Consider the following 54,439-nt stretch of genomic DNA (forward strand, 5'->3'; position numbering starts at 1 on the left):
CTCCTCAACGCCAGCGACAAGAACGCCGAAACGATTGCCCCCACAGCAGCTCTCACGGCATAGTGAACAACCGCAGAGCCTCACGCGAACACGCGAATGCTCTTACACCACTCCACGGGACGTGACCACGGCGACCGGCGTCATGCATCAAGGAGGACCAATGAGTGTCGATGAACTTCCCACCGGTGTGGGGTGGACCGGCCTGCTCATCGCATACATCCGAGCCCAGGAGACCCAGAGACAAGATCGCCTATTCGCCGACCCCCTAGCGATGGAATTCGTCGCTGCTGCCAGGCGCAGTGAATCCGCGAGCGGCAACCGATTACCGCGCCTTGGCCCCGCTCAGGACGACGGTTCGTCGGCGCTGTGGGAGCTCTTCAGCTTCTACTTCACGCTGCGCACTCCGTTTTACGACCGCCGACTTCTTGACGCAATCGATGCGGGATGTCGCCAAGTAGTACTGCTTGGAGCAGGATTCGACACTCGCGCCTTCCGGCTGGGTCTGGCCGACGACACGACAGTTTTCGAAGTCGATCAGGCGGCAGTCCTGAAGTTCAAAGAACGTGTCCTTGCCCGCACTGGAGCCGTCCCCGACTGCGCGCGTGTGTCCGTGGTGGCTGATCTGCGCCAAGATCTGTCGTATCCACTGCGCGCCGCAGGATTTGACCCGACGCAGCCAACAGTGTGGATTGCCGAAGGCCTGCTGATGTACTTCTCCCGGGAGCAGGCCGATCGGCTGCTTTCCGATGTTACGACGTGGTCGGCCCCCGGCAGCAGAATTATCGGTGAGTACTTCACCCGCCGCTGGGAAGATGACGACATCGATTACGACAGACTCGATGATCGAGATCAGGCCGCCTGGGACCTGCTGATGACGGAGTTTCTCTACGGTCCGATATCGGATAGTCCCGGTGATTGGCTTTCATCTCACGGGTGGGGCCCCGGCGAAACTACGACCGTAGCGGAATTAGGGCGCAATGGTATGCGCGCGCTGCCCGCGCAATTCCGCCGATCCCATGGGGTAGACGTCTGGCTGTTCGACGGCTCGATACCTGCCATTTCGCGCTAGCAAGCCTGACCAGCAGCCCTCGCCGGCCGACATCACCTTCACCATATCCAGGTCAGGAATGATCTTCGTTGGGTCCGTCAAGGGCTCCGCTGGCTGCGCGACGCCGTGATCCAAGCGTCATTGTTGACGTTCGGCAGACACATCATGGCGCTCGATATCGAAACCGGCCAAGCTATCGGCTCCGCTGCGCGAGGCGCGGCCATCACCGGAGTTCGCTTGGGCGCAGCTTAAACCGGAAACCGCTGCCGCGATCGGCCGTCTCGAGGCCATATTTGAAGCAGACGGCCGCACAGTCTTATTCGAGTCGGTCCGCGAACTTATTGCCCAGCAGGTGGCCGACTGGAACGGTGAAGAACCCGGCCTGAGCCGAAGCTGGATGGCGACCGCAGTGGGCTCCTTTGATGAACTCGATCGGCACACAGGAAGCGCTTGCCGGCCATTGGTGTATATGCAACAATGGCACTTATGAGTGTTTCCCCGGTGGAGGAGATCGTCGGTGACTGCGTCGCGTTCCGCACCCGACTTCTCGGCCGGGCGATAACCGGTCTCTATGACGGCGCGTTGGAGGTCCACGGCCTGAGCATCGCTCAGCTCAACCTACTGGCGGCGCTGGGCAAGGTCGGCCCCTGCTCGCCGGCGCGGTTGGGCGAGCTGTTGCTGCTGGATCGATCCACGGTCAGCCGCAATCTGAGTCCGCTGCTCAAACAAGGCTGGGTGGCCGCGGTGTCTTCGGACGCCAAGGGGATCCGGGAGATCGAGCTGACCTCGTTGGGCCGCAAGAAGATCCGCGCCGTCATGCCCGCCTGGCGGCGAGCCCAAAAGCAGGCAACCGCGCTGCTTGGGACGCATGGAGTGGACGCGGTCAAGGCGCTGGCCAGCACGGTGGGGGACCTGCCTACCGATTGACAACCACCCCTCGGCGGAGTGGAAGTTCCAACTAACCGAATGTTGTATTTACACCAAAGGAGAATCACATGAAACGCGACTTCACCGATCAGGTCGTGCTGATCACCGGGCCTCCAAAGGGCTCGGCAAGGGCATCGCCTTGGAGTTCGCCAGGCGGGGTGCCGCGGTGGTCCTGGTTGCGCGCTCAGCCGGCCCGCTCGAACAGCTCGCAAAGCAGATCCGCCTGCTGGGCGGCCAGGCACTGGCGGTGCCGACCGACGTGACGTCCCCACAGGAGGTCAGCGCCGTGGTGAGTAAGACGATGGACCGATTCGGCAGGATCGACGTGTTGGTCAACAACGCCGGCATTGCCAAAGTCGGTCCCGTCGAGTCTTCCACATTCGCCGAGGACGCCCGACAAACCATGCAGGCCAGCCTGTTTGGTGCGATCAGCCTGACCCAGCAGGTGCTGCCCATCATGCGTCGGCAGGGCTCGGGCACGGTGGTCAACATGTCGTCGGTCATGGGCCGCAAAGCCATCGCCCGCTTTGGCTCCTACGGACTGGTGATGCACGCGATGTCGGGATTCTCCGACGCACTTCGCCAGGAGTTGGCGGGCACGAAGATCAAGGTGTCGGTGATCTATCCGGCGCTGACCGCCACCACGCTGCTCGAAGAGGTCGACGAGGCCGACATGCCGCCGGCGTTTCGCTACCTGACTCCGCTGACGGTCGACGAGGTATCCCGCGCTGTGGTCACCGCTGTTCGCCGCGGCAAGCGCCGCGTCGTGATCCCGAGGATCGTCACGTTGCTGCTAGTCACCGAAGCGATCTCCTCACGCGTGGCCGACCTTTTCCTTACCGGGCTGGCGCGCTACCGCTGGTTTGGCTGGGCGGTAGGGCTAAGTCGCGGAAAGACCTACCACCAGAGCATCTCGCCCAGCCCTGCCTCGGCCGGACACCACCGCGTCCACGTTGGGTGATGTCGCCCACGCCCAATCCGGCTAGCACAGGACTATTTCAACCTCCGGCCGTGTTGCGTCATGAGAATGCCTAGGGCTGTGACGAACTGATAGCCACGACGCCCGTCTCGCAAGCATTCATTCGCACGAAGGAGTCGAACTTGTGAGCTCGCCGTCTTTGCACTTCAACGCTTTCATCTGGCCGAACGGCTATCACGAGGCCGCGTGGCGTGTCGTCGACGGCGATGTACGCAATGTGCTGGGTCTGTCCTATTACACGGATATCGCGCGCATCGCCGAACGCGGGCTGATGGACTCGATCTTCTTGGCCGACAACATCGCCATCGCCGAATATCGCGCCACGTACCTGCCTCAGACGCAGTTCGACCCGATAGCGGTGCTCTCGGCGCAGGCAGCAGTCACCGATCGCATCGGGCTGATCGGGACTGGCTCGACGACCTACAGCAAGCCGTGGGAGCTGGCTCGCCGCTTCGCGACGCTCGATCACCTCAGTGGCGGCCGCGCCGGCTGGAACATCGTCACCACCGTCACTCCGCTGGCCGCCGCCGCCTTCGGTGAGCGATTCCATCCCGAGCACGCCGACCGCTACGCGCAGGCCCACGAGTTCGTCGACGCCGTCACCCACGTCTGGGACAGCTGGGAGGACGACGCGGTCATCGGCGACCGCGACCGCGGCGTGTGGGCAGACCGCGCCAAGTTGCACGCGCCGCGCTTTCACGGCAAGTACTACGACGTCGAGGGCGTCCAGCCATTTCCGCGCAGCCCGCAGGGGCATCCGGTACTCGTTCAAGCGGGACAATCTGCCGCAGGCGTTGGGCTTGCCGCGCGATACGCCGAAGTGGTCTTCTCCGGACCGCCCTCACTTGAGGCGGCGGTCGCTTTCCGAGCCAACCTTCACGAACAGGCCGCGGCCCTAGGACGAAAGCCCGATCAGGTGCTGGTGCTGCCCGCATTGATGATCACACTCGGCGGTACCGAAGCCGAAGCTCGAGCACGCGCACAGCGCCTCGAAGACCTGGAGAACCCCGAGTTTCGTTGGCAGAACACTCTTTACACAGCGGGGCTTGACCCGGACGGCTTCGATCCCGATGTTCCGCTGCCTGCCGAACTCTGGGCCGAGCGGTCGGCGCCGTCAAGCCGCGCCGAGCAGCTCTTTGCAGCCTCGCGCGCGCGGCCGGAGGCCTCGTTGAGGGAGATCGCCAAGCAGGTGACTGGCGGACTGGCGGGACAGACGCATTTCATCGGCACGCCGGAGCAGCTGGCCGACCATGTGACCGCGTGGCAGGACGCAGGCGCAGTCGACGGGTTCACCATCATGGGATCGACGTTGCCGCACGAACTTACGACGTTCGTCGACCATGTCGTTCCCATCCTGCAGCGCCGCGGCCGATTCCGCACCGAGTACGCCGGGCCCACACTGCGCGATCACCTTGGGCTTGAACGGCCGGCCAAATAGCGTCTTCCTTAAAATTCGTCGCGGTCGACGACGAAGCGGACCTGGCAGGCTTTGTGGATATTGCCCGGGCGGAAGCCCACCACGTCGGTATCTACGACACGGAAGCCCAGGCTGCCAAAGAGCGAATGCCACTCGCTAATCCGTTTAAATTGGCAGCCGAAGTTCATATCGACAAGGCCCTGCGCGACGGCGTTACCAAAGAAATCAATAAGCACAAGCGCCCGAAATTGATCGCTTTCATCCAGTTTATTAAATTCGCTAAGCTCAGTCTGTCCCGCTGCAGCACCCAGGGGGACTGCGGCGACGGCGTAGGTGTCTTCCTCGATAACCAACCGCCGGGCAACACGTCGCAAATTAATCAACAGTGGAATCAGATCTGGCTCGTCAACGTGATGGAGCACGGTTTTGACGATCGCACTGTCGAACGTGTCGTCCGCATAGGGGACGTCAACAGGCGACGCCATCTGCCGGAAGGGTAGATGGCCAGCTTCCGGGCCGCGGTAGTCCATGACATCGGTGGTGTAGCAGTTATAACCGGCGCGCGCGATCAGCGCAGCTAAATGACCGCGACCGCTGCCGAAGTCGAGGACTTTGCTACCGCTAATGGCGTCGGCGAGATTGTTGAAGTCCTGTACCGGCTTGCGTTGCGACTTATACGCCGAGTAGCCCTCGCTGAACCATGACCCGTCACCCTCGGATGTGAAGAATCGTGTGTGCACCTCTTCAGCCGCTTGATAGAGCTCGCGCCCATTATCAGCTGCCAGCAAATACTTGCACACGTCCCCCAGGACGGCACGTATATTGCTGGAGTGACGAGGAAAGTGGGATTTGTAACTCTTCTCCAGTACTGACAAAGTGAAGTTCAGGGCTGTGGTTTCGTGCTGCAAAATCTCATGGATGAACTCGTATTGCGCTCGTTTGGTGGTTGTCGACACCAACAATCCTTTCGTCGCGCACGCTTCGAAAGCCCGACGCGGCGTCATTGGGTAGCGACAGGCGGAGGCAAAGAATTTGATTAAACGCATGATATCAGCACGATGCAAATTGAAGGCATGTGCTAAAACTGGTTAAATTTTTCTTGATTCTCCTTTACAACAGCGCCAGACCCGCGTATTAGCAAAGATGACCGATCCGCGACGGCGCCACACCTCTTTTCCTCGACGCTGATTGGCGGAGGTCGCTGACGTGGTGTTCTGATCGCAGACGAATGCGAGTGCGCCGCTCACCGCGGTCTGGCCACCGCCGGGCACCATCGTCGCGGGCAAACCGAAATCTTCCCGTGCGCCTGGCGAACTGCTGCACGCCGGTTGCGTGTCGGCGGGCAGATGTGTGGGCAGCGACACACCTCCCGATGCTTGGACCGGGTGCCCGTTAGGGTGGCCACCTATGGTGGTGCTGCGCGGCAAGCGGATCTTGTGCGACATCGACGGCACCTTGATCGACTCGACCGCCACAGTCGAACAGTCCTGGCGTACATGGGCCAACGAATACGGCGTCGACTACGAAGTGGTACGAGAGGTCTGTCATGGCAGGCGCACCGAGGACACTGTCGCGCAATTCGTAGCACCGCACGACCTGGTCGCAGCGACAGCTCGTCAACTCGCTCTGCAAGAGTTGGCTGATCTCGACGGTGTCTTGGAGCTACCCGGAGCGCGCCGACTGCTTGATGCTCTGCCGCATAGTTACTGGGCCGCGGTGACTTCCGGGCCCCGCTCGTTGATGGCTGCTCGCCTGGCCGCGGCGCGGCTCCCAGCCCCGACGTTGCTGATCGCGGCAGAAGATGTATCGAACGGCAAGCCAAACCCCGAGAGCTACCTCAAGGCCGCTGCGGCGTTGGGCGTCGAGGCGCGGGAGTGCCTGGTTGTGGAAGATGCGCCGGCGGGCGTCGGTGCCGGCCGAGCCGCGGGGGCGCAAGTGCTCGCCGTCACGACCACTCACCGCGCCGCCGAACTCGCGGACGCCGACGTCGTCGTAACCGATCTGTCCTGCGTAAGTGTCAAAGTCACCGACGGTGGTGTCGAGTTACTGGTCACCGAAAGCCGTTGACAACAACCCGCATTACGCGACCGCGAATGGCCGATGACGATCGGCTTGACCGTCGGGTTGCCGATGATGCCCGCGTAATGGTTGACGACATCGGCAATGTCAACGTCGTTCGTGGCGTCGGGATCGCGTCGCCCATCCAGCAGGCTCATAGCGCCCAGTCGCACGCGTAACGCGCGCTATCGTCTGCGGGTGGCCATATCGACTCCGGTAAGCGCAGCGGTCGTGACATTGCTCGCGATGACGGCTTGCGCAACGGCGCCGCTCGGCGCTGCCGACCCGACACCCCAACAGTCGCCGTTTCCGACGGGCAAAGCCGGCACCACCATCCATGTCACGGAATACAGCGCCGCGACCGCCGACGTCACGCTCAACAACGTGAGCTGGGTTTCGGGCTGTACCGCGAGCGGAGCGGGTTGCAACGTCATCGAGCTCACCATCGTCGGCAAGTCGGACACGCCATTCAGCTACGGCGAGGCCTACGTCACTGCCGCGTCGTCGCCGTGGAGGCAAGACCCTTACCGGGACGTCGAACGCGGCTCGTTGACGGTTGACTACCAGAAGATCAACAAGACGCCGCCCCTGCGCTCGGGCAGTGTCGCCAACGGCCAGACCGCCCACGGATACATCGCCTACGACACCGTCAACCAGGGTGACGTGTACATCGAGTTCAATGACCCCAACGCTCCGGCGGCGCCCACCCCACTAGCGGGCTGGAAAGTCCACACCTAGCGTCGAAGAGCCAGTTGGTAGGGCTCAAAGATAGACTTTCGGCGTCGGAGTTCCAGGCGGCGCCGGTGATGCTTGGGTCGCAGTGACCGCCGAAGGTGAGAGTCGGTGGTGCGCGGTGAACGAGTCGGGAAGCGACGCCCCTCCCGCCGCGCTGGAAGTCATGCGTTCCGACGAGGAAGCGGCCAACGGTTTCCGGGAGTGGCTGGCCGCTGCGGAGCGGGCCGGTCAACGAGTCCTGCGGCAACCAGACGGCACCTACGTGTTGTGGCGGCGCGACGACGTGCTCGCCGCCATGCGCGACGGTGACCTATTCGCCAGCCGTCAAGGCGAGCTGATGCCCGGCAATCCGCCGTTCGGCCCGTACCGGAAAATCATGGTCGAGCAGTTGTTCACCCCGGGCAATTCGCGGGACATGCTCAAGCCCGTGCGCGCGATCATCGAACAATGCGTGGGCGCCGTGGTGACACAGCTAGACCGCTGCGATGGTGCGGGCGTCGCCGAGGTTGTCTGGCGCGCGGCATTCGTCACGGTCTGCGGACTGCCGACGCACACCGCACCCGACGCGGTCAACACGCAATTGGTGGCGGCGATGCGCCGTGCCCCGCTGGGCGGCCCCAATGTGATCAGCCTCCTCGCCAACGAACCGCTGACCGATGAAGAAGTCCTTGGGCTGATGGCCTCGGTGGGCCGCGGCTTCATTTTCGCGGCGATCGCCATCAGGGCCGGACTGGCGGTACTGGCGCGAAACCCGATGCTGCAGCGGGAGCTACGCGAAAAACCGGACCGGCAACGCAGGTTCGTCGAGGAGCTGCTGCGGCTGGACGGTGGGGCGAAAACCGTTTCCCGGATCACCAGTCGCGGCGTGACAATCGGCGAAACGACGATTCCAGCTGGGGCACTTGTCGAGCTATGTGTCGGATTCGTTCATCGCGACGAGGCCGACGATATGTCCGGCCATGATATCAAACTCGATGGCCCGCAGAGGAATTGGAGTTTCGGGGGAGGCCCGCACCGGTGTCCGGCATCGCACATTGCCCGCGACCTGCTGGTGGTGTTCTTCGAAGTGTGGCTAGCCAAAATCCCGTTCTTCTGGTTCGACTGGAACGGCGGCGATGTGCCCAAAGCGTGGTATCCCAAACCCTACAGCCCTTCGCCCACCACGATCTTTGAAGGTTGGTTCCCCGTTCGCGTACCACTCAGGTGGCGACCGGACCGGTAGCTACGACCGGCCTTCGCGGATATTCTGCGGTTGTTGCGCGGGCGGCCTAATCCGCGATTCGTTCCTATGAATTCGACATGAGCAACCGACGTTAGTAACCGTCCGCACATATTGCCGGACTAACATCCCTGCCCTTGTACAAGGAATTCCGTGGTGGTGGCGGGTAGCACGCGCACGGAGGTTGGGAACGGTAGCAAATCGGAATCTGTGGGATGGCCAAGCGATTGCCGCCACGGGTGACACAACGACCAGGAGAAGACGACATGAAGCGCATCTTTGCCGGAGCGGTGTTGGCGGGCACCGTGACGCTGGCCAGTTTGGGAGTGGGCACAGGCACCGCTCAGGCGGATCCCTCGACTGGCATCTGTAACCAATTGGCGATGTGCAGCTACATTTGGTGCCCGGGCAGCCCGCTGCCGATGCCAGACGTGGTGTGGGACATGAACAGGTGCCACCACTACTACGGCGGCAGCCTCGGCCATCCGGGCACCGAGGGCGGCATTCCGGTCGGCGCGCACATCCTCGAGGGAGATCCTTCCCCGGCGAACACCTGCGGCGGATCACCTATCTGCTTGCCCGGCCTGTAACGGGACGGCGGAGGTCTCGACGCTGCTGACGAAACCTCCGACTCCAAGGTCGCGGTGCCCGACGAGACAGTGGTGCCGGCGAGGGCCCATTTCCCGGTGGCCTGGCGAACGGGCGACCACCCATCGGAAATTGACGGGAAAACCGGCAAGCCCTTCGACCTCAGTTCTCGACCGCGAACAGCGGCCACTCTCCTGCCACGCCCTTGAGGTTGTGTTCCCCGCGAGCCGCAAAGCTGAGGCCCGACCCGGTGACCAGATCGACCACGGTGCGCGAGACGAGCACCTCGCCCGCCCCGGCCGCTGCCGCGACCCGCGCCGCGATGTGGACGGCGATGCCGCTGATGTCGTCATCGCGCAGCTCGACCTCGCCCGTGTGCACGCCCGCCCGCACTTCAAGTCCCAGGCTGCGCAGCACGTCGCGGATCGCCATGGCGCACCGGATCGCTCGGGCGGGTCCGTCGAACCGGGCGAGGAAGCCGTCGCCCGTGGTGTTGACCTCACGACCACGGAAGCGTTCGAGCTGGCGGCGGACCTGGGCGTCGTGCCTGCCGAGTAACTCCTTCCATCGCTGATCGCCGAGTTCGACTGCTTGCTTCGTGGAATCGACGATGTCGGTGAACAGCACGGTCGCCAAGACCCGCTCGACCGCAGGCGCCGGCCGGACGCCGGTGAGGAACTCCTCGATCTCGTCGAGCAAGGCGTCGGCGTCATCGGTGAAGAACAGGTGGTCGGTTCCGTCGAGTTCGACGAACTTGGCGCCGGATATCCGGTCGGCGAGGTAGCGGCCCATCTCGACACTCACCATCCGGTCGTCGCGCCGGTGGAGCACGAGCGTCGGCAGCTGGATCGTGGGCAAGATGTCGCGGATGTCCAGGCGCGGGTAGAGCGCGAAGATGTTTCGGACCATGCCCGGGCTGGCGGCCATGCGCTGCAGCCTTGCCCACCACCGCCGCAGGTCGGCGTCGCCTCGCCGGCTCGGAGCCCATCCGCCGAGTGCGACGCCCTCACCCCAGCCTTTGGCGCTGAGTTCGACCAATCTCGACAGCTGCTCCTCTGTGACGCCGAGTGGGTAGTCGGGCGCCCGCAGCAACCGGGTGAAGGTGCCATACAGCGTCAGTGAGTTGACGCGGTCGGGATGGCTGGCTGTCATCAGCATCGCCATCGTGCCGCCTTCGGAAATGCCGACCACGTCGGCGCTTTCGCATCCGGCCGCGTCCATGACGGCGCGCAGGTCGTCGACGGACTCTTCCAACGTCGGGGCATGGGCCGCCGGATCGGAAAGGCCCGTGCCCCGCTTGTCGAATGTGACGACGCGCCTAAATGAGGCCAGCCGCGAAAAGAAGTGAACGACAGACGGCTCCTCCCACATGATCTCGAGGTGGGAGATGAACCCGGGTGCGACCACGAGGTCGGGCCCTTCCCCGATCACGAAGAAGGCGATGTTCAGGTCACCGCTCTTGGCATAGCGAATGTCCGGTGCCCTGCCCGCGACGTTCATGGCCAAACACTACGCCGGGTCGACCACGCGAAGGCCCTGAAAAAGGGGTTAGGCCCTTGCGGCGACGGCCACCGGCACGCACTTCATGACGCCGGCCATCAGCGGGCCGGCAGCTTGAGGATGCGGAAATGGGAGCTGTCGTTGAGGTACACGTCGCCTTCGCGGTCGACCGCCACACTGAACGGGTTCTTGAGGTTGCTGAACGGCAACACCGTCGGGCTGCTCGCGCCGGCATCCAATCTCAACACGCGGTTGGCGCCGAAGTCGACGACGTAGACATTCCCGCTGTTGTCGACCGTCACATCGGTGGGCTGCTTGAGGTCACTGAACGGCAGCACCCTTGGGCTCCCGGTTGTGGGTGCGAGCTCCAGCACGCGTCTACCGTCGGAGTCGACGACGTAGACGTTGCCGTTGGTGTCCACCGCCACCCCGCTCGGGTCAATACCGTTGAGCGGCAAAGCAGTCGGGCTCGTGGATCCCGCCGCCAGCTTCAATACTTGCTTGCTACCCGAGTCACTGACGTAGACGTTGCCCGAGGTGTCCACCGCAACGCCGGCGATGACGTCGAGGTCGCCAAACGGCAGGACGGTGGAGTCGGCGCCTGGTGCCAGTTTCAGCACCCTGTGGTGAAAGCCGTCGGCGACGTAGAGGTTGCCCGCAGCGTCTACCGCCGCGTCAAGGGCCTGGCCGAGACCGGTGAACGGCAGGGGCGCTGGTTCATTGGTGCCCGCCCGCATCTTCCACACCCGGCCATAGTGCGAGTCGAGCACGTAGACGTTGTCCGCGGCATCCACCGCCACTCCGGCGAGATGGTTGATCAGCTCGCCGAACGGTAGCTCGACTTGAGGCCCGTACGTCACGGGATGCGGTAGCGGCGTCGCCGTCCGTGACGTCGCTGCCGTCGGCGCACCGGAGGTCGCGGTGGAACATCCCGCCGTTGACAGTGCGGCCGTGGCGATTGCCACCGTCGCGGCTATCGCAATGAATGGGATGCGGTTCATGACTCGATCTCCGTTCGTCACCGCTGGCCGGGGTAGGGCACCGCATTGATGACGCCGCCGCCGTTGACCGTCGGCCCGAGGAGCACCGTTGACGTGCCGGCGGCTGGGTTGTAGTCGATGAGCGCCAGGCCGCCTCCGCACCCGGCCCTTGCCTTGAGGTCGAGGTCGCCACCGTTGACACCGACGACCACGACGCTGTCGCCTTTCACCTCGGGTACCGAGACCTTCGACGTCGTGCCATCGTCGTTGAGCTTGGCGAGGTAGACGACGCCACACGCGCCCGCTGCCTGCACGAACGTCCCGGCCGGCAGCTGCCACGCGTCCAAGTCGCCGTAATCGGGGCCGTGACCGTTGTTCGGCGCGGTCAGGGCGGTGGGCGCCCCGCCGTCGATGGGCACCAGCCACAGCCGGGGCGCGCCCGTGCCGTCGCAGCGCGTGAGCGCGATCCTCGCGCCTGGATCCCACCACCGCATCGGTGTGCAGTCCTTCTGGCCGGCGATCGGCAGGGCCTCGCCGGCCACCCCGTCGTTGCCCATCAGGGCCAGGCCGGAGGCCGTCCCCATCACCAGCTGGGTGCCGTCCGGCGTGGACAGATAGCCCTCGAAGTCCTGACTGATCGGGTAGCTCAATTGATGGTTACCGGCGAGGTCGACGCGTTCGAGCGAGCGACCCTCCGAGACCGTCGACCGGTACAGCAGCAGCGCTTTGCCATCGGGTCGCGTGTAGCGAAGGGATGGGTGGGTGCCGTCGACGGTGAACGAGGTCTTCGTGCCGCTACGCAGGTCGACCTCGGTGATGACCGTCCGGCCCTTCTCCTCGGTCGAGAACAGCGCCCGGGTCCCGTCTCCCGACCAGTCGACCAACGACGGGTTCGGGCCGTCCCCCGGGGGCGGGAAGGTGGTGATCGGGTAGCGGCCGCCCGCCGGGTCGACCAGGTACAGCGTCGTGGTGGATGCCTGGCGGGTGGGTGAGCCAGGCGGCGGTGACTCGCCAGGACGCAGCCCGGGTGCTGGGCTCCACATGGCGAGCATCCAGCCGGGTCCGACCTGAGACCAGGGGACGGCCCCGAGCTCGGCCTCGACGCCGTGGGCAGCCATCGCCGGCGAGTTATCGGGCTCGGCGTGTGCCGTCGGCGCGAGGGGGCTCGTCGCCGTGGCGGCCGCCAATGTCATCAGCGTGGCCGTCGTCAGCTTCATCCTTCGTCCTAGCCTGGTGCAGTGGCTCCGCCGCGTTGAGGTTCTTGCCATCTTCGTTTCCTCTGGTCGAACAGTCCGTGGTTTCGCTGGGCTGCGCTGCCCGGTCACGGAAAAGGCTGCGGCGGACGCCTTGCGTTTTTCTTGCGCCCACCTTGCGTGGGTCGCCGACCCCGCCGCGATGCCTTTGCGGCAAACGGGTGCATCGCTCGGCCGCCAGGGGAGATACTGCGTCGGTACCCGAGGAAGCGAGGCGGATGGCGGTGGACGCGCGCGTCGGTACGACGTTCGGTAAGTACGAACTCAAGCGCCGGATCGGCCGGGGCGGCGGCGGTGTGGTGTACGAGGCCTACGACACAGGCAAGAGGCGAACCGTCGCGCTCAAGGTGCTCGCGGAAGAGCTCTCAGCTAACACCACCTTCCGGACGAGGTTCCAGCGCGAGTCCCAGGCGGCGGCGATGCTGCAAGAACCGCATGTCATTCCGATCCACGACTGGGGCGAGATCGACGGCAGCCTCTACATCGACATGCGCCTTGTGCAGGGACAGACTCTTCTCGACCTCATCGCGGAGGGACCGCTGGCGCCCGCACGGGCGGTGGCCATCATCGGGCAGGTCGCTGACGCGCTGGACGCCGCACACGCCGAGGGGTTGATCCATCGCGACGTCAAGCCGCAAAACATCCTCGTTACGCCTGCCGATTTCGTGTATCTGGTCGACTTCGGAATCGCCCAGACCATGGCCGACCCGCGGCTGACGACGGTGGGCACTCAGATCGGCACGTTGAATTACATGGCGCCCGAACGGTTTAGCGACAAGGCGCCCACACCCGCTGTCGACGTCTACTCTCTGTCATGCGTGTTGTACGAGTCGCTGACCGGAGACGCCCCGTTCGCCGGTGACAGTCTTGAGCACTTGGTGGCGGCACACCTCGCCTTGCCGCCACCGCGACCGAGCGTGGCGAATCGGTGCGTCCCCGAGGCGCTCGACGAAGTGGTCGCTCGCGGCATGGCCAAACACCCCGACGAGCGGTACGCGACAGCGGGCGGCCTCGCCCGCGCAGCGCAGCGCGCGTTGGGAAGTACTTCGGTTGATGGACAGGGCACTCGACCGTACACAGCCGTCCCTGTGCCGTCCGGCGTCCCGACGGAGCAATTCACCGCCGGGGAGGTTCGTGATCGCCGATCAAGCGAACGCGGGCGGAACTGGGTGCTGCCGACCGTGATCGGGGTCGCGGCGGCCCTGATTGTCGCGGGCATCGGGGTGGCCATCGGCATCCTCGCCCACGGACCGACTGCGCAACAGCAGACGCCGCCGGCGCGCGCCGTCCAGCCTCCACTGATCACTGGACCCGACTTGAGCAGCCTGCATCAATCCTGCGACCAGGGCTTCTCCTTACCGACGGGAACGGGGTTCGGCACTCGCGCCGGACGCGGGACTCCCGAAACCTCATGCCTTTTCGCCAACAGCGTGCTGACGTCGTACTGGGCTGAATACGGCAACGCAAGCCCGCTACCGCGGGCTGTGTCGGCGCCGGGCGCCGTCGACTGCAAGACCGTGCCCGGGGCACTGTGCACGGGGTCGAACTTCCTCATGCATTGCCAGCAGCACCCAGGAGAAAGCTGGATCACGTGCGTCGGGGGCAGCAGCGCGCGCGTGTACCTGTGGTGACGTCGCGGACCGGCACCCGACAATGAGTTCGAATAGCCCCCGAGCAGAAGGGATTGCTACCGCGATGGTTCAGAACGCTCTCCGGTTTGGGGTGTTGGGGCCGTTGCAGATGATCGCCGACGGCACCGAGTTACCACTGGGACCGGCCAAGCAGCGGGCCGTGCTGGCGATGCTGTTGATCAACCGGAATCGAACCGTCTCGATCGACGCGTTGATCGACGCGGCGTGGCAGGAGTGCCCACCGCCCGAGGCGAGGGGGAGCTTGCACGCGCACGTCTCCCGACTCCGCCGGCTGGTGAGCGACGCCGGCGTGGACCCGGGCACTGTTCTGGTTCGTGCCCAGCCGGGATATCGGCTCAACGTGCCCGACGAGGCGTGCGACCTCGGCCGCTTCGCCACCGCGCACCGGGCAGGGATTGAGGCCGCTGCCGCAGGCAGGTTCGCGCAGGCCGGCAGTCACCTATCGGCCGCGCTGGCCGAATGGCGCGGCCCGGTGCTCGACGATCTGCGCGACTTCCGATTCGTCGATGCCTTCGCCGCCGCCTTGGCGGAGGACAGGCTGGTGACACTGACCGCGTGGGCTGAATCTGAGATAGCTTGTGGGCGAGCCCATTCGATCATTGGAGAACTCGAAGCGCTGGTGACCGAGCATCCCTATCGAGAACCGCTGTGGGCGCAGTTGATAGCCGGCTACTACCTGGCCGACCGCCAACACGACGCACTTGATGCATACGCGCGGCTCAGGACTGTGCTCGCAGACGATCTGGGCATCGATCCCGGGCCTACCCTGCGCAATTTGCATCAGAGGGTCCTCAACCAGGAGCCGCTGGACGTGAAGCACGCGGCGCGCGCAACCGCTAAGCGCGCCGCGGGGACCCTCCAGTGGCGTACCGAACCGGGCCGCGAGCGCGCCGTTGCCCATCTGCGCGACTCCGCGGGGCGTCGCTATCGACTGCGCGGAACGGCCACGAAAGTTGGGCGTCTCCCCGACAATGACATCGTTCTCGACGACGACACCGTCAGCCGTTTTCACGCGGTGATCGTCGACACCGGAAATAGCTTCGTCATCACGGATCTCCAGTCAGCCAACGGAGTCGACTTAGGGGGAGAGCGGATTCGCGGCAGCGCGACGCTGGCCGATGGTGACCGGATTTGCATCTGCGGCCATGACTTCACCTTTGAATTCGGTGTGCGAGCTGACGGTGGCGCATGACATGAACGAACCGTGTCCCTGCGGCAGTGGCGAGCGCTATGGCGCGTGTTGCGAGCCGCTCCACCACGGCGAGGTACAGGCCCGCACCGCCGAGGAATTGATGCGATCGCGGTATTCGGCGTTCGCCCGCGGTGACGCCGACTACCTGTTTCGCACCTGGCACCCGCGCACGCGGCCGTCCGACGTGACCGTTGACCCGGGCAGCACCTGGATCGGTCTGGATGTGATCGACACGGTCGCGGGCGGCCCGCAAGACGATTGGGGAGAGGTGGAATTCACGGCCCGGTACGAGTCCGCCGGCCGCGCCGACACACTGCGCGAACGCAGTCGCTTCGCGCGTCGCGCCGGCCGGTGGTTCTACCTCGACGCCGTGACGGCAGAGGCATAGCCGGTCCCGATCTCAGGGCAACAGCGCAGCTCGGGGACTGACCCGGCTTTGGTCGAGCGAGTGACGGGACTCGAACCCGTGTGTACGGCTTTGCAGGCCGCTGCCTAGCCACTCAGCCACACCCGCACGAATCGCCACCATGCCAGCGCACGCGGTCGTTGCCCAGCGATTTCCTCGGTCTGATTATTTCCGCGAGCGGCAGTATCCGCCCTGTTGGCGGGCGACGGCTAGATTACCCGTATGCGCGGCGTTCGCCTGGTTCATGCCTTCCTGACCGTCCTCACAGCGGGGCTGCTGCTGGCGGCCCCCGCCAGCGCGCAGCCGCCGTCCAAGCTCACCGATCACATCACCGACAGCGCCGGAGTCTTGACGGATCCCGGTCGGGCGGCGGTGAGCTCGGCGATCGACCGGCTCTACCGCGATCGGCACATTCAGCTGTGGGTGGTCTACGTCGACAACTTCTCCAGGTTCAAACCGGAGAACTGGGCCGACCGAACCCGCAACGCAAGCGGATTGGGCGGCCGCGACGTGCTGCTGTCCGTCGCCACGAACACCAAGCTCTACACCCTATCGGTGCCGCCGCAGGTGCCCGGCCTCACGGATGCCGAGCTGGACAGCCTGCGCAGCAAGCGAATTGAACCCGCGGTGGGCGCCAAGGATTGGAGCGGCGCCGCGGTCGCTGCGGCCGACGGATTGGACAAGTCGGCAAGCTCGCCGAAGCCGATCTGGCTGATGATCGCAATCAGCCTGATTGTCGTCGTGGCCGTAGTCGTAGTGTTTCTCGCGCTCTATCGCGCGCGCCGCCGCCGCGCCGCCCGCCGCGGCGGGCAGCGGGGGATTGAGGGTCCCGACGATTCATCGGGGGAGGCGCTGTCGGCCGCGGACGCCCGGCTGCGTCAGATCACCGACTACGTCGCCAGGCATGGCGAGAGCGTCGGCGCCGAGGCGCAGACCCGAATCCAAGAGGCCAAGCGGTATTTGGCGGCGGCGCATGCCAAGGAAGCAATTAACGAGGACGAGGCGATCGCCTACGCGAACCGGGCATCCACGCTGGCCGCTGAGGCACAAACGCTGGCGAATGCCGACGTGCTGGCCGCGCACCGGAAGCGCGGTCGAGGTACATCTTCGCGGTGATCGTCAGGGACGCAGTTCAGAAACACCCGCTCACATGGATTCGCCGACCGCCCCCGACGCAGACATTCACTGGCGGCGGTGGCGGCGGAAAGTCTTGCGGTAGCGGCGCGTAGGCGTCCGGTGGTGGGATATTGGCGTTGACCGTGTCGGCAACATTCGTGCACCCGCTCACCGAGACACGCCGGCCGACGCTTGCACACACATCTGCGTTCGCCACTCCGGGCGGCTGCACCACGGCGTAGGTTTCGGGGATCGCGGCAAACGCCAAGACTGCCATGCCTCCTGTGGTCCAAGACCGTACCCTGGCATTCATCGGGACCTCCTCGTTCTCACCGGCGGCGAATTGAGGGCCGCAACATGGTTATGGGCCCGACCAGATCGCTCAGGGAGTTGCGCCGCTCTGCCCGAGTAGCGGGGTCCACTGGCAACGTTGCCTGATGTCGGCGAGCGGCTGACGGATGTTCTCGAGATCCGCCTGCTCCTGCGGGTTGGCGTTGAAATATTGCTGCACGTCGTCACGGATCTGATCTTTTGGCCGGTCCTGCAGGTCGGTGTAGAAGCCGTTCAAGTCCGGATGGGTGAACAGGTACGTCGAGAGCGCCGCGGCCACACCTGCCGCGACACCGGCCACGTCCGCCGCCGTGCAGTTGGCGGGTCGAGGCGTCGGATCGGCCGAGGCGGTTGCCGTGGTCGCGCATAGAAGCGTGGTGCTGATCGCGCCCGCACCGATTGCCCCGACCAGTAGCCGGCGCGGGGCCAAATCTGCGAGGAGGAGGGCTGCTCTGTTCAAGGTCAGTCGAGCTGCAGTTGGCATGGTGTTCACTCTGGACCCGGACTGAGGTCCCTCACTCGGGCCGAAAGTCACTACTAGCGCGGCCAACCGTCACCCGCAGGCTGGAGCGGACGGATTGGCGGCCGGGGGACCGTCGGCGCGCAACAGCGAGCGGGTGATCCGGCCGCTCTGGAAACGGATCTGATGCGCGGGACGACGCAGGGCCTCGATACTGGCGTCTGGGTGCACGATGACTCCGCCACCGGACGGGATTCCGAGCCCGTTGACCGCCCCCTGGAGCACTTCGACCGTCCGCGACAGCCGCGCCCACTCGCCGGCCTCATCGTGCGCGTCGATCACCCAGGGGACGAGATCGAACATGCCGAGCGGCTCGGTCGCGAGAGACGTCGGCGTCTCGACGATCCCAAAGCGTCCCAACTGGACCGCGCCGGCCGAAATGCCCACCAGAAGTGCGCCTTGGGCGTACCGGTCCAGAATCACCTCTTTGATGCCGGTTTTCTCGAAGGTGTCCCAGCCGAGGCGCACGTCGCCGCCCGCGAGGACGATCAACTGGGCACTCGCTAGGGAGGTGCGATCGTCTGGGCCGAACGATGAATCGATCATGCGGCGATGGGTGATTCCAACTGCATCCATCGCCGCTTCGAAGATGCCGTAAAACTCCGGACGATCTCCGTTGGAAGCGCCGAGATAGGCGGCGCTCAGCGGGTTGCCTCGGGCTAATCCGTCGATGGCCTGCTCGAGGAGCAGCCCGTCGCGCCGTTTCCAGAAGAGCAGCTGACTGTCCGCCAGGAGATAGAGCGGTTGTCGTTGCGGCGCAGTGTCAGTCACCGACAGGCCTGGTCGCGGTGACCTCGTCGAACCGCGCCAGCGCGGCGTCAAGGTCTACATCATCGAACATCTCGCAGCGATCGACCCTGTCGCCCTGGAATGTGAAGAAGACGATCTCTCGCCACTCCGCGTCGAAGCCGTCTTGAGAGGTGCCGTATGCCGTATGTGTAATGACGGCTCCAGCGTTTGTCAGCCGGTGCACTGTCTCGATGCACATCTTGAGGTCGGGCGCGACGTCCCACGTGGCTTGGACATACGGGACGATGTTGCCCGGCTCGAACGTTATGCCGCGCCGATGGTCGATGTTGACGAAATCCGGCGTGGTCGCCGGCGTCTCGTGCCGGTTGAGCCCCGCGTATGTCTGCGCCATGAGCGACCACGTGTGCCCTTCATCCGCCGCCTCGCCTGCGAGGTAGCGCCCATCGAGTTCTTCGAATGCGGCGTCTAATTCGTAGGGATCGAACAGGATGCGTGTCCCAATCCGGTTTTCGGCATCCAGCTCGACAATGCAGAGCAGCTCGACGTTGAAGTCTTCGGGCCCTTCGTCCAGCGAGAATCGCGTACGTCTGAGGAGAAGTCTTTCGCCGCGGGTCGCGATGATGGTCGATGCGACGTGGGTGACCCCGATCTCGGAAAGGCTTCGCATGTTTGCGACGTCAGAATCTCGGCCTCGCCGAATGCCGGCATTCACGGTCCGCCGGCGGTCGTCATTGGCCACGTCATCAGCCAGCATCGCCCCCAGGGCTTTCCAGTCACCTGCCGCGATGTACCCCCAGAACTGTTGATCAGCACGGGTTGCCACGTTTTCAAACCTCGGCGCGGGTGGTTCAAGTTGCTCGAACCGCGCGAGCGCGGCATCGAGCTCCGTCTCGTCAAAGGTTTCGTAGCTGCTGAGCAGGTCACCTTCGAAGGTGAAGATGGTGATCGTTTGCCACTCGGCGTCGAAGCCTTGTTGTGAAGTCCCCTTAACCACTTGCGTGGCGACGGCTCCGAGTTCGGTCAGCCGATGCACACTCTCGACGTAGACGTGTACCTGCGGAAGAAGATCCAGATTGGCGCGAACAGTTGCGGCCAGATCGGCGCCCTCGATCGTCACGCCCCGTCGATGGTCGATGTAAATCACGTCCGGCGTCATCGTGGGAAGTTCGTGCCGATTGAACTGAGCGTGGCCTTGCGTGACCAGCGACCACGTCCGCGCGTGGGTGACCGCTTCGCCGGCGATGTACCGAGCTTCGAGTTCGGCGAAGGCGGCGTCGACGTCCTCGGCGTCGAATGAGATCTGCGCCACGATCCGCCCGCCGGTGTCAATCTCGGCGACGATGAGCATCTCGATGCTGAACTCCCCATGCTCTATGTCGCGGCTCGGGGAAGAGATACGAGTGAGGGCGAGGCGTTCGCCGCGGGTTGCAATTACAGTCCAGGTTGCCGGTGCGGCCTCGGCTAAGGCTCGCAAGTTTGCGATCACGGTGTCGCGACCGTCCCAGAACCCGGTATTCACCACGTCATGCCGGTCGTCGATAAATCCGTCATCCGCCAGCACCTCGGCGATCGCCGTCCAGTTGCGGGCCTGGAAGTGCGCGAAGAAGCGGTCATGTGCCCGACTGGCCGCATTTGCTAACCGTCGCCTTTGCCGGTGCAGTTCCTCGAAGCGGACGATCGCTTCGTCGAGGTCGACCTCGTCGAATACCTCGCAATGTTTGAGCCTCTCGCCATCAACTACCACAATGCAGATCTCACGCCACTCGGCTTCGAAGCCCTCAGGCGAGGTTCCGGCAGCAGCGTGGGTGACGATCGCACCCAGTTGGCTCACTCGGTGCACCGCTGCAATCCGGATGGTCAGCTCCGCCGTCTGATCCAACGCGCTACGGAGGAATTCGACTAGTTCGCCGGGAGCCCACGCCGCCCCTCGCCGGTGGTCGATATCCGCGAAGTCCGGTGTCATCAGAGGTAGTTGGCGCCGGTTGACCGCGGCGTAAGCTCCTGATATCGCAGACCAAGTGCGCGCGTAGGCGGCCGCTTCTCCTGCAAGGTATCGGGCATCGAGCTCGCTGAATGCCGCGTCGATATCTTCCCGGTCGAAGACAATGCGTGCTGCCACCCGGCCGTCGGCGTTGATCTCGAGGACGTCGAGCCCGACTGAGTGAAATCCCTCAGCTCCGTCCCCGTGCAGGGAGCTTCGGATGCGGCTGAGGACAAGGCGATCGCCGCGGGTCGCGACCACCTCTGTCATTACGTCGACTTCGCCCTCGTGTAGTCCCGAGATTTCGGCGATCACGGCGTCGGGGCCTTCACGTAGGCCGGCGTTGACTACGTGGCGACGGTCCTCGGTCCAAACATCATCGGCGAGCAACTCGGCGATCGAGTGCATGTCACCAGCCGCATACGCCGACTTGATCCACTCGTAGGTCCGGCTCGCAGCGTTTTCTAGGCGAGGAGATGGCTCACTGAGTTGTTCGAACCGCGCGATCGCGGCCTTAACGTCCGCTTCGTCGAAGACTTCGGAGCGGCTGACCAGGTCACCATCGACAGTCACCACGCTGATCCCTCGCCATTCGGCGCCGAAGCCCTCGCGCGAGGTTCCATGAGCGACATGGGTGTAGACCGCTCCGAGATCGCTCAGCCGATGCACCGCCTCGGGGTAGGTGCGGATTTTCTGGTCGAGTTCCCACCCGGCACGGACGTAGTCAACCAGCTCACCCGGGGCGTGAGCCGCCCCTCGGCGGTGGTCGATACTGGCGAAACCGGCTGTGGTGGCGGGTAGTTCGTGACGGTTCAGTGCGGCACAGCCAGCGGCGATGACCGACCACGTGCGAGCATGGGCGGCCGCTTCACCGCCGAGATAACGGGCCTCGAGCTCGTTGAAGGCAGCCGCTACGTCGTCGAAGAAGACGACCGCAGCTATCCGCTCGTCGGCATCGATTTCGAGGACCCCGAGCGTCTCCGTGAGAAACGCATCCGGCCCTTGCTCCGAGTTAGAAAAGCGCAGCCGCATGAGCGCGAGGTGTTCTCCGCGGATCGCTATGACCGTCGACGTCACGTTTCGTGTCCACAGGTCGGCCACCGTCTGCATGTCCGCGGTCTGCGCGTCCCGACCATATTGGACTCCCGCGCCGACCACCCGACGGCGATCGTCATTGGTGAAGTTTTCGGCCAGCATCGCCGCCATGGCCTGCCAGTCGCCGACCCCGAAGCAGGTTAGGTATCGGTTACCCACTCGGCTGGCAGCGTTTTCCAGCCGTGGCGCGGGCTGGCCGAGTTGTTCGAATCTCGCGATCGCGGCGTCGATCTGGGCTTCGTGGAATACCTCGGTGCGGTTGATCAGGTTGCCTTCGATTGTGAAGACCGCGATCCCGCACCACTCCGCGTCGAACCCCCTTTGGGACGTTTCGTAGGCCCCATAAGTGATGACTGCGCCGGGAGGGTTCAGCCGATGGACTTCTCTCACATAGATATGAATGTTTGGGTCGATTTCCAACCCGGCCCGAAGGTAGGCGCTCAGGTCGTCCGGCCCAAACGCTGTCTCCCGCCGGTGATCGATGTTGACGCAATCCGGGGTAGTCAGCGGCGGCTCACCTCGGTTCAGCGCCGCATAGCTGCTCGCAATGATTGACCAGGTCCGGGATTGACCAGCCGCTTCGCCGGCGAGGTAGCGCGCGTCGAGTTCGGCCATCGCGGCGTCGAAGTCGTCAAGCTCGAATGCGACGTGGGCTGCCAAGCGCTCCTTGGCGTCACTCTCGAGAACGCTGAGGAAGTCCATACGGAATGGCCCAGATTGCCGGCCCTGCCCGAGGATGGAGGATCGACATAACGCGAGGCGCTCTCCGCGAGTGGCGATGACGGTTGACATGATCGTCTCGGCACCGATCTCGGCTGTGGCTTTGCTGTTCGCAACTTCGACAGCTCGGCCGCGCCGGATGCCCGCGTTCACCGTGCGTCGACGGTCGTCGTCGATCACGTTCTCCGCCATGGCGTTCGCCGTCGCAGTCCAGTCTCGGTCCGCGAAATAGGCGCCCAAGCGGTCATACACCCGGGTTGCGGCGTTTTCCAGCCGCGATGCGGGCCGGCTCAGCTGATCGAAGCGGGCAAGCGCGGAGTCGAGATCTGCCTCGTCGAAGACTTCTAAGCGGTCGATCAGCTCACCGTTGATTGTAAAGACGCAGATATCGCGCCATTCGGCTTCGAAGCCTTCTCGTGAGGTTTCATGCGTCACAGACGTGACCACACTCCCGCGGTCACCAAGCCTGTGCACCGCTGCGATGTAGTTGTATAGGTCAGGGGTGGTGAGCCAGTTAGTGAGCAATGTAGACACATGCCCTGGGGGAAACGAAATGCCCCGCCGGTGGTCGATATTCACCCAACCCGATGTCGTCGCTGGGTGCTCGCGCCGATTGAGCGCTGCGTAGGCCCGGGTCATCACCGACAACGGGCCAGCGTACGCGGCCGCTTCGCCCGCCAGGTAGCGCGCATCTAGCTCCGCCATGGCCGCGTCGAAGTCGTCCAGGTCAAACGCAATCCGCGCCGACACCCTTCCGATTAAGTTGAGTTCGAGGACGTCGAGAAAGTCATTGTGAAAGGCTTCTGGTCGCTTGTCGCGGCCCCAGGTTTGACTACGGCAGAGCGCCAACCGGTCGCCTCGGGTAGCGATGACATCCGACGTCATGGATTTGACGCCAACATCTGCCGTTGCCGATAGCTCTTCTAGTACGGACTTACGGCCTTCTCGCTTACCGGAATTCACCGTTCTGCGACGATCGTCGCTGGAAATGTCGTCAGCGAGGACGCTGGCTATCGCATCCCAATCTCGCGCCGCAAAGGACGTTTCCACGAGCTTGTGGGTTTGAGTAGCCGCGTTTACCAGCCGCGACGCCTTCGGCTGAAGCTCCTCGAACCTACCGAGTGCGGCGGCCACGTCTGAGTCGTCGAATAGCTCGCTGCGGTTGATCCGGTCGCCGTCGAACATCACAACATCGGTCACCCGCCACTCGGCGTCGAAACCGTCCGGTGAGGTCCCGATCGCCACGTGAGTAACAACCGCGCCGAGATCGCCGAGCCGGTGCACAGCCTCAATGTAGATGCGGGACCGCGGCGAGAGTTCCCAAGTTGCACGGAGATACGCGGCTAGATCACCCGCACCGATTGGCGCGAGCCGTCGGTGGTCGATGCTCGCCCAGTCGGATGTCGTCGGAGGGATTCTCCTCTGGTTCAGCGCTGCGAAGGCCCCTGTAACGAGCGACCAGATATGGGAGTGGTTGGCGGCCTCACCAGCGACGTATCGACGGTCGAGCTCATCAATGGCAGCGTCGAAGTCGTTGAGATCAAAGATGATCCGGGTCGTGAGCTGCCCTTCGGTATTGATCTCAACGATGTCGAAAACATCAGTGTGGAACGCCTCTGGCCGCTGGTCGCGCCCCCAAGTTTGGGTGCGACAGAGCGCCAGCCGGTCGCCACGGATGGCGATGACATCCGACGTCAAGCTTTCAACGCCAATCGCCAGCGTTGCCGACATCTCTTCGAGTACGGCCTCACGGCCCTCTCGTATGCCGGCATTCACCGCCCGACGGCGATCGTCGGTCGAAATGTCTTCGGCCAGGATCTCGGACATCGCGCCCCAGTCGCTGGTCGCGAAACACGCTTGCAGACGCTCGCGTACTTGGGTTGCCGCATTTTCCAGACGCGATGCCGGGCGGCTCAGCTGGTCGAAATTCGCGATCGCGGTATCCAGGTCTGTCTCATTGAATAACTCGCAGCGGTTGACCATGCCGCCTTCGACCGTCGTAAAGGCGACCTCGTGCCACTCGCCGTCAAAGCCGTCGTGCGACTTTCCATATGCGACATAGGAAACGACCGCCCCGCGTTCGTTCAACCGATGAACGGCATCGACATACGTGGTGATGTTCTGGTCGATATCCCACCCCGCGCGGATGTATGCGGGCAGCTCGTTGCGAGCGAATGTCGCCACCCGGCGATGGTCGACCGTCGTGCAGTCGGGTGCCAGCGCGGGGAATTCGCGGCGGCTCATCGAGGCAAAGGTCCCCGTGACCACCGACCATGTGGCGGCATGCGGTGCCGCCTCGCCAACGAGGTAACGGGCATCGAGCTCGGCAAGGGCGGCATCAAGATCCTCGACGTCGTAGGCGACGACATTGGCGATCCGGTCGTCGGCGTCGATCTCGACGACGTTGAGGGCATCGTTTTGGACCGCGGCGGGGTCGCGGCCTGAGGCCCGAGTGCGGGCGAGCACCAGACGCTTCCCGCGGATCGCCACGGCGCTCACCATCGAGATCGTGAAGCCGACTTCGGCGGCCGCCTGCAGATCCCGCACCACGGCACTTCGACTGTATTGCGTCTCGGCACTCACGACCCGCCGGTGATCGATGCCGATGTAGTCGTCGGCGACGGTGTCCGCCAGGGCGTCCCAGTCGCGGGTCGCGAAGTGCGACCAGACGTGCTCGAATACCAGCGCCGCCTTGTTCTCCAACCGCCGCCGGGCGGGCTGCTCCGCCTCGAATCGGGCGTCAAGCTCGGCCATAGCGGCGTCGATGTCATCGATGTCGAACCAGATTTGCATTACGACTCGGCCGTCATCACCGATGCCGTAGAGGCTGAGGAATTCGTCCTCCGGCGCCCCAGGACTCGTGTCCGCAGTCCCTACCGACAACCGAACGAGAGCCAGGTGTTCGCCTCGCACGGCCAGGACGACCGAACGCATTCGTACACCGCCACTTTCAACAATGTGCCTGTTATCCCGTGCCCAATCATCCGATGGCAGGTCAGCGCGGGTGAAGCCCACGATCTTCCGGCGGCTTTCGACCGCGACTGCGGGCGCAAAGAGCGGCTCCAACGCATCCCAATCTCCAACGTTGATAGCCGCGACGACGCGTTGTCCCACTCGTATGCAAGCGTTTTCGGGCTCGACAATAGGTGGTTTGGACGGGGCCGCGGCAGGCGGTTGTTCGCCGACGAGTCCTCGCGCCCGTTCGGCCAGCGCCGCAGCCCCTTTCCGCTCGTACAGCTCGACGGCCCGTTCGGCGGCGGCCCGCGCTCCCGCGACGTCGCCGGCCGCACCCAGCGCGGTTGCCAGCGCAAGGCATGCGTCGCCGTGATCGACTAACGCGTCGGTGCGCTCGGCCAGCGCGACGGCCTCCTGGGCAAGCCGCCGCGCCTCGCCGTGTTCGCCGCCGCGGGACAGCAGCCGCGCCCGAAGCGTGCGCCAGGCGATCGACGCCTTCAGCGCGTGGCCGGCGAGACGCTCGCTCTCGGTGCACAATTCGTCCGCCTCGGCATCCTGGTCCAGCGCCAGGCACGTGCGGCCTAACAACGCCGCAGTTTCGGCGGTGTCGGCATCGAGACCCATGCGGCGAAAACCGTTGTAGGCCTTGCGCAGATGCGCCTCGGCTGCGGCGGGCTCGTCGACCACCAGCTCCACTATCCCGGCGAACTGCTCGACTTCGACGAGGGCGTGGCGCAGGCCGAGCTCGGTGACCGTGCGACGGGCCGAGTCGATCATCCGCCGCGCCGCCGCCGCCCGTCCGCGGAAGGCCTCCAACACCGCTTGGCACCGCGTCGACGTCGCCTCGACCGCCGGCGAGTCGGTGGTGATGCGCAGCAGCCGCACCACGTCCAGGCACCGGCCGCCCGCGCGCGGCACCGGATTGGGGCCCCAGAGCGCCGCGAGCGGCGCCTGCGCCAGCACCGCGTTCACCCGGCGGTGTTCACGCGCGCGCCGCGCCGCGGTGAGAGCGTCGTCCAGGGCTATCTCGCAGTCGCCGATCCTGCCCAGCCGGGCCAGGCACCCGGCGCGCACGGTGTGCGCCTTCGCCTCTCCGGCGGCATCGCCCAACTCCGCCAGTTTGTTGGCGGCGGAGCCGACCGCGGCCTCGACCGCGTCCAGCCGCTCGGGATGAATCAGCATCGACAGCTGGCCGTCGAAGCAGGTCGCCCATGCCGCAAGTTGGGCGGAATCGACCGTGGTCGTTTGCAATTGAGCGACGGCACTGCCCGCCGAAACCACGTCACCCGCGGCCAGCAGCGCCTCGCAGCGCGCGATCAGCAGCGCGGCGACCTGGTCGTCGCGGTCGGGCAGCTCGTCGTCGATCTCTTCCAGTGCGTGCAGGGCGCGGTCGTAGAGCTCGGCCGCGCCTTCGTAGGCCAGTCGCGCCATCGCCTGATCCGCCGCGCGCCTGCAGTATTCGACCGCCTTCGCCGCGTTCCCCGCCCATGCGCATTCGAAGTAGTGATACGCCAATTCGGCGAGCAGTTCCTCGTCGGCGCCGGGCTCGTTTTCCAACGTGGTGGCGATGCGCTGGTGCAGCCGCATGCGCCGCACGGACGGTAATTCGGCCAACAGCGACTGCCGAACGATCGCGTGGTTGAACCGGTAACGGCCGCCGGGCTCCTCGATGACGATGCCGGCCTTGCACGCCTCGTCGAACGCGTCGACCAGGTCGTCGCCGACGACACGTTCGACCAGTTCGAGTGCGAACCGGCTCCCGACGACAGCGGCGGCAGCGAGCGCCTTGTTCGCCTCCGCCGGCAGCCGGGAAAGACGGCGGCTCACCGCCTCGCGCACGCCTTGGGGCAGGGTGCTCTGGTCCCAGCGGCCGCCGCTTTCGTCCACATGGCGCAGGGCCTCGATGAGGAAGAACGGGTTGCCGCCCGTGACCGACGCCAACGCCCGGGCCAGCTCTTCGTCGTCATAGCCCGCCTCGGCGACGTAGGCGGTCACGTCGTCCTCGTCGAGACCGCTGAGCGCCAGGCGGCTGGCGGTGCCATCGCGGTTCAGGTCGGCGAGCATGGCCGCCAGCGGGTGGGAGCGGTCGAGGTCGGTGCTGCGATACGTGCCGATGATCTGCAGTCGCGCCTGCTCACCGAAACGCAGCAGATGCCGCAACAACAGCAGCGTCGGCTTGGCCGCCCAGTGCAGGTCGTCGAGGATCAGGACGACGGGCGCGCGCCTGGAGGCCAGTGCCAACAGCGCGACGACCGCGTCGAACAGCGCATACCGTTCGGTGTCCGGGTCGGCCCGTGTCGGCGCCGCCAGGTCGGGGAGGACATCGGCCAGCCCGCGAATGAGCGTGAGTAGCGCCTCCACGCCGCGCAGCGCACGGAGCCCGCTCGCGCCCAGGCACGGCAACAGCGAACGCAGAGCTTCCGCGAACGGTTGATACGGGGCGCCGAGGTCCTCGTCGCATCGGCCGTAAATCACGAGTGCGCCCTGGTCGTAGGCCTGCCGCGACCACTCACCGGCCAGGCGCGTCTTGCCGACCCCGGGTTCGCCGGCGATCAGCATCGCGTTGGTGCCCCCGGCGAGGGCGTTCTGCCACCCCGAAGCCAGTCGCTCCAGCTCATGGCCCCGCCCGACGAACGGCCCGCGGCCGGCGAGCACCGTCGGCAGGCTCGGGCGTTCCAGCGGCGGCTCGATGGGACCCGCCGGACCGGGGTCGTCGGCGGTGAGCAGTTGCAGCTCGAAAACGTGTTCCGGTCGCGCGAGATTGCGCAGCTGGCGCGTTCCCAGGTCGGCGAGCACCACGTCGTCGGGCAGGGAGTCGATGACGAGCTCTGCCGTCGCGCCCGAGCACAGGATCTGGCCGCCGCTGGCCAGCGACCGCAGCCGAGCGGCGCGGTTGACGGCGCGACCGAAGTAGTCGCCGTCGCGGAGCTCGACCTCCCCGGTGTGCAGCGCCACTCGGATACGCATGGGCTCCCGCAGCGCCCACGGCTCGTGCACGATCGCCTCTTGCAGCTCGATGGCCGCGGCCGCGGCCGCCGAGGGCCGATCGAAAACCGAGAACGTGGCGTCGCCCTCGCCGCGCGTCTTGATCAGCCGCCCCCCACGCGACGTCACGACCTGTTCGACGAGCTCGTCGTGCCGTGCCAGCGCCACCGCCATGGCCGCGGCGTCCGCCTCCCACGCGGCCGTCGACCCTTCGATGTCGGTGAGCAGGAAGGTGACGGCCCGAGTCACCGACGAAACTTGTTGTGCGGCGGGCATTTCCAGCGAGGAGTCTTGCGCGACGATCGCGGCCTCCAGCCGGCGGAGCTCGGGGCCCGGGTCGACGCCCAGTTCGTCGGCCAGCAGCGTACGCGCACGCTGGTATGCGCCAAGCGCTTCGCCCTGCCTGCCGGCGCGATACAGCGCGAGCATGAGCTGGCCCCACCGCCGCTCCCGCAGCGGGGCGTCGGTCACGGCGGCCTCGAGTTCCCCGATGATCTCCGCGGCCCGGCCGGTCGCCAGCAGCGCATCGGCCCGATCCTCCACCAGCGCGGCATGGCCCTCGATCCAACGCGTTTTCTCGGAGGTTCCTCGCCGGCTGTCGGGCAGCTCGGGGATCCCGCGCCAGAGGGCGAGCGCCTCCTCGAAGCGGGCCACCGCCTGGCCGATGTCGCCGGCGGCGGCGGCGTCGCGTCCCAGCCGGGCGGCCGACTTGTACCGCGCGGCATCGACCTGACTCTCAGCCAGGGTCCAACCCGCGCCCGCTGTGACGACGAAGCCGTCACCGAGCGTGCGACGCAACGAGGAGATGTGGGTTTGCAGCGCCTTGGCCGCAGTGCGTGGTGGGTCCTCGCCCCAGAGCAGTTCGACGAGCGTGTCGGCCGCCACGACGGAACCGCCGTGCAGCCCCAGCATCGAAAGGATCGCGCGAGGCTTGGCGCCCGGGATGACGACGGGCGCTCCGCCTTGCCGAACCTGCAGAGGTCCCAAAACCCCCAGTTCCACCGATGGAAGCGTACTCACGTAGGTCATCGTCGGTGGGGCAATTCAAAGCATGGTCAAGACTGAGTAAAGCTCTCATCGCCCGGAAGATCATCGCCACCCTAGGGCCTACCCGTGTGAACCGTTAGGTTTGTATCCATGGGCGATGAGGGGGGAGGTGGTTCGGCATTCACCTGGCAGGGCCGGCGTGAGCTGGTCAGCCAGATCCATGAGCAGCTCGACGAGCTGGTCGAAGCCCGCGACCAGATGGAGCAATTGGTCCGGGTCATCAGCGAAATCGGTTCGGACCTCGACCTCGACGTGACCCTGCGCCGCATCGTCAAGGGGGCGATGGAGCTGACCGGCTGCCGTTACGCAGCCCTGGGCATCCGCGCTCCCGACGGCGCCCTGGTCGCGTTCGTGCGTGCGGGAATCGACGACGACACTGCGCGGCTGCTCGGTGATTTGCCGGTGGGTGAGGGTCTTCGCCTCGAAGACGTGAGTGCTCATCCGCAGGCCGGGGCGCTGCAAGCCCACGATCCGCCGATGCGGGCGCTCCTCGGGATACCGATCACCGTTCGGGGATCGAACTTCGGCAGCCTCTACCTCGCCGACGACCAGGCGGGCCGGGTGTTCTCCGACTCCCAGGCGGCCGCCGTGCGGGCCCTGGCCACGGCCGCGGCGGCGGCCATCGACAACGCGCGCCTGTTCGAGCGGGAACGGGAATCGGCGAAGTGGACGAAGGCCAGCCGCGAGATCACCACCGCGCTGCTGTCCGGCGACCCGCAGACGGGGCCGCTCCAGCTCATCGTGAACCGGGCGCTGGAGCTGGCCGGCGCCGAACAAGCGATTCTGCTGATACCCAAGGAGGCCGACGTGCCGGCCGACGAGGTCGACACCCTGGTTGTGGCCGCCACGGCGGGGCGGTACTCCTCGGAGGTGATCGGTCGCCAGGTGCCGATGGAAGGTTCCACCACGGGCGGGGTCGCACGGCGCGGCCTACCGCTGATCACCGACTCCTTCCAATATCCGATCGAGGGATTCACCGATGTCGGCGAACGTTCCGCGATTGTCATGCCGCTCATCGCAGACGGCGCGGTTCTTGGCGTCATCGCCGTCGCCCGCGACCCGCAGCAGTCGCCCTTCGACAACGATTACCTCGAGCTCGTCAGCGACTTCGCCCGGCACGCGGCCATCGCCCTGGCGCTGGCGGCGGGTCGCGAACACGCGCTCAACCAGGAACTCGCCCAAGCGGACACCGTCGATGACGCGGTGAACGCCGCGGCGGAGGAGTTGCGCCGGCTGTGGCGGGCCCGCCGCGTCGTCGCCGTCACGTTCCCGGCGCAGAGTTCCTCCACCGGAAGCGCTTATGGCCCACTGCAGGTCGTGTCGGTCGGCGAGCCTGTGGAGTGGGGGGACCTGCCGCCTCACACCCAACGCATGCTCAGCGCGTTGCGCGAGGGTGACCTACTCACCCCCAGCACGGGGGAGCCCGGGACGGCGGGCATCGCGCTGCAGCACCCCGAGGGCGTGCTCGTTGTCTGGATCGATTTGGCCGAACGTCGGTCGTTCACCCTGGAAGACCAGACCTTGCTGACCGTGTTGGCTGGCCGGCTCGGCCAGGGCCTGCAGCGGGTCCATCAGGTCGACCAGCAGCGCGAAACCGCCCTGGCGCTGCAGCACGCGATTCTGGGACCCGCTGATCTGCCGCACGGCTTCGCCGTCCGTTATCAGGCTGCCAGCCGGCCGCTGCAGGTGGGCGGTGACTGGTACGACATCGTCGACCTCGATGACGGGCGCATCGCGATGGTCGTCGGCGACTGCGTGGGGCATGGGCTCGCCGCCGCGACGGTGATGGGGCAGGTGCGCAGTGCGTGCCGCGCGTTGCTATTCGAAAACCCCAGCCCCGGCGCGGCTCTCGCCGGGATGGATCGCTTCGCCGCGCGGCTGCCCGGCGCGCAATGCACCACCGCCGTCTGCGCGGTGCTCAACCCCGAGACCGGCGAGCTGGTGTATTCCAGCGCCGGGCACCCGCCGCCCATCCTGGTCGACGCCGATGGCACCACCCAGCTGCTCGACGACGGCCACACCATCGCGTTGGGAGTACGGCCCAACTGGTCTCGCCCCGAGGCCCGGGTGACCGTGCCGGCCCGCGCCACACTGCTGCTCTATACCGACGGCTTGGTCGAACGTCGCCGCACCGCCTTGGGGCAGGGCATCTCCCGGGCGGCCGAGTTCGTGCAGGACGGCCGCGGGTCGACGCTCGACGAGTTGGCGAACCACATCATGTCGGGTCTGGCTCCCACCGGTGGCTACCAGGACGACGTTGTCGTTCTGCTTTATCGTCATCCCGCGCCGCTGGAGCTGACATTCCCGGCCGACCTCAGTCACTTGGCCCCCGCACGAACCGCGCTGCGCACCTGGCTGACTCGCACCCGACTGGACCCGGAACAGGCGATGAACGTGCTGGTCGCCGCCGGCGAAGCCGTCGCCAACGCCATCGAGCACGGTCACCGGGACCAGCGGGAAGGCACCATCAGCCTGGGTGCGACCGCACTGGTCGACCGGGTGCAGTTGACCATCACCGACACCGGCTCGTGGAAACCTCCGCAACCGGCGAGTTATCCCCACCGGGGACGGGGTATTGCCCTCATGCGGGGGCTCATGAATGACGTCACCATCAATCCCGATGCCGCCGGAACCACGGTTCACCTATCCGCGAGGATCACATGATGCCCACGTCGCTCACCCTCGACACCGCGCGTCGCGACGACGGGGAGCTGATGCTGGTCGCGGCCGGCGAGATCGATCTGAGCAACATCGACGCCTTCGTTGCGGCCCTTACCACCGCCAGCGGGGAAGCCGCGAGCGGCGGGCCGCTCACTGTCGACCTCAGCGGCGTCGAGTACCTCGACAGCGCCGCCATCAACGCCTTGTTTTCCCACGCCAACCACATCAACCTGATCGCCCACCCGATCCTGATGCCGATCCTCTCCATCAGCGGCCTCACGGAATTGGTCGCCATCGAACCCGCGCCTTCGGCGGACTGATGACGACCGGCCGAGCGTCAGGTGTTCTCGGCGATCCAGGTGCTGGTGAAGCGCTGTAACGCGGGGAGGCTTGCGGCCAAGTCGGCCTGCATCGACTTCTCGAGTTTGCGGCCCACCAGCGGGATCCTCATCGCCACCTCCACGGCGAAGCGCAGCCGGGTCCCGTCCCCGGCGGGTGCCATGACCGCGTCCGCGCGCCCCGACCCTAGGCCGCCCGAGGAGACGACGTTGATCTGCCCGCGGACTTCGCCGTCGGCGACGGATCGCCAAATTTCGGTGTGCACGATCTTCAGCTCCCCGGGGACGACCTTGGCGATCAGAGCGGGCATTATCTGCCGGGATACGTGTTGGGTGGCGCGCACCGTCACCGTGCCGTCGGCGTCGACTTCCAGGGAATCCAGCGTGGTCGGGGCGTTGCTCGCCTTCAGGCGGGCGAGCCAATAGTCCTCGCGCCCAAACGCTGCGTGGATTTGTTCCACGCTGGCGGGCGATTCGATGCGGATGTCGAAGGATCGCGACACAGCATCCGATTCTTGCAAAGGGCGGGCCCGGGTGAGCGCCATGGCGCAGGTTTGCGCAGGTTTCGAACGTACGTGCGATGGATATCCCTCCTCGCGGAGGTGGAACACATGACTGATGACACGCGACAGGCGCCGAGCGAGAACCCGGAGAAGGACACGTCCCAGTGGGTGACCGGTGACGAGCCGATGACCGGGCCGCAGCGCAGCTACCTGCACACGTTGGCTCAGGAAGCCGGGCGGGATGCTCCCGACGACTTGACCAAGGCGCAGGCGTCCGAGCTCATCGACGAGTTGCAGGAGCAGACCGGACGCGGCAACTGATCACCCGGGCGGCCGGCCGCCGACGATGGGTGTCGTCGGCGGCCGGGGCCGGGTCTCCTTGGGGGCGCGGTCTCCGAATCTGACGCTGACGCGCTGGAATTCCTTGACGCGCTCTGCTTTTGCTCTCTTGGTGTAGGTCTTGCGGTCGGCCGGTGTGAGTTCCGCTTCGTCGGAGAAGGGAGTGAGCAACGCCCGCGGGTAAAGGCGTTCCACCAGAACGACATTGATCTCGGCGCAGAGAACCAGCGTGGACGACACCAGGAACAGGAAGGCCAGTAAACCCAGCACCAACGCGAAGACGCTGTTGGTCGCGCTGGCCGACTTCACCGTGTGCCGAATGTATCCGGCGCCGCCCCACTGCAGGACCTGCCAAATGACCGCAGCCGCAAGCGCTCCGGGCAGCACCTGGCGATAGGTGAGGTCCCTCGCGGTGGTGACGCGAAACGCCACCAGGCAGATCATGGCGTTGATCGCCACGGCGACCAACGCGACGCCGACCTTTCCGAAGATGCCCAGCGCGCCCGTCGCCTGAGCGGCCGCCGACAGGACCGTTGCGGCGATGGCCGCCGAGCCGAGGACCAACAGCAGCATCAAGCTGCGCAGCCGCGAGCGGATCGGGTCGGGACGCTTGTTCCTCGGCACGGCCCACACGGAGTCCATCGCATTCTGCACCGCCTGGCCCACACCCAACCCGCCGTAGAGCGCGCCCGCGATGCCGACGACCACTGCGGCGGTCCCCCCGCTGAGCCCCGCCGGCTGATGCAGCTGAGCGCCGATGACCGGGAATTGGCTCAGCGTGCTGTTCAGCACCTGTGCCTGCAGGTCGGGGCGCCCGGCGAGCAGCACCCCCAGGCCGGTGGTCAACAGCAGCAGAAGCGGGAACAGGGACACGAACCCGTAATAGGTGATCAGGGCGGATAGGTAGCCGCCTTGGTCGTCGAGATATTTGTAGATGACCCCGATCGCCACGCCGGCGGCGCGGTTTCGTCGCTGAAGCCTGTCCAGCCAGCCGACCATCTCGTGCTCACTTCGTCGCGACGGAAGCGGATACCCCCCCGATGGGATTGCCTGGTGATACCCGCATTCGGGCCGGATCAATCCGCTCGGGCCCTGCCGGGCTGGCTCCGTGCCAGGATGGGCTGATGGGCGATGACGAAATGCATCCGGAGCGAGAGTTCAACGAACGCAACATCGAGGAATTCCGCCGCAACGGCGGCAAGGTCGGAGGACAGTTCGAGGGCTTCCCGTTGCTGTTGTTGACCTCGACCGGGGCACGGAGCGGCGCACAGCGGGTAAATCCGGTCGCATACTTCGATGTCGACGGCAGGATCTATATCGTCGGATCCGCCGCGGGCCGGGACAAGAACCCCGCGTGGGTGCACAACATCCGCGCCAACCCGAGGGTGACCGTGGAGATCGGCTCACAGGGGCCCAAGCCGGCAACCGTGCGCGAATTGCCGCGCGACGAGCGCGATTCCGCCTATCGGATCGTCGTCGAGCGGGCGCCGGGGTTCGGCGAGTATCAGGAGCGCACCGACCGAGTCATCCCCGTGTTCGAGTTGGTTACCGAATAACAGCACCGCCAACGGGTTTCGCGTTGCAAAATCGTCTGCACCGAGCGTCATCGGCCGGGAGGAGACCGACATGACAAGTGCCGCATTGAAGCATCTGGGGCGCGGTAGGGCGTTCGGCGCCTGCGTACTTGCTTTGGCGATGTTGCCGGTGATCGCCGTTTCGGCACCGGCGGTCGGCCGGGCCGACCCTAATTGCGCTGACGGGTTTGTCTGGAGCGCGGACTTGCATCAATGCGTTCCTTCGGTCCCCGCCGTGAACGGGCCGGGCGGACCCGCCGGCCCCGGCGGGCCGGGCGGACCCGGGGGACCGGGCGGGCCAGGTGGACCGGGCGGCCCGGGGGGACCCGGCCCGCGATAACGCCAACTAGCTCGGGAACTCTTCGCCCCTTGCGGTCGTTATACCTACTAAGTATCGCTTTGACTGCAAGGGGACAGACGTATGCCACGCACAGACCACGACAGCTGGGATCTGGCCACCAGCGTGGGTTCGACGGCCACGATGGTGGCCGCGGCCCGAGCGATCGCGACCAAGGCCGACGACCCGCTGATCGACGACCGCTTCGCCGAACCGCTGGTTCGCGCCGTCGGAGTGGACTTCTTCACACGATGGGTCGACGGCGACCTCGCCGCCGCTGACGTCGACGACCACGAATCCGGCTGGAAGCTCGAGCACATGCCCTTGGCGATGGCCGCCCGCACCCGGTTCTTCGACGCGTTCTTCCTCGACGCTGCGAAGGCCGGGATCCGTCAGGCCGTGATTCTGGCCTCCGGCCTGGACGCGCGCGCCTACCGGTTGCCGTGGCCCGCCGACATGACGGTCTTCGAGATCGACCAGCCGGAGGTGATCGAATTCAAGACCACCACCCTGGCGGAGTTGGGTGCCGCCCCGCAGGCGGACTTGCGCACCGTGGCCATTGATTTGCGTCGAGACTGGCCCACGGCTCTGGTGGACGCCGGCTTTGACAAGAGCCGTCCGACCGCGTGGATCGCGGAGGGTCTGCTCGGGTACCTGCCGCCCGAGGCTCAGGACCGCTTGCTGGACAACATCTCCGCGCTGAGTGCCGAGGGCAGCAGGCTGGCCGTCGAAGCGATCCCGGACCGGCCGCAGCAAGACGTCGAGAAAGCCCGCGAGATGATGCGCAGGGCCACCGCCAAATGGCGCGACCACGGCTTCGAGTTGGATTGGGAGGAACTGGGTTTCGAGGGTGAGCGCAACGACGTCGCCGACTACCTGAAGAACCTCGGCTGGCGGACGGTCGGCAAGCAGATGAGCGAACTGCTGGCCGGCAGTGGGTTGGCGGCGATTCCTCAGACCAACGACTCGGTGTCCGTCGCCGACACGATCTACTACAGCTCGGTTCTGGACGGATGACGGAGCCGAGTCGCAGAGGGCTCAACGACGCGGTCACGCGGCTGTGGGGCGTCCTGGCCCCGGTCTACGACCTGCCGTTCCTGCAGCGGTGGGTATACCGTCCGCCGCACGATGAGGTGATAGCCCAGCTGCGCGCGCACCACGCCCGCAAGATTGCTGATATCGCCTGCGGCACAGGAATTCTCAGTGATCGCATCGCCCGCGAGCTCCGGCCCGACGAAATCTACGGTGTCGACATGTCCGACGGCATGCTCGGCCAGGCGCGCGCCAGAACGGACGCGGTGCAGTGGTTGCACGGCCCGGCGGAGCGGCTGCCGTTCGACGACGGGGCTCTCGACGCGGTGGTGACCACCTCGGCGTTTCACTTCTTCGACCAGCCGGCGGCGTTGCGCGAATTCCACCGCGTGCTGGCGCCCGGTGGACTGGTGGCCGTTGCGGCCCTGAGCGCGCGGCAACCGCGACTGCAAGCCCCCTCGGCCAATAGGTGGAAGCCGCAACACAATGCGTCGCCGGCGGAGATGCGGGCGATGTTCGAAGACGCCGGGTTCGTTATCAGCGAGCAGCGCCGGATCCCGCGACCGGTCTGGACCCGCGTCATTTCCGACCTGATCACCGTCGGCGTCAAGAACTGAGCGACCGTCAGGCGGCCAGCCTGCTCGCGATGCGAGGAGCGGATCGCGAGAAGTGCTCGCAGCGGCCGGTGTACACGACACGCGAGGGTCGGTAAGTGGGCACGTGACGGGTGACCGTGACGGCATGCGGCCGGACGTGGCGTTCCTGTCCGCGCTCAGCCGTCCGTTCGATGACGTCGGTGGCGATCCACCCGGCGCCGAATAGCGCCGACGCGACGCCGAACTGAAGCGGCGAGCCGGCGGCAAGCGCGGTCAAAGCGCAGATTCCAGAAACCACGGCGACGAGAAGTGTGCCCAGGTAGAGGAGCGTCACGCGCGGGTCTCGCGCAGGCCGCATCGACATCGCGCCTCCTCGTAGGTCGATTGTTTTGGTGCGGAAATCCGAACCGTGACCTCCATGTTTCGTTATCGAGACATGCCGATCGAGGGCCATACGGCATCTATGGCATGGCGTAGGACCCTGACCGGGGGGTCAAAAGTCCCACCGCGAGGTAATCCGCTTCATGTCGTGTCCGCACGCCGGGATGGCGTAAAGCTCTGCGGGTCAGTCTGATTCGCCATGCCGGCTACCGGGCCGACAGCACGAACGCCCGCCTCGCCGAGTGGCGAAGCGGGCGTCGTCTTACTGCTGTTTACAGCGGAATCCAGACTCCGAAGAACCAGAAGCCCCACTGATTGAAGCCGGGGTCCCACACGGGAGTCTCCTCATAGCCCCAGTAGTTGATCGGACCGTATCCCCAGTATCCACCGGGCGGGGGGAGCGGCCGGTCCCACGCGGGTCGTGGCGGCGCACCGGGTCCCCAGGGCGCCGGCCCGTCACCCCATGGGGCGCCACGGAAGTAGCCGCGTTGGGGATCTCCGTGCCAAGGGCCACCGGGTCCGCCCGGGCCGCCGGGACCGCCGGGACCGCCTGGGTGGTCAGGCCCGCCCGGGCCGCCGGGTCCGCCCGGATGATCGGGTCCGCCGGGACCGCCGGGACCACCCGGCCCACCAGGTCCGCCCTGAGGCCCGCCCGGACCGCCGGGACCGTTGGGGCCCCCCGGGTGGCCGGGACCGCCGGGACCACCCGGACCACCCGGACCACCCGGACCGCCGGGACCTCCCGGATCACCGGGTGCGTTGGGTGGGTGAATGCCCGCGGGAGCGGGTGCGCCATGGTTGCCGGCCGGGCCAGGCGGCGGCCCGCCCGGAGCAGCGCTGGCCGCACCGGCCCCCATGCCCAATGCCGCAGCGCTCAGCGCGCCGGCCACGGTCATCCCCCCAAGAAATTGCTTGAATTTCATAGTCCTTCACCTGTCTAGCCACTAGTGAATTCCTCGGAATCCCCCCTTACATCACCCGACCGTAGATAGCTTGCCTATGCAACGGCTGTGAGGGGCCCATGCGGAGCTTTTGGGCGTTCATGCCGCACCTCGACATCACGGAAGGCCTCGGAACCGCCAAACAGAGATCACTGCGACCCGCGACGGCGCGTCGCAGCAGGCGTTTACGTGTCGCCGGTCGACAGCAGCCTGACGCGGCACCTTTAGGTAGCCCGACGAGCCGGCGTAAGCCCTTTGGCAAGGCTATGTTTGCTGGTTCTGCGGATCTTTCATGTATATCGTTGCGGCCGTGTCGAGCCGGTCGCATCCCCATCCGTCCGAACCGCATGTGGGTTCGGTGTCATCGAAGTTGAACTGGCTGCGCGCCGGAGTCCTGGGCGCCAACGACGGGATCGTGTCCACTGCGGGCATCGTGGTGGGTGTCGCGGCCGCGACGGTGGAACGCGCACCGGTATTAACCGCCGGTACCGCGGGGCTGGTGGCCGGCGCGGTGTCGATGGCGCTGGGCGAATACGTCTCGGTCAGCACCCAACGTGACACCGAGAAGGCGCTGCTGCACAAGGAACGCGAGGAGCTGCGCGACGACCCGGTGGCCGAGTTGGACGAGCTCGCCGCCCTGTATGAGGCGAAAGGCCTGACGGCGGCGACCGCCCGCACCGTCGCCGAGGAACTCACCGACCACAATCCGCTCCTCGCCCACGCCGAAGTCGAACTGGGCATCAATCCCGAGGAGCTGACCAACCCCTGGCAGGCAGCGTCGTCTTCGGCGTTGTCGTTCGCAATCGGGGCCCTCCTGCCGTTGATCGCGATCCTGGTTCCGCCGGCGGCGTGGAGGATCCCGGTCACGGTCGCGGCGGTGCTCGTCGCGCTGGTGATCACCGGGGCGGTGTCGGCCGGTTTGGGGGGAGCGCCCAAGGGTCGCGCGGTGCTCCGCAACGTCATCGGAGGCGGTCTCGCTTTGGCGATCACATACGTGATCGGCCACCTGGTGGGCGCAGCGATCGCCTGAGGGGCGGCCCGGAAATACTGACCCGAATGGGCTCGACCCGCGGCGACCGGGACTGGTAACTGTAATATCTACTGTTGCCATCCTCAGATGAGGGATCCCAACTCCGGGCGGAGCGTCGTGCATTGACCGAAACGAATCTCGCGCCGGATGACGTCGATTCGGCGGCGCAGGCGCCGTACTTCCTGCGCGACGAAACCCGTTTCGTGCCAAACCAGATCGCGCGTGGTGGGTGGGGCCCGTCGCTCAGCGGGCATGTCGTCGGCGGACTCCTCGGGTGGGCGGTGGAACGCGCGGTCGATGATCCGGAACTGCAACCCGCCCGGCTGACCGTCGACCTTCCCGCCCCGGTCGCGCTGGAACCCATGGAGGTGCGCACCACCGTGCACCACGACCGGCGGCGGCTGCGGCTCGTCGAGGTCGTCCTCACCCAGCATGGCGCCCCAGTCGCGCGGGGCAGCGCGCTGTTTCTGCGGCGCGGACCGCAGCCAGAGGGGCGGGTATGGTCGCCGAACCCGCAGATGCCGCCGCTGCCCATCGAGGATGGCGCCCAACCCACGCTCTTCATGCGCACCTATGGCTGGGGCACCGAACTGCAGAATCGCGACCCCGAATGGGTCGACCCCTCCGGCCCGAAATACACCTGGCTGCATGAGACACGCTCGCTCATCGACGACGAACCGCTCAGCCCCTTCACCCGCGCCGCCATGGCGGCCGATATCACCGCCTCCCTGGCTAATTGGGGCACAAACGGTTTGCAATTCATCAACGCCGACTACACGCTCACGCTGAGCCGACTGCCGGAAGGCCCAAACATCGGCATGGCCTCGCTGACCCATTACAGCCACGACGGAGTGGCCACCGGTTCGGCCGTACTGGTCGACTGCAAGGGTCCCATCGGCAGCGGCGTGTCGGTTGCGATAGCGCACTCCGGATTCCGCCCGACGCAGGTCAATCCGACGAACGAATGAGCATCGGGAGTGACGTCACCTACTGGCGGCTGATCGCCGATGCGGCGCGGGCGGGATCGCCCCGGCCATTGCTCGCCGACGATCACGGGCGCACGCTCTCCGCGCGGCAATTCCACGACGCCGCCTGCGCGACGGCCGCCGCTTTCGCGGCGCGCGGGATCCGCGCGGGAACCGTCGTGTCGTGGCAGTTGCCGACCACGCTGGAGACCATGGTCGTCATGGCGGCGCTGGCCCGGCTGGGCGCGGTGCAAAACCCGATCATCCCGATACTGCGAGAGCATGAGGTGGGTTTCATCACCGAGCAATTGTCCTCGGAATACCTCGTGGTGCCCGATCTTTGGCGCGGGTTCGATCACGGCGCCCTGGCGCGCGGCTTGGCCGCGGCCCGGGGCTTAGAGGTCATCACCGTCGATTTGGCGACGCCCCCGGTCGGCGGCGAGCTTCGGCTGCCCCAGGCCGACACCGGTGCGCTCCCGTCGCCGCCGGCTTCGGCCGGCGATGCGCGATGGGTCTACTATTCGTCGGGAACCACCGCGGCGCCCAAAGGAATTCGTCATACCGACGCATCGGTGATGGCCGGCGCGACCGGGCTGGTCGAGGCGATCGGCATCAACGGCGACGACGTCGACCCCATCGCTTTTCCGGTCGCGCACATCGGCGGCGCGGTGATGCTGGCCGCCGGGCTGCGGACCGGCATGCGGTTGGCGCTGTTCGAGGTATTCGACCCGCCGACGACACCGTTCTCCATCGCGTCGCACAACCCGACCTTCCTGGGCACGGCGACGCCGTTCTTTGTCGGCTTCCTCGAAGCCCAGCGGGCCCACGGCGACCAACCGCTGTTCCCATTCCTGCGCGGCTGCCTGGCCGGCGGCGCACCCATCACCGCCGAGCTCGGCCGCCAGGTCCGGGAAGTGTTCAACCTGCCCGGCATCGCCAACGCGTGGGGGCTCACCGAATTCCCCGTGGCGGCTTCACCTTCGCTCACCGACACGCCGGACTCGCTCGACCACACCGTCGGCAGGCCGACCCAGGGGGTCAGCGTCCGGGTGGTCGGCAGCGACGACGCCGAACTGCCCGTCGGGCAGGAAGGTGAGCTGCGGCTCAAGGGGCCGCAATGCTTTCTCGGCTACGCTGACCCCGCACTGGACGCCGACGCGTTCGACGATGACGGCTGGCTGCGCACGGGAGATCTCGGGCTCGTCGATCAGGACGGCAATGTCCGCGTGACCGGTCGCATCAAGGATGCGATCATCCGCAACGCGGAGAATGTCTCGGCCCTCGAAGTCGAGAACGTGCTGGCCTCCCACCCCGCGGTCGCCGACGTCGCGGTCATCGGCGTTCCCGACCCGCGCACCGGCGAGCGCGTATGCGCGGTGGTGGTGCCCGCGGCGGCCGGCGGCGTGTCGTTGGAATCGCTGGTGCAGCATTGCCATTCGAGCGGGTTGAGCCGCTACAAACACCCAGAGCGCCTGGTGATCGTTCAAGCGTTGCCGCGCAACCAATTCGGCAAGGTGATCAAGAAAGATCTCCGCGAAGCCTTCGGATGATTTTGGCTGAAAGCTACGAGAACAGTCCGGGGTTGTCGGCGAAGTATCGCTCGACAGTCAAAGCCGGTTGGCCCGTTAACCTTTCAACGTCATCCGTGGCCCGGTCGTAGCGGCCCGCCCGGTGCAGCAGCGCCATCGTGGCGAGGTGCTGCTGGAGGTGCGCGGGCAGGTTGAGCGGTTTCAGAACCTCGTCAACCCAAGTGTCGTGCGGGATATCGGCGCCGGTGATCGGCCTGTGCAACGCGCGGGCATACTGGGCGGCCAATCCATCGATGTCCAGGCTCTCCGGACCCGTCAGTTCGTAGACCTGCCCCCTGTGCGAGGTCGGGTTCACCAGCACGGTCGAAACGACTCTCGCCACATCGCTGGCGGCGATAGGCGACGTCCGGCCCGTACCGAAGGGGAGTGGGAGCACGTTGCGCTCCCGTATTGAGCGAACTGCAAACAGCGTAAAGATCGGATTGTCAAGGAAAGTCGTCGGTCTGATGTGTACGACCGGCACCCCGGACCAATTCAGCACGTGCTCGGCCAGGAAGTGCAAGCGATGTTGACGAGACTCGCCTGTGCTGGTCAGTGTCATCTGCGAGACCGTCATTTGGGACATGTTCACGAGCACTTCGAGGGTGCGCGATTCCAGCGCCGCGGCGCAGATCACCACCGTCGCTTGAAGGTAGTCGGGTGAGACGCTCATGGAAAAGAACATGCGATCAACGCCGGCCATGGCGTCGACGACATTCTGCGGATCGGTGAGGTCGCCGACCACCACCTCGGCGCCCATGTCGCGCAATGGATCGGCCCGCTCGTCGTCGCGGTGCACCAGGGCGCGCACCCGCTCCCCGCGCTGCCGCAGTTGCTCGATCACCAGCCGGCTCACCCCGGCGGTGCCGCCGCCCGCGCCGGTGACCAGATACAACGGCTCAGTCATAATCGACGACCAACCACGATCAGGCAACCCGGCATTTCATCCTCTGCTCCCGGCGCGTCCAGCCGATAACCAGTGGTCAAAGTGTAGGCCGTTTACCGCCGACGGCGTAGCGTGCAAAATGCACGCCAGGGATGTCCGTGGGCGCCGTGCCGTGTCCGATGCGCACGGGCGCTACACCGCGTCAGGAACAACCGGACTTCGAACGGAGGCATGGCATGACGTATGCGGGCAAGGACTATTACCCGGTGTGGTTGGACGATCTGGCCGACGATGTCACCCTCGAAGCGGCAGCGATGGACGGCACGGCGCACGGAACGAAAGATGTGGGCGCGATCATGGTTGTCGCCCGCGAGCAATATGAGAATCAGGTGTTCACTTACGCGGGCCCTTGCGGCGACTACGGATTCGTCGAGGACTACACGGCTGAGGTCCGCGGCGTGCCGACGAGGGTGATCGTTCTCGTTACTTACAACGCCGCCGGGCAGACTCAGCGCATTGTGGTGAACCACCGGCCACGCAGCGCACTGCTGTCGTTCTCACGCCTGATGCGCGAGAAGTTCGCCGGGACGGCGTTGGTCAAACACTGGGAAACTACACCGTAGTCGCACAACGCTTCTGGCCAGATGCGTTGTGTGCGGACGTCGAGTAAGAGAAGGCCGCTATGACCACAGTCCGAGCCGCCGCTGTGCAAATCAGCCCGGTACTCTACAGCCGCGAAGGCACGGTGGACAGGGTTGTCGCAAAGATTGACGAATTAGCTTGCCAGGGAGTGAAGTTCGCGACTTTTCCGGAGACATTCGTTCCGTACTATCCGTACTTCTCGTTTGTACAGCGCCCGTTCGAAATGAGTTCTGAACAATTGAGATTGATGGCTGAGGCGGTGGCCATACCGTCGCCGGCGACCAACGCAATAGGCGCGGCCGCCCGCCGAGCGGGCATGGTGGTCTCGATAGGGGTGAACGAACGTGCGGGCGGATCGCTGTTCAACACCCAGCTGCTTTTCGACGCCGACGGAAGTCTGATTCAGCGGCGCCGCAAGATCAGTCCGACCTACCACGAACGGATGATCTGGGGGCAAGGCGACGGTAGCGGACTTCGCGCCGTCGACAGCGCCGTCGGCCGCATCGGTCAGTTGGCTTGCTGGGAGCACTACAACCCGCTGGCGCGGTTTGCCTTGATCGCCGACGGCGAGCAGATCCACTCCGCGATGTTCCCGGGATGCTTCGGTGGCGCATTGTTTGCCGAACAGACTGAGATCAGCGTTCGCAATCACGCCCTCGAGTCCGGCGGTTTCGTGGTCTGCGCGACCGCCTGGCTCGATGCGGATCAGCAGGCGCGGATCGCCGCCGACACGGGCGGGCCCGTCGAGCCGATCTCTGATGGCTGCTTCACCGCGATCATCACCCCGCAGGGTGAGCTGCTCGGCGCGCCGGTGCGGTCCGGCGAGGGCGAAGTGGTCGCCGATCTGGACTTCTCACTGATCGACAGGCGCAAGGCACTGATGGATGCCGGCGGACACTACAGCCGTCCCGAATTGCTCTGTCTCCGAATCGATCATGCGCCCAAGGCGCCCGTTGAAAGCCAAGACCACGACCACCAGCCCATGGCCGCCCCGGAGGCGAGCGACCACACCGGCCTCTGACTTACAGCCCCTTGGGCGCGTCGCGGACGGCCTGCACCGCCGCGGCATCGCCGTCGAATTCGACTCGTGCCGCGCGCCCGACAGCGAACAGCAGCAGCTCCTCGGGCGGACCGGTCACCGTGACGGCCGGGCCCTGTCCCGCGGTCAGCAGCGTCTTGCCCTCCGGGGTGCGCAGCGCCACCCGGCCCGGCACCTTGGCAAGCGTCATCCGCGCCATCAGTGGCAGGGTGCGGCGCAGCATGCCGCTCAGGGCCGGTTCGAGTTCGCGCGGCACCCAGCCCGGCTGCGCGCGGCGCACGTCTTCGTGGTGGATGAACATCTCGGGGACGTTGGCCACCGGATCGAGCAGCTTGAACGGGGAGTAAAGCGGCGGGCCGGACGCCACCTTGTCGACCAGCTCGTCCCAGTCTGCCCGCTCGGCCACCTGGTTCTGCACCTTCTCGGTGTGAGCGGCGAAGAACGGGATCAGGATGCCGGGGGCAGCGTCGGGACGGTATTCCCGGATGACAAGGTGGGCGGCGAGGTCCCGCGTCTTCCACCCTTCGCACAAGGTGGGCGCCTCCGGCCCGGTGCTGCGCATGGTCTCCACCAGGGCGGCTCGTTCGCGTTGAGCAACAGACATCCGTTCAGCCTAGGCCCGACGTGACGGGCCCAAGCGACGCGCTTCTCGCATCTCGGTAAATTTGGTGCGTCAATGTCCTCCAAGGGGACCCGGGAAGAGACGTAGGGAATGTCATGAACGCGCGTGTCGAGCAGCTGGAGTTTCAGGCGGAAGCACGGCAACTGCTGGACCTGATGGTCCACTCGGTCTACTCCAACAAGGATTCGTTTCTGCGGGAGCTGATCTCGAACGCTTCCGACGCACTGGACAAGCTGCGGCTGGAAGCCTTCCGCAACAAAGACCTCGACGTCGACACCTCCGACTTGCACATCGAGATCGAGGTGGACAAGAACGCTAGGACGCTCACCATCCGGGACAACGGCATCGGCATGACCCGCGACGAGGTGGTCGGGCTGATCGGCACCCTGGCCAAGTCGGGCACGGCCGAGCTGCGTCAGCAATTAAGGGAGGCCCAGAACGAGGCCGCCTCGGAGGAACTGATCGGCCAGTTCGGCATCGGGTTCTACTCGAGCTTCATGGTCGCCGACAAAGTTGAGCTGCTCACCCGCAAGGCCGGCGAGAGCGAAGCCACCAGGTGGGAATCCAGCGGCGAAGGCACCTACACCATCGAAGCCGTCGACTCGTCTGTCGGGGATGCCCCCCAGGGGACGTCGGTCACGCTGCACCTCAAGCCCGAAGACGCCGAGGACGAGCTGCACGACTACACCTCGGAGTGGAAGATCCGGAGCCTGGTCAAGAAGTACTCCGACTTCATCGCCTGGCCCATCCGAATGGAGGTCGAACGACGGACTCCCGCTGAGGAGGACGGCGGCGAGGAGACCGTCACCACGGAAGTCGAGACCCTCAACTCGATGAAGGCGCTCTGGGCCAGGCCCAAAGAAGAGGTCTCCGAGGAGGAGTACAAGGAGTTCTACAAGCACATCGCGCACGCCTGGGACGACCCGCTGGAAGTCATCGCGATGAAGGCCGAGGGCACCTTCGAGTACCAGGCCCTGCTGTTCATCCCGTCCCACGCACCGTTCGACCTGTTCAACCGCGACGCCCAGATCGGAATCCAGCTGTACGTCAAGCGGGTGTTCATCATGGGCGATTGCGACCAGCTGATGCCCGAATACCTGCGCTTCGTCAAGGGCGTCGTGGACGCGCAGGACATGTCGCTCAACGTCTCGCGCGAGATCTTGCAACAGGATCGGCAGATCAAGGCCATCCGCCGGCGGCTCACCAAAAAGGTGCTGTCCACCATCAAGGAGCTGCAGTCCGAGCGGCCCGACGACTACCGCAGCTTCTGGACCCAGTTCGGCCGAGTCATCAAAGAGGGTCTGCTGTCGGACTTCGACAACCGCGAGACCCTGTTGCAAATATGCTCATTCGCCTCGACGCACAGCGACGAGGAGGCCACCACTCTCGCCGAGTACGTGGAGCGCATGAAGGAGGGGCAGGAGCAGATCTTCTTCGCGACGGGCGAGACGCGGCAACAGATCCTGAAATCGCCCCATCTGGAGGCCTTCAAAGCCAAGGGTTACGAGGTCTTGCTGCTCACGGACCCGGTCGACGAGGTCTGGGTGGGAACGGTGACCGAGTTCGACGGCAAGCCGCTGCAGTCGGTGGCCAAGGGCGAAGTGGACCTGAGCTCCGAAGGAGAGGAGAGCGAGGCCGAGCGTGAGGAGCAACAGAAGGACTTCGCCGACCTGCTGACCTGGATGAAGGAAACGTTGAGCGACCACGTCAAGGAAGTGCGGCTCTCCAGCCGACTGACCGAGTCGCCCGCCTGCCTGATCACCGACGCCTTCGGCGTCACTCCAGCGCTCGCGCGGCTCTACCGCGCGTCCGGGCAGGACATCCCGGTCGGCAAGCGGATTCTCGAGCTCAACCCGAACCACCCGCTGGTGACCGGGTTGCGTGAGGCCCAAAAGAAGGCGGAGGACGACGCCGCGCGCGCCCAGGTCGCCGAAACGGCCGAATTGCTCTACGGCACAGCCCTTCTCGCCGAAGGGGGCGCGCTCGACGATCCGGCGCGGTTCGCCGAACTGCTCGCCGACCGGTTGACCCGCACGGTGTAGCCGGGGATTTGCCGGGGTTGCGCTCGCGGCGTTCGCGGCGGGCCGTACCCGCAAATGGGAGATTGGCGGATTGAAAAGCCGCTGGCAGGGATAATCACCTCCCATGGCTGAGTTTCGCGTCATCGACCCGCGTGGGCGGGTCGTCGCGACGAAGGATTTTGCCAGCGCGGAGTCCGCACACGCGTGGTTCATCCATTCGGTCGGCGGCAGCACGGAGCTTGGTTGGCGCATGGAGGTCAACGACGACGGCCAGTGGGCCAACTTCGACGACACGCAGGGGTTCACCGCTCCGGTCAGCCACCGCCCCGCAACGCGCTGATCGGCTTCACGGCCCGATGACGAAGCAGCGGCCGTTGCCGCTGGTGAACAACACCTCTTGAACCACGGACGGCGCGACGGAGGGGAAGCCGAACCGATGCACCTGTTGGTCGGCGGCGATTTCGGCGTCCTGCGACTCGCTGGTGCCGTCCTTCTTGCGCACCAGCGCGGTGACCTTGTCCGGCTTCGGCGGGCTCTGCGGGTCGCGGAAGTACCACACCTCGATCCCGGCGCCCGAGGAATCGCCGCGCCAGCCGTCCGCGTAGTAGCACGCCGGATTTCCCTCGGCGTCCGGCGGCGGTGGCGGGCATATCGATAGCCCGACGCACGCCGGCGTGCTGGTGGTGGGCGACGCGCCCGTCGTCGGCGCGGGTGAAGGCGCGGTGGTCGTCGTCGCTGGGGCGGCCTGGGCAGCGGGTGTCCCGGCAATCCCCGCAACGATTGCTCCGACGATGACCAATCCACGAAGCATGTTGGCGAGCCTCCTGTTAGCGAAGCGGCGTTGGTTGCTGACGACTAAAGAGCTAACACCGTGACGCGGTCGTCCGGCAAGCGTCGAGCCCACGTAGGCTCCGCTCATGCACGTCGACGCGATGACGGTCCCGCAGCCGCTACACGAGATCGGCGATCTGGCCCGGCGAACGCAAGCCGCCGGCTTCTCCGGTCTGTTGTTCACCGAGACGGGCCGCACGGCCTACCTCAACGCCGCCGTGGCGTCGCAGGCCGCACCCGGCCTCGAGTTGTCGACCGGCGTCGCGGTGGCCTTCCCGCGCAGCCCCTTCGTCACGGCGGCCACGGCCTGGGAGCTTCAGGAAGCGACCGGCGGGAAATTCCGGCTGGGCCTGGGCACCCAGGTGCGCACACACGTCGTCCGGCGCTACGGGGTGGCGTTCGAGCGGCCCGGACCGCGGCTGCGCGACTACTTGTTCGCGGTCAAGGCCTGCTTCGCGGCGTTCCGCTCCGGAACGCTCGACCATCACGGCGACTTCTACGACCTCGACTTCATCACCCCCCAATGGAGCCCGGGTCCGATCGACGCGCCCGACCCGAAAGTCGATATCGCAGCGGTTAATCCGTGGATGCTGCGGATGGCCGGCGAGGTGGCCGACGGCGTGCACGTGCATCCGATCGGCGAGCCCGGTTACATCGCCCGACACGTGTTGCCCAACGTCGCCGACGGGGCGGCGAAGGCGGGACGTTCGCCTGCGGACATCGCCGTGATTGTGCCGGTGATGACGATCGTCGGTGACACCGACGAGGAGCGCGACAGGCAACGAGAAGGCGTGCGCGCCAGTATGGCTTTCTACGGCAGCACCCCCAACTACGCGTTCATCTGGGACCAGGCCGGGTTCGAGGGCACGACCGCCCGGATCCGGGAGAAGCAGAAGGCCGGCGACATGGCCGGCATGGCCGCTCAGGTCACCGACGACCACATCGCCGTCTTCGCCACCGAGTCGACGTGGGACGGACTCGCCGACGCACTGACCGACAAATATGCCGGAAAGGCCACGCGCCTAGTGCTTTACAACGCCGTGGGCGATCCGGAGCGGTTCGAGCGGTACGGCGAGGTGGCCCGTCAGATCCGGCAGTGACGGCTATTGCTTGCCGATTTTCCCGGCGATCTGATTGGCGATGTTGACACCGAGGTCTCCCGCGTCCTTGCGGCACGCGTCGACGTCGACGACGACGTTGCTGCGGACGGTCAACGCCCGCTGACAGGGGATGCTCAGGTTCACGCCGTTTCGGCTGAAGGACAGCGTCACGGTTGTGCTCAGCACCCCGTTGGCGTTGGCGACCGGTCCGACCTTCCACTGAAGTTCGGGATGGTTGCCGTCGGCGGGTACGGTGTCCCCGCGGTTGGCGCAGCCCGGCCATTGCTGGGCCGAGGTGGTGAAAAACGCGTTCGCTTGATCGGGCGCGGGGAACAACACGACAAACTGGTACACGTCAGGGCTTTCCAGGTCATCGGCGCCCGGGGGAGCGGGCGCAAGGTCGTGGTAGCCGTAAACCGCCGTATAGCCGCTGTCCGCGTAAACCGGTGCCAGGGCCGCGTGGAGGGCGTACTTGCATTCGGCGGGAAGCGTGTAATCGGTGCGCTTGGCCGTGTCTTCCTCCAGCGCGGTCTTCGGTGGGTCGCTGGTTGTGCCCGTGACCCCCAGCATCGTGTCGATATCGCTCGGGCTGAGCATGAGGTCGGGCAGCTGCGCCTTCGCCAGGGGAGTCTTCGACGCGCCCGTGGCGCTGCTGGTAGTCGACGACGAGGCGGCGGCGCCCCCGTCATCGTGGCTGCAGCCGGCGAGCAGTATTCCGGCGGCGGCGATGGCGACTGAAGCTGTCAGCTGGCGCATGTCGAGTGCCTTTCCTGCCTAGGCAAGCCATTTCGCGCACCCCCAGCGCGTCCCCTATTCAAAAGTTGGTCCGATGCAGCGTACTTCAGCAGCCAGGTGTTGCGAGGGGGTTCGGGGCTAAGCGATATGTTCGCTACGTGGCCGCAGTCGACTTCACCTCGGTAGCGCCGATCGTCCCGGTGCGAAATCTCGACGTCGCCCTGGCTCGATACCGGCGGCTTGGCTTTGCCGCGCGCGCTTACGACGGGCCAGACCGCTACGGCTTCGTCGACCGCGGATCCGTATCTATCCACCTCACCGAATGGGACGAGCACGACCCGTTGCGAACCGCCGCAAGCGTGTACCTCTACGTCAGCGATGCCGATGTCGTCTATGCGGAATGGGCGGCGCTGGAAGACCTTGAAGGCCGCCTGGTCCCACCGCAGGACACTGCGTACGGTCTGCGCGAATTCGCCTATGTCGATCCGGACGGCACCGCGCACCGGGTCGGCTCGCGGATCTGATCAAGCTGACACCGCGGGCTTTTCGTCGGTCGGGGGAGCCCCGGCGGCCTGGCTGTGGGCCAGCGCCACCGTCGCGGCCGCCATCACCGCGACCGACAGGCCCAGTGCCACCAGGCCGATGCCGTTGGTGCGCAGCGTCTCACCGAGCACGGTGACGCCGAGCACCGATCCGACGACGGGCTCGGCGACGGTCACGGCCGGAAGCGACGCGGTGAGCGGGCCGGCCCGGAACGCGGACTGCTCCCAGGCCGTCGCCGCGATGGCCACCACCACCCACACGTACACCTCGGGCAGACGCAGCAGGGCGGGAATGCCGCGGTCCAGCTGGTCGACCACACCCTTCGTCAGGACCGAAAACAATCCCCACAACGAGCCCGACATCAGACCCAGCAGCAACGCGCCGACCGCGCCGGGGAACATGCGCGCGCCGATCACGCACAAGATCAGCGCCGGACCCATGACCAGCGCGACGACGGTCCAGGTATGCACCGACCCTCGTGGCGTCCCCTCCTGGGGGTCGCCGACCGTCACCACCACCGCCACCGCGGCCGCCAGCAGCACGGCCCAAATGCCTTGCCGCGCCGTGATTCTCCGGTGATTCACCCGTGCGCTGATCAGCAACGCGAACAGCAAGGATGTCACCAACAGGGCCTGCACCAGCACCACCGACCCCAGGTCCAGCGCCGCGGCCTGCAATCCGAATCCGGCGGCGGCCACCAGGCTGCCCGTCCACCATTGGCGATCGCGGAGGAGCTGGCGGAACAGCGCCACGGTGCCGACCGGCTCGTCGGTGACCTGTTGGGCGGATCGCTGCTGGATGACGTCTCCGATACCGACCATCAGGGCGGCGGCGATCGCGAGAACCGCGGCGATATCTGTCCTGCCCAAGCGGCCCTCCTGTGTAGTTAGCCAACATCAAGTCTTGCGCCCGCGGTTGATGAGTTCAACCGGGCGACTCGATACGAGGACTTGCGACCCTAGCCGCCTGGGCCGTGCGCGGCCGATGGTAGCGGGAGCTTTCCCGCGAAAACTTTAGGAGGCATGGCGCATGACAGGCCGAAGACTTCGGCACGCGCTGCTGGCACCGCCCGCGCTCGCGGCCGCTGTCGTCGCGGTGCTGTATCTGCTCTTGGTCGGCTGGGGAATGCTGCTGCGAATACCGCGTGTCAGCGACTCGACGCGCCAACTGACCAAGCGGGTTAATCCCTATCTGCGCACGATCGCCGGAACCCGACTGGGAATGCTCTACTTCAACCTGAGCGCCCTGCAGCACGTCGGTCGGCGCAGCGGCCGAACGTATGTGACGCCGCTGAGCGCCTACCCGCTCGGTGATGGTTTCGTGCTTGCGGCGGCATACCCCCATGTTGACTGGCTGGAGAATGTGTTGGACGCGGGCAGATGCGCGTTGACCTGGAACGGTAGCGAGTACTCGCTCGCAAGGCCCGAATTGATTTCCCGCGCGGAAGCTGTGCGGGCGTACCCGCGCCTGGTGCGGCCTTTCCTGGTGGGCGGAGCGGGCCAGAACAAGTTCGTATGGCTGCATCGCGATGAGGCGCCGAACGAACCGCCGTCGCAAATTGACTCGCTGCAGCCCGATACCACATCGCCAAAGCTGCCTTCTCGCACGCAGATGCACGAGATTGACGAACCGACCTCCCGTATCGGCGCGATGGCTACCGAGGCGTTCGATCTGCTCATCGATGCCGTCGGCGACATTTCACCGGACAGCTGGGACCAGCCGTCTAACCTCGCGGGGTGGAGCGTGCGCGACCTGGTGGGTCACGTCACCGGCAGCGCTGCCAAAGTCGTGACGCTCGTGGAGGACGGCGAGATCTGGGAAGGTCCCTCGCAGCCTTCCCAATGGGCATGCGACGACCCAGCGGCACGGCTTCGCGAGCTCGCAACGCGACTACACGGCGCCCTGCCGGGCGCCGACCTCGACGGGATGCGGAAATCGCCGGAAGGTCAGGTCCCGTTGCGCCGGGCGCTGACCTACCCGGTCTCGGATTTGGCCATGCATGCCTGGGACATCCATCGCTCACAAGGGCGGCTGGTTGAGCTGCCCGAGGACCTGCTGGCGCTGAGCCGCGGGCTGGTTGAGTCGGTGCCGGAGCCGCTGTTGCGGCGACCGGGTGGCTTTGGTCCAGCTCATTCCGCGCCTTCGGATGCGCGGCTCATGGCCTACCTCGGTCGCTCAGTCGACGGCAGCGTATGACGGGTCGGGCGCTGCTTTGTCGGCGGCCTGAATTTCGTTGCCGCTCAGGCACTCCGAGCTGGCGGGAAACGCTGGCGCGTCCCGGAACTCGCGGGCGCGGTGAATTCTGCCGCCCCTTGATCTCGCATACGAAGCAAACCCCACACGCGCGTGTCGCTCAGCGGCGGGCACTCCGCGCATCCCCCGCGCCGGCAACGGCTGTGACGCGTGTGGCGGACCGCGGGGCCTCAGCTGTTGCGGCTGATCTTGAGTGCGGTGGTGATCATGGGGATCTGCAGGGGCAGTCGCGCCAGGGCGGCGATCCTCATCGGCCAGGGCTTGTTCCACCACAGCCGGCACATATTGATGTTGGCCGGGAACACCCCGACGAACAACGCGGCCGCGGCGAGCGCGGCCAGTCGCCGGGTGCGTCGGGGCAGCAACGCCGCCCCGACACCGACGTCGGCCACTCCCGACGCATAGGTGTAGAACCGGGCGCTACCCGGCAACTCGGCGGGAACGATCGTGTCGAACGGCTTGGGCGCCACAAAGTGCAGCGTCCCCACCCCCAGGAGCATCGCCGCGACGCGATACGCGGTCAGCTCGGTGGTGTCCCGCATGGCGACTGATCTCGTTGTCATCGACCCATTGTGTCCTGTCACGCGCGGTCTGCGTCGGTGTAGTGGATGATCCCGCAAACGTTGCGACCGGCCAGCATGTCGCGGTGAACTCAGGCCAGTTACTATTGGCCATACGGTATTTGTTACGATTCGCGTCATCTACTGACACCCGCGCTGCCGACCGCAGCCAGACCGTTCGAGGTTGAATATGGCTACACCCGTCATTGTCGGAGCGGTTCGGACGGCGATCGGCCGCTCCTTCAAGGGCACGCTCGTCAACACACCCCCCGAGACGCTGATCACCACGGTGCTCCCCGAGGTGGTGCGCCGGTCCGGCGTCGACCCGTCCGCCATCGACGACATCATCTTTGCCGAATCGAACTACGGTGGTGGGGATTTGGCGAGGTACGCGGCCACCGCGACGGGGATGGAGGACATTCCCGGCCAGTCGGTGAATCGGCACTGTGCGGGCAGCCTGACCGCCATCGGCAATGCTGCGGCCCAGATCGGCTCCGGGATGGAGCGCGTGCTGATCGCCGGCGGCGTGCAGTCGCTGTCGATGATGCCGCTGACCAATTGGCGGATCCCGGGCCCGGAGTTGAAGTTCCAGGAGCAATGGATGCCGCCGACCCATGTGGAGACGCCCGACGCGCCCGGCAGGGACATGTCGATCACCGTGGGCTGGAACACCGCGCAGGCGGTCGGGATCACACGCGAGGAGATGGACGCCTGGGCGGCCCGGTCACATCAGCGCGCCATCGCGGCCATGGATGCGGGCAAGTTCGTCGACGAGATCATCCCGCTGAAGGTCACCCAGTTCGACGGTTCGGTCACCGAGTTCTCCGTCGACGAACACCCTCGCCGGGACACCACGGTGGAGAAGCTCGCCGGGCTGAAAGTGCTGCACCCGGAGATCGAGGGCTTCTCGATCACGGCGGGCAACAGCAGCGGCACCAACGACGCCGCGGCGGCCGTGGCCCTCGTCGACCGCGACTACGCCGCGGCCGAGAACCTCAACGTGATGGGCACGGTACGGGCGTGGGCCGCCGCGGGCGTGCCGCCGCGGGACTGCGGTCTGGGCGCGGTCAAGGTGATCGGCAAGGTGCTGCAGCGGGCCGGTCTGTCGGTTAACGACGTGGCGTTGTGGGAGATCAACGAGGCGTTTGCCTCGGTGCCGATCGCGGCGTGCCGGGAGTATGGCATCGACGAGGAAAAGGTGAACTTCTCCGGCAGCGGCTGCAGCCTCGGCCACCCCATCGCGGCCTCGGGTGCGCGCATGGTGACCACGCTGGTCTACGAGCTGGCCCGGCGCGGCGGCGGCATCGGCGTCGCGGCCATGTGTGCGGGCGGCGGTCAGGGCGGCGCCGTGGTGATCGAGGTCTAGACGGTATGGGGGGCTGGGGCCTCGCTCACATGTGAACGTGGGTTGCGGTCGGGAAATGGGTCCTGGCCGTAGAGCCACAGATGTGGGAGGCCCCAGTGAAGGTTCAGCGTACGAGTGTTGGGT

General features: G+C 66.0%; 48 protein-coding genes and 1 tRNA gene. 30 read left to right on the forward strand and 19 right to left on the reverse strand.

Going from position 1 to position 54,439, the window contains the following annotated elements; genetic code table 11:
• The first annotated feature begins 160 nt into the window (after positions 1-160).
• The 4 genes from BRW65_RS26105 to BRW65_RS26120 all read left to right on the forward strand — a co-directional run bounded on the left by BRW65_RS26105 (position 161) and on the right by BRW65_RS26120 (position 4,392).
• On the forward strand, positions 161-1,069 hold the full coding sequence (locus tag BRW65_RS26105) for an SAM-dependent methyltransferase (RefSeq protein WP_073879629.1): 909 nt from the start codon (positions 161-163) through the stop codon (positions 1,067-1,069).
• Between the two features lie 465 nt (positions 1,070-1,534).
• Complete coding sequence (locus BRW65_RS26110; RefSeq protein WP_073879631.1) at positions 1,535-1,975, forward strand: MarR family winged helix-turn-helix transcriptional regulator; 441 nt, start codon at positions 1,535-1,537, stop codon at positions 1,973-1,975.
• Positions 1,917-2,936, forward strand: a complete 1,020-nt coding sequence (locus BRW65_RS26115; protein ID WP_073879633.1) for an SDR family NAD(P)-dependent oxidoreductase — start codon at positions 1,917-1,919, stop codon at positions 2,934-2,936. Before BRW65_RS26110 ends, BRW65_RS26115 begins: the two co-directional genes overlap by 59 nt.
• 142 nt (positions 2,937-3,078) lie before the next feature.
• Positions 3,079-4,392, forward strand: a complete 1,314-nt coding sequence (locus tag BRW65_RS26120; protein ID WP_073879635.1) for an NtaA/DmoA family FMN-dependent monooxygenase — start codon at positions 3,079-3,081, stop codon at positions 4,390-4,392.
• An 8-nt stretch (positions 4,393-4,400) separates the two neighbouring features.
• Here BRW65_RS26120 and BRW65_RS26125 read toward each other — a convergent pair whose 3' ends face one another.
• Positions 4,401-5,327: a class I SAM-dependent methyltransferase gene (locus BRW65_RS26125; protein ID WP_073879637.1), complete on the reverse strand. Its 927-nt coding sequence runs from the start codon at positions 5,325-5,327 to the stop codon at positions 4,401-4,403.
• A 451-nt stretch (positions 5,328-5,778) separates the two neighbouring features.
• On the opposite strand from BRW65_RS26125, the gene BRW65_RS26130 reads away from it, so the two are divergent.
• The 5 genes from BRW65_RS26130 (at position 5,779) to BRW65_RS26145 (ending at position 8,973) form a co-directional block, all read left to right on the forward strand.
• Positions 5,779-6,438 carry an HAD-IA family hydrolase gene (locus tag BRW65_RS26130; RefSeq protein ID WP_073879639.1) on the forward strand — a complete coding sequence of 220 codons (660 nt, stop codon included), beginning with the start codon at positions 5,779-5,781 and terminating at the stop codon, positions 6,436-6,438.
• A 26-nt stretch (positions 6,439-6,464) separates the two neighbouring features.
• Entirely contained in the window at positions 6,465-6,608 is a 144-nt protein-coding gene (locus tag BRW65_RS31895) for a hypothetical protein (protein ID WP_167374096.1), read from the forward strand.
• 67 nt (positions 6,609-6,675) lie between these two features.
• Positions 6,676-7,167, forward strand: coding sequence for a hypothetical protein (locus BRW65_RS26135; protein WP_073879705.1), 492 nt, complete (start codon positions 6,676-6,678; stop codon positions 7,165-7,167).
• Between the two features lie 115 nt (positions 7,168-7,282).
• Positions 7,283-8,386, forward strand: a complete 1,104-nt coding sequence (locus tag BRW65_RS26140; RefSeq protein ID WP_073879641.1) for a cytochrome P450 — start codon at positions 7,283-7,285, stop codon at positions 8,384-8,386.
• Positions 8,387-8,649: 263 nt separating this feature from the next.
• Positions 8,650-8,973 carry a hypothetical protein gene (locus tag BRW65_RS26145; RefSeq protein WP_073879643.1) on the forward strand — a complete coding sequence of 108 codons (324 nt, stop codon included), beginning with the start codon at positions 8,650-8,652 and terminating at the stop codon, positions 8,971-8,973.
• Between the two features lie 160 nt (positions 8,974-9,133).
• Here BRW65_RS26145 and BRW65_RS26150 read toward each other — a convergent pair whose 3' ends face one another.
• The 3 genes from BRW65_RS26150 to BRW65_RS26160 all read right to left on the reverse strand — a co-directional run bounded on the left by BRW65_RS26150 (position 9,134) and on the right by BRW65_RS26160 (position 12,668).
• Positions 9,134-10,471: an adenylate/guanylate cyclase domain-containing protein gene (locus BRW65_RS26150; RefSeq protein ID WP_073879645.1), complete on the reverse strand. Its 1,338-nt coding sequence runs from the start codon at positions 10,469-10,471 to the stop codon at positions 9,134-9,136.
• A 98-nt stretch (positions 10,472-10,569) separates the two neighbouring features.
• The gene (locus tag BRW65_RS26155) at positions 10,570-11,472 is read right to left on the reverse strand and encodes an NHL repeat-containing protein (RefSeq protein ID WP_073879647.1); all 903 of its coding nucleotides are present in this window, start codon (positions 11,470-11,472) and stop codon (positions 10,570-10,572) included.
• 17 nt (positions 11,473-11,489) lie between these two features.
• Positions 11,490-12,668 carry a hypothetical protein gene (locus BRW65_RS26160; protein ID WP_244168212.1) on the reverse strand — a complete coding sequence of 393 codons (1,179 nt, stop codon included), beginning with the start codon at positions 12,666-12,668 and terminating at the stop codon, positions 11,490-11,492.
• A gap of 254 nt (positions 12,669-12,922) precedes the next feature.
• Between BRW65_RS26160 and BRW65_RS26165 the strand changes: the two genes are divergently transcribed.
• The 3 genes from BRW65_RS26165 to BRW65_RS26175 all read left to right on the forward strand — a co-directional run bounded on the left by BRW65_RS26165 (position 12,923) and on the right by BRW65_RS26175 (position 15,936).
• Complete coding sequence (locus tag BRW65_RS26165) at positions 12,923-14,335, forward strand: serine/threonine-protein kinase (protein ID WP_073879649.1); 1,413 nt, start codon at positions 12,923-12,925, stop codon at positions 14,333-14,335.
• Positions 14,336-14,399: 64 nt separating this feature from the next.
• Entirely contained in the window at positions 14,400-15,548 is a 1,149-nt protein-coding gene (locus tag BRW65_RS26170) for a BTAD domain-containing putative transcriptional regulator (RefSeq protein WP_073879651.1), read from the forward strand.
• Between the two features lies 1 nt (position 15,549).
• Entirely contained in the window at positions 15,550-15,936 is a 387-nt protein-coding gene (locus BRW65_RS26175; RefSeq protein ID WP_073879709.1) for a YchJ family protein, read from the forward strand.
• 55 nt (positions 15,937-15,991) lie between these two features.
• Here the strand turns inward: BRW65_RS26175 and BRW65_RS26180 are convergent.
• Positions 15,992-16,062: transfer RNA gene (locus tag BRW65_RS26180), tRNA-Cys, on the reverse strand.
• A 114-nt stretch (positions 16,063-16,176) separates the two neighbouring features.
• Here BRW65_RS26180 and BRW65_RS26185 point away from each other — a divergent pair.
• The gene (locus BRW65_RS26185; RefSeq protein ID WP_073879653.1) at positions 16,177-17,070 is read left to right on the forward strand and encodes a TPM domain-containing protein; all 894 of its coding nucleotides are present in this window, start codon (positions 16,177-16,179) and stop codon (positions 17,068-17,070) included.
• A 16-nt stretch (positions 17,071-17,086) separates the two neighbouring features.
• On the opposite strand, the gene BRW65_RS32490 is transcribed toward BRW65_RS26185, so the two are convergent.
• The 4 genes from BRW65_RS32490 to BRW65_RS26205 all read right to left on the reverse strand — a co-directional run bounded on the left by BRW65_RS32490 (position 17,087) and on the right by BRW65_RS26205 (position 29,408).
• Complete coding sequence (locus BRW65_RS32490; RefSeq protein WP_073879655.1) at positions 17,087-17,383, reverse strand: hypothetical protein; 297 nt, start codon at positions 17,381-17,383, stop codon at positions 17,087-17,089.
• A 69-nt stretch (positions 17,384-17,452) separates the two neighbouring features.
• Positions 17,453-17,884: a heme-binding protein gene (locus BRW65_RS26195; RefSeq protein WP_084188002.1), complete on the reverse strand. Its 432-nt coding sequence runs from the start codon at positions 17,882-17,884 to the stop codon at positions 17,453-17,455.
• Between the two features lie 69 nt (positions 17,885-17,953).
• Positions 17,954-18,691, reverse strand: a complete 738-nt coding sequence (locus BRW65_RS26200; RefSeq protein WP_073879659.1) for a Type 1 glutamine amidotransferase-like domain-containing protein — start codon at positions 18,689-18,691, stop codon at positions 17,954-17,956.
• Positions 18,684-29,408 (reverse strand): BTAD domain-containing putative transcriptional regulator, encoded by a 10,725-nt coding sequence (locus BRW65_RS26205; protein ID WP_432206456.1) that lies wholly within the window; start codon positions 29,406-29,408, stop codon positions 18,684-18,686. Before BRW65_RS26205 ends, BRW65_RS26200 begins: the two co-directional genes overlap by 8 nt.
• Before the next feature lie 135 nt (positions 29,409-29,543).
• On the opposite strand from BRW65_RS26205, the gene BRW65_RS26210 reads away from it, so the two are divergent.
• Both BRW65_RS26210 and BRW65_RS26215 read left to right on the forward strand, forming a co-directional pair.
• Entirely contained in the window at positions 29,544-32,117 is a 2,574-nt protein-coding gene (locus BRW65_RS26210) for a SpoIIE family protein phosphatase (RefSeq protein ID WP_073879663.1), read from the forward strand.
• Positions 32,117-32,434 carry an STAS domain-containing protein gene (locus tag BRW65_RS26215; RefSeq protein WP_073879711.1) on the forward strand — a complete coding sequence of 106 codons (318 nt, stop codon included), beginning with the start codon at positions 32,117-32,119 and terminating at the stop codon, positions 32,432-32,434. Before BRW65_RS26210 ends, BRW65_RS26215 begins: the two co-directional genes overlap by 1 nt.
• Before the next feature lie 17 nt (positions 32,435-32,451).
• On the opposite strand, the gene BRW65_RS26220 is transcribed toward BRW65_RS26215, so the two are convergent.
• Positions 32,452-32,955 carry a DUF2505 domain-containing protein gene (locus tag BRW65_RS26220; protein WP_073879713.1) on the reverse strand — a complete coding sequence of 168 codons (504 nt, stop codon included), beginning with the start codon at positions 32,953-32,955 and terminating at the stop codon, positions 32,452-32,454.
• Positions 32,956-33,063: 108 nt separating this feature from the next.
• Here BRW65_RS26220 and BRW65_RS26225 point away from each other — a divergent pair, with 108 nt between their 5' ends.
• Positions 33,064-33,276, forward strand: coding sequence for a DUF3072 domain-containing protein (locus tag BRW65_RS26225; protein ID WP_073879715.1), 213 nt, complete (start codon positions 33,064-33,066; stop codon positions 33,274-33,276).
• Here the strand turns inward: BRW65_RS26225 and BRW65_RS26230 are convergent, their stop codons facing one another.
• Complete coding sequence (locus BRW65_RS26230; protein WP_073879665.1) at positions 33,277-34,293, reverse strand: YihY/virulence factor BrkB family protein; 1,017 nt, start codon at positions 34,291-34,293, stop codon at positions 33,277-33,279.
• Between the two features lie 125 nt (positions 34,294-34,418).
• Here BRW65_RS26230 and BRW65_RS26235 point away from each other — a divergent pair, with 125 nt between their 5' ends.
• The 3 genes from BRW65_RS26235 to BRW65_RS26250 all read left to right on the forward strand — a co-directional run bounded on the left by BRW65_RS26235 (position 34,419) and on the right by BRW65_RS26250 (position 36,854).
• A complete protein-coding gene (locus BRW65_RS26235) occupies positions 34,419-34,850 on the forward strand; it encodes a nitroreductase family deazaflavin-dependent oxidoreductase (RefSeq protein ID WP_073879667.1) in 432 nt (143 codons plus the stop codon).
• A gap of 439 nt (positions 34,851-35,289) precedes the next feature.
• Positions 35,290-36,222, forward strand: coding sequence for an SAM-dependent methyltransferase (locus BRW65_RS26245; RefSeq protein WP_073879669.1), 933 nt, complete (start codon positions 35,290-35,292; stop codon positions 36,220-36,222).
• Positions 36,219-36,854, forward strand: coding sequence for a class I SAM-dependent methyltransferase (locus BRW65_RS26250; protein ID WP_073879671.1), 636 nt, complete (start codon positions 36,219-36,221; stop codon positions 36,852-36,854). Before BRW65_RS26245 ends, BRW65_RS26250 begins: the two co-directional genes overlap by 4 nt.
• A 7-nt stretch (positions 36,855-36,861) precedes the next feature.
• Here the strand turns inward: BRW65_RS26250 and BRW65_RS26255 are convergent, their stop codons facing one another.
• Together BRW65_RS26255 and BRW65_RS32495 are read right to left on the reverse strand one after the other, a co-directional pair.
• Positions 36,862-37,197 (reverse strand): hypothetical protein, encoded by a 336-nt coding sequence (locus BRW65_RS26255; RefSeq protein ID WP_073879673.1) that lies wholly within the window; start codon positions 37,195-37,197, stop codon positions 36,862-36,864.
• 289 nt (positions 37,198-37,486) lie between these two features.
• Positions 37,487-38,137 carry a chitin-binding protein gene (locus BRW65_RS32495; RefSeq protein WP_244168214.1) on the reverse strand — a complete coding sequence of 217 codons (651 nt, stop codon included), beginning with the start codon at positions 38,135-38,137 and terminating at the stop codon, positions 37,487-37,489.
• Between the two features lie 310 nt (positions 38,138-38,447).
• On the opposite strand from BRW65_RS32495, the gene BRW65_RS26265 reads away from it, so the two are divergent.
• From BRW65_RS26265 to BRW65_RS26275, 3 genes are all read left to right on the forward strand, one after another.
• Positions 38,448-39,185: a VIT1/CCC1 transporter family protein gene (locus tag BRW65_RS26265; RefSeq protein ID WP_208611930.1), complete on the forward strand. Its 738-nt coding sequence runs from the start codon at positions 38,448-38,450 to the stop codon at positions 39,183-39,185.
• Between the two features lie 122 nt (positions 39,186-39,307).
• Positions 39,308-40,153: an acyl-CoA thioesterase domain-containing protein gene (locus tag BRW65_RS26270; protein ID WP_073879675.1), complete on the forward strand. Its 846-nt coding sequence runs from the start codon at positions 39,308-39,310 to the stop codon at positions 40,151-40,153.
• Complete coding sequence (locus BRW65_RS26275) at positions 40,150-41,700, forward strand: class I adenylate-forming enzyme family protein (RefSeq protein WP_073879677.1); 1,551 nt, start codon at positions 40,150-40,152, stop codon at positions 41,698-41,700. Before BRW65_RS26270 ends, BRW65_RS26275 begins: the two co-directional genes overlap by 4 nt.
• A gap of 13 nt (positions 41,701-41,713) precedes the next feature.
• Here BRW65_RS26275 and BRW65_RS26280 read toward each other — a convergent pair whose 3' ends face one another.
• The gene (locus BRW65_RS26280) at positions 41,714-42,613 is read right to left on the reverse strand and encodes an NAD(P)H-binding protein (protein WP_244168215.1); all 900 of its coding nucleotides are present in this window, start codon (positions 42,611-42,613) and stop codon (positions 41,714-41,716) included.
• 227 nt (positions 42,614-42,840) lie between these two features.
• On the opposite strand from BRW65_RS26280, the gene BRW65_RS26285 reads away from it, so the two are divergent.
• Positions 42,841-43,227, forward strand: a complete 387-nt coding sequence (locus BRW65_RS26285) for a hypothetical protein (RefSeq protein WP_073879681.1) — start codon at positions 42,841-42,843, stop codon at positions 43,225-43,227.
• Between the two features lie 59 nt (positions 43,228-43,286).
• The gene (locus BRW65_RS26290; RefSeq protein ID WP_073879683.1) at positions 43,287-44,267 is read left to right on the forward strand and encodes a nitrilase-related carbon-nitrogen hydrolase; all 981 of its coding nucleotides are present in this window, start codon (positions 43,287-43,289) and stop codon (positions 44,265-44,267) included.
• Position 44,268: 1 nt separating this feature from the next.
• On the opposite strand, the gene BRW65_RS26295 is transcribed toward BRW65_RS26290, so the two are convergent.
• Entirely contained in the window at positions 44,269-44,889 is a 621-nt protein-coding gene (locus BRW65_RS26295) for a TIGR03085 family metal-binding protein (protein ID WP_073879685.1), read from the reverse strand.
• Between the two features lie 113 nt (positions 44,890-45,002).
• On the opposite strand from BRW65_RS26295, the gene htpG reads away from it, so the two are divergent.
• Entirely contained in the window at positions 45,003-46,949 is a 1,947-nt protein-coding gene (htpG, locus tag BRW65_RS26300) for a molecular chaperone HtpG (protein ID WP_073879687.1), read from the forward strand.
• 103 nt (positions 46,950-47,052) lie between these two features.
• A complete protein-coding gene (locus BRW65_RS26305; protein ID WP_073879689.1) occupies positions 47,053-47,268 on the forward strand; it encodes a hypothetical protein in 216 nt (71 codons plus the stop codon).
• Between the two features lie 6 nt (positions 47,269-47,274).
• Here the strand turns inward: BRW65_RS26305 and BRW65_RS26310 are convergent, their stop codons facing one another.
• Positions 47,275-47,739: a hypothetical protein gene (locus BRW65_RS26310; protein WP_073879691.1), complete on the reverse strand. Its 465-nt coding sequence runs from the start codon at positions 47,737-47,739 to the stop codon at positions 47,275-47,277.
• A gap of 106 nt (positions 47,740-47,845) precedes the next feature.
• Here BRW65_RS26310 and BRW65_RS26315 point away from each other — a divergent pair, with 106 nt between their 5' ends.
• Positions 47,846-48,859, forward strand: a complete 1,014-nt coding sequence (locus BRW65_RS26315; RefSeq protein ID WP_073879693.1) for a TIGR03617 family F420-dependent LLM class oxidoreductase — start codon at positions 47,846-47,848, stop codon at positions 48,857-48,859.
• Positions 48,860-48,862: 3 nt separating this feature from the next.
• Here BRW65_RS26315 and BRW65_RS26320 read toward each other — a convergent pair whose 3' ends face one another.
• Positions 48,863-49,615: a sensor domain-containing protein gene (locus BRW65_RS26320; protein ID WP_073879695.1), complete on the reverse strand. Its 753-nt coding sequence runs from the start codon at positions 49,613-49,615 to the stop codon at positions 48,863-48,865.
• Between the two features lie 137 nt (positions 49,616-49,752).
• Here BRW65_RS26320 and BRW65_RS26325 point away from each other — a divergent pair, with 137 nt between their 5' ends.
• Positions 49,753-50,118: a bleomycin resistance protein gene (locus BRW65_RS26325; RefSeq protein WP_073879697.1), complete on the forward strand. Its 366-nt coding sequence runs from the start codon at positions 49,753-49,755 to the stop codon at positions 50,116-50,118.
• Here BRW65_RS26325 and BRW65_RS26330 read toward each other — a convergent pair whose 3' ends face one another.
• Positions 50,119-51,006, reverse strand: a complete 888-nt coding sequence (locus BRW65_RS26330; RefSeq protein ID WP_073879699.1) for a DMT family transporter — start codon at positions 51,004-51,006, stop codon at positions 50,119-50,121. It abuts the gene before it with no gap.
• A gap of 226 nt (positions 51,007-51,232) precedes the next feature.
• Here BRW65_RS26330 and BRW65_RS32500 point away from each other — a divergent pair, with 226 nt between their 5' ends.
• Positions 51,233-52,333 (forward strand): TIGR03086 family metal-binding protein, encoded by a 1,101-nt coding sequence (locus BRW65_RS32500; RefSeq protein ID WP_244168216.1) that lies wholly within the window; start codon positions 51,233-51,235, stop codon positions 52,331-52,333.
• A gap of 227 nt (positions 52,334-52,560) precedes the next feature.
• Here BRW65_RS32500 and BRW65_RS26340 read toward each other — a convergent pair whose 3' ends face one another.
• Complete coding sequence (locus BRW65_RS26340; RefSeq protein WP_073879701.1) at positions 52,561-52,953, reverse strand: DoxX family protein; 393 nt, start codon at positions 52,951-52,953, stop codon at positions 52,561-52,563.
• A gap of 187 nt (positions 52,954-53,140) precedes the next feature.
• Between BRW65_RS26340 and BRW65_RS26345 the strand changes: the two genes are divergently transcribed.
• On the forward strand, positions 53,141-54,316 hold the full coding sequence (locus BRW65_RS26345; RefSeq protein ID WP_073879703.1) for a thiolase family protein: 1,176 nt from the start codon (positions 53,141-53,143) through the stop codon (positions 54,314-54,316).
• Positions 54,317-54,439: the final 123 nt, after the last annotated feature.

This window comes from Mycobacterium paraffinicum (assembly GCF_001907675.1).
GTDB classification, from domain to species: Bacteria; Actinomycetota; Actinomycetes; order Mycobacteriales; family Mycobacteriaceae; genus Mycobacterium; species Mycobacterium paraffinicum_A.

What these genes read in the sequence shown, in the direction of transcription:
- BRW65_RS26165 (WP_073879649.1), top strand. Translation starts at nt 12,923, where the DNA reads ATGGCGGTGGACGCGCGCGTCGGTACGACGTTCGGTAAGTACGAACTC.
- BRW65_RS26230 (WP_073879665.1), bottom strand. Translation starts at nt 34,293, where the DNA reads ATGGTCGGCTGGCTGGACAGGCTTCAGCGACGAAACCGCGCCGCCGGC.
- BRW65_RS26145 (WP_073879643.1), top strand. Translation starts at nt 8,650, where the DNA reads ATGAAGCGCATCTTTGCCGGAGCGGTGTTGGCGGGCACCGTGACGCTG.
- BRW65_RS26185 (WP_073879653.1), top strand. Translation starts at nt 16,177, where the DNA reads ATGCGCGGCGTTCGCCTGGTTCATGCCTTCCTGACCGTCCTCACAGCG.
- BRW65_RS26245 (WP_073879669.1), top strand. Translation starts at nt 35,290, where the DNA reads ATGCCACGCACAGACCACGACAGCTGGGATCTGGCCACCAGCGTGGGT.
- BRW65_RS26110 (WP_073879631.1), top strand. Translation starts at nt 1,535, where the DNA reads ATGAGTGTTTCCCCGGTGGAGGAGATCGTCGGTGACTGCGTCGCGTTC.
- BRW65_RS26105 (WP_073879629.1), top strand. Translation starts at nt 161, where the DNA reads ATGAGTGTCGATGAACTTCCCACCGGTGTGGGGTGGACCGGCCTGCTC.
- BRW65_RS26150 (WP_073879645.1), bottom strand. Translation starts at nt 10,471, where the DNA reads ATGAACGTCGCGGGCAGGGCACCGGACATTCGCTATGCCAAGAGCGGT.
- BRW65_RS26320 (WP_073879695.1), bottom strand. Translation starts at nt 49,615, where the DNA reads ATGCGCCAGCTGACAGCTTCAGTCGCCATCGCCGCCGCCGGAATACTG.
- BRW65_RS26305 (WP_073879689.1), top strand. Translation starts at nt 47,053, where the DNA reads ATGGCTGAGTTTCGCGTCATCGACCCGCGTGGGCGGGTCGTCGCGACG.
- BRW65_RS26315 (WP_073879693.1), top strand. Translation starts at nt 47,846, where the DNA reads ATGCACGTCGACGCGATGACGGTCCCGCAGCCGCTACACGAGATCGGC.
- BRW65_RS31895 (WP_167374096.1), top strand. Translation starts at nt 6,465, where the DNA reads ATGGCCGATGACGATCGGCTTGACCGTCGGGTTGCCGATGATGCCCGC.
- BRW65_RS26170 (WP_073879651.1), top strand. Translation starts at nt 14,400, where the DNA reads ATGGTTCAGAACGCTCTCCGGTTTGGGGTGTTGGGGCCGTTGCAGATG.
- BRW65_RS26175 (WP_073879709.1), top strand. Translation starts at nt 15,550, where the DNA reads ATGAACGAACCGTGTCCCTGCGGCAGTGGCGAGCGCTATGGCGCGTGT.
- BRW65_RS26345 (WP_073879703.1), top strand. Translation starts at nt 53,141, where the DNA reads ATGGCTACACCCGTCATTGTCGGAGCGGTTCGGACGGCGATCGGCCGC.
- BRW65_RS26115 (WP_073879633.1), top strand. Translation starts at nt 1,917, where the DNA reads ATGGAGTGGACGCGGTCAAGGCGCTGGCCAGCACGGTGGGGGACCTGC.
- BRW65_RS32490 (WP_073879655.1), bottom strand. Translation starts at nt 17,383, where the DNA reads ATGAATGCCAGGGTACGGTCTTGGACCACAGGAGGCATGGCAGTCTTG.
- BRW65_RS26255 (WP_073879673.1), bottom strand. Translation starts at nt 37,197, where the DNA reads ATGTCGATGCGGCCTGCGCGAGACCCGCGCGTGACGCTCCTCTACCTG.
- BRW65_RS26130 (WP_073879639.1), top strand. Translation starts at nt 5,779, where the DNA reads ATGGTGGTGCTGCGCGGCAAGCGGATCTTGTGCGACATCGACGGCACC.
- BRW65_RS26285 (WP_073879681.1), top strand. Translation starts at nt 42,841, where the DNA reads ATGACGTATGCGGGCAAGGACTATTACCCGGTGTGGTTGGACGATCTG.
- BRW65_RS26265 (WP_208611930.1), top strand. Translation starts at nt 38,448, where the DNA reads ATGTATATCGTTGCGGCCGTGTCGAGCCGGTCGCATCCCCATCCGTCC.
- BRW65_RS26250 (WP_073879671.1), top strand. Translation starts at nt 36,219, where the DNA reads ATGACGGAGCCGAGTCGCAGAGGGCTCAACGACGCGGTCACGCGGCTG.
- BRW65_RS26225 (WP_073879715.1), top strand. Translation starts at nt 33,064, where the DNA reads ATGACTGATGACACGCGACAGGCGCCGAGCGAGAACCCGGAGAAGGAC.
- BRW65_RS26155 (WP_073879647.1), bottom strand. Translation starts at nt 11,472, where the DNA reads ATGAACCGCATCCCATTCATTGCGATAGCCGCGACGGTGGCAATCGCC.
- BRW65_RS26310 (WP_073879691.1), bottom strand. Translation starts at nt 47,739, where the DNA reads ATGCTTCGTGGATTGGTCATCGTCGGAGCAATCGTTGCGGGGATTGCC.
- BRW65_RS26160 (WP_244168212.1), bottom strand. Translation starts at nt 12,668, where the DNA reads ATGAAGCTGACGACGGCCACGCTGATGACATTGGCGGCCGCCACGGCG.
- BRW65_RS26195 (WP_084188002.1), bottom strand. Translation starts at nt 17,884, where the DNA reads ATGCCAACTGCAGCTCGACTGACCTTGAACAGAGCAGCCCTCCTCCTC.
- htpG (WP_073879687.1), top strand. Translation starts at nt 45,003, where the DNA reads ATGAACGCGCGTGTCGAGCAGCTGGAGTTTCAGGCGGAAGCACGGCAA.
- BRW65_RS26340 (WP_073879701.1), bottom strand. Translation starts at nt 52,953, where the DNA reads ATGACAACGAGATCAGTCGCCATGCGGGACACCACCGAGCTGACCGCG.
- BRW65_RS26135 (WP_073879705.1), top strand. Translation starts at nt 6,676, where the DNA reads ATGACGGCTTGCGCAACGGCGCCGCTCGGCGCTGCCGACCCGACACCC.
- BRW65_RS26210 (WP_073879663.1), top strand. Translation starts at nt 29,544, where the DNA reads ATGGGCGATGAGGGGGGAGGTGGTTCGGCATTCACCTGGCAGGGCCGG.
- BRW65_RS26215 (WP_073879711.1), top strand. Translation starts at nt 32,117, where the DNA reads ATGCCCACGTCGCTCACCCTCGACACCGCGCGTCGCGACGACGGGGAG.
- BRW65_RS26275 (WP_073879677.1), top strand. Translation starts at nt 40,150, where the DNA reads ATGAGCATCGGGAGTGACGTCACCTACTGGCGGCTGATCGCCGATGCG.
- BRW65_RS32495 (WP_244168214.1), bottom strand. Translation starts at nt 38,137, where the DNA reads ATGAAATTCAAGCAATTTCTTGGGGGGATGACCGTGGCCGGCGCGCTG.
- BRW65_RS26235 (WP_073879667.1), top strand. Translation starts at nt 34,419, where the DNA reads ATGGGCGATGACGAAATGCATCCGGAGCGAGAGTTCAACGAACGCAAC.
- BRW65_RS26290 (WP_073879683.1), top strand. Translation starts at nt 43,287, where the DNA reads ATGACCACAGTCCGAGCCGCCGCTGTGCAAATCAGCCCGGTACTCTAC.
- BRW65_RS26295 (WP_073879685.1), bottom strand. Translation starts at nt 44,889, where the DNA reads ATGTCTGTTGCTCAACGCGAACGAGCCGCCCTGGTGGAGACCATGCGC.